Annotated in this window: 55 protein-coding genes and 2 tRNA genes (1 of these 57 running past the window's edge); 24 read left to right on the top strand and 33 right to left on the bottom strand. The window is 67.9% G+C overall.

Annotated features, from left to right (window positions below):
- The 3 genes in view from HNP51_RS00285 to HNP51_RS00275 are tightly spaced (at most 20 nt apart) and all read right to left on the bottom strand, a layout consistent with a single transcriptional unit that may run on beyond the window.
- Window positions 1-489, bottom strand: the 5' portion of a protein-coding gene (locus HNP51_RS00285; protein WP_184265632.1) for a PadR family transcriptional regulator. 45 nt of this gene lie to the left of the window's left edge; only the first 489 of its 534 coding nucleotides appear in the window; it begins with the start codon at window positions 487-489; its stop codon lies beyond the left edge, outside the window.
- 20 nt (window positions 490-509) lie between these two features.
- Entirely contained in the window at window positions 510-938 is a 429-nt protein-coding gene (locus HNP51_RS00280; RefSeq protein WP_184265629.1) for a nuclear transport factor 2 family protein, read from the bottom strand.
- Window positions 939-952: 14 nt separating this feature from the next.
- Entirely contained in the window at window positions 953-2,965 is a 2,013-nt protein-coding gene (locus tag HNP51_RS00275) for an NADPH-dependent 2,4-dienoyl-CoA reductase (protein ID WP_184265625.1), read from the bottom strand.
- Between the two features lie 147 nt (window positions 2,966-3,112).
- Here HNP51_RS00275 and HNP51_RS00270 point away from each other — a divergent pair, with 147 nt between their 5' ends.
- From HNP51_RS00270 to HNP51_RS00255, 4 genes are all read left to right on the top strand, one after another.
- On the top strand, window positions 3,113-3,709 hold the full coding sequence (locus HNP51_RS00270) for an RNA polymerase sigma factor (protein ID WP_184265622.1): 597 nt from the start codon (window positions 3,113-3,115) through the stop codon (window positions 3,707-3,709).
- Window positions 3,681-4,637 carry a FecR domain-containing protein gene (locus HNP51_RS00265; RefSeq protein WP_184265619.1) on the top strand — a complete coding sequence of 319 codons (957 nt, stop codon included), beginning with the start codon at window positions 3,681-3,683 and terminating at the stop codon, window positions 4,635-4,637. Before HNP51_RS00270 ends, HNP51_RS00265 begins: the two co-directional genes overlap by 29 nt.
- A 105-nt stretch (window positions 4,638-4,742) precedes the next feature.
- Window positions 4,743-8,057 carry a TonB-dependent receptor gene (locus HNP51_RS00260; protein ID WP_184265616.1) on the top strand — a complete coding sequence of 1,105 codons (3,315 nt, stop codon included), beginning with the start codon at window positions 4,743-4,745 and terminating at the stop codon, window positions 8,055-8,057.
- A gap of 162 nt (window positions 8,058-8,219) precedes the next feature.
- Window positions 8,220-9,485 carry a dicarboxylate/amino acid:cation symporter gene (locus HNP51_RS00255; protein WP_184265613.1) on the top strand — a complete coding sequence of 422 codons (1,266 nt, stop codon included), beginning with the start codon at window positions 8,220-8,222 and terminating at the stop codon, window positions 9,483-9,485.
- A 249-nt stretch (window positions 9,486-9,734) separates the two neighbouring features.
- On the opposite strand, the gene HNP51_RS00250 is transcribed toward HNP51_RS00255, so the two are convergent.
- Both HNP51_RS00250 and HNP51_RS00245 read right to left on the bottom strand, forming a co-directional pair.
- Window positions 9,735-12,563 (bottom strand): M14 metallopeptidase family protein, encoded by a 2,829-nt coding sequence (locus tag HNP51_RS00250; RefSeq protein ID WP_184265610.1) that lies wholly within the window; start codon window positions 12,561-12,563, stop codon window positions 9,735-9,737.
- 143 nt (window positions 12,564-12,706) lie between these two features.
- Window positions 12,707-13,387, bottom strand: a complete 681-nt coding sequence (locus HNP51_RS00245; protein ID WP_184265607.1) for an SDR family NAD(P)-dependent oxidoreductase — start codon at window positions 13,385-13,387, stop codon at window positions 12,707-12,709.
- 172 nt (window positions 13,388-13,559) lie between these two features.
- Between HNP51_RS00245 and selD the strand changes: the two genes are divergently transcribed.
- Both selD and mnmH read left to right on the top strand, forming a co-directional pair.
- The gene (selD, locus tag HNP51_RS00240) at window positions 13,560-14,615 is read left to right on the top strand and encodes a selenide, water dikinase SelD (RefSeq protein ID WP_184265604.1); all 1,056 of its coding nucleotides are present in this window, start codon (window positions 13,560-13,562) and stop codon (window positions 14,613-14,615) included.
- On the top strand, window positions 14,615-15,670 hold the full coding sequence (gene mnmH / locus HNP51_RS00235) for a tRNA 2-selenouridine(34) synthase MnmH (RefSeq protein ID WP_184265601.1): 1,056 nt from the start codon (window positions 14,615-14,617) through the stop codon (window positions 15,668-15,670). The genes selD and mnmH overlap by 1 nt, the downstream gene beginning before the upstream one ends.
- A 52-nt stretch (window positions 15,671-15,722) precedes the next feature.
- Here mnmH and HNP51_RS00230 read toward each other — a convergent pair whose 3' ends face one another.
- From HNP51_RS00230 to HNP51_RS00220, 3 genes are all read right to left on the bottom strand, one after another.
- Window positions 15,723-17,285 (bottom strand): tetratricopeptide repeat protein, encoded by a 1,563-nt coding sequence (locus HNP51_RS00230; protein WP_311769875.1) that lies wholly within the window; start codon window positions 17,283-17,285, stop codon window positions 15,723-15,725.
- Window positions 17,286-17,355: 70 nt separating this feature from the next.
- Entirely contained in the window at window positions 17,356-17,736 is a 381-nt protein-coding gene (locus tag HNP51_RS00225) for a hypothetical protein (RefSeq protein WP_184265598.1), read from the bottom strand.
- Window positions 17,737-18,057: 321 nt separating this feature from the next.
- Window positions 18,058-18,390, bottom strand: coding sequence for a DUF1491 family protein (locus HNP51_RS00220; protein WP_184265593.1), 333 nt, complete (start codon window positions 18,388-18,390; stop codon window positions 18,058-18,060).
- A 92-nt stretch (window positions 18,391-18,482) separates the two neighbouring features.
- Between HNP51_RS00220 and HNP51_RS00215 the strand changes: the two genes are divergently transcribed.
- A complete protein-coding gene (locus HNP51_RS00215) occupies window positions 18,483-19,322 on the top strand; it encodes a hypothetical protein (RefSeq protein WP_260398255.1) in 840 nt (279 codons plus the stop codon).
- A 39-nt stretch (window positions 19,323-19,361) separates the two neighbouring features.
- On the opposite strand, the gene HNP51_RS00210 is transcribed toward HNP51_RS00215, so the two are convergent.
- Genes HNP51_RS00210 through HNP51_RS00200 form a run of 3 tightly spaced genes read right to left on the bottom strand, consistent with a single transcriptional unit; the run spans window position 19,362 to window position 21,943 of the window.
- Window positions 19,362-19,928, bottom strand: a complete 567-nt coding sequence (locus HNP51_RS00210; RefSeq protein WP_184265586.1) for a hypothetical protein — start codon at window positions 19,926-19,928, stop codon at window positions 19,362-19,364.
- Between the two features lie 16 nt (window positions 19,929-19,944).
- Complete coding sequence (locus HNP51_RS00205; protein WP_184265584.1) at window positions 19,945-20,196, bottom strand: hypothetical protein; 252 nt, start codon at window positions 20,194-20,196, stop codon at window positions 19,945-19,947.
- Between the two features lie 58 nt (window positions 20,197-20,254).
- Window positions 20,255-21,943 (bottom strand): HAMP domain-containing sensor histidine kinase, encoded by a 1,689-nt coding sequence (locus HNP51_RS00200; RefSeq protein WP_260398254.1) that lies wholly within the window; start codon window positions 21,941-21,943, stop codon window positions 20,255-20,257.
- A 145-nt stretch (window positions 21,944-22,088) separates the two neighbouring features.
- On the opposite strand from HNP51_RS00200, the gene HNP51_RS00195 reads away from it, so the two are divergent.
- Complete coding sequence (locus HNP51_RS00195) at window positions 22,089-22,520, top strand: SufE family protein (protein ID WP_184265581.1); 432 nt, start codon at window positions 22,089-22,091, stop codon at window positions 22,518-22,520.
- A 426-nt stretch (window positions 22,521-22,946) separates the two neighbouring features.
- On the opposite strand, the gene HNP51_RS00190 is transcribed toward HNP51_RS00195, so the two are convergent.
- Entirely contained in the window at window positions 22,947-23,681 is a 735-nt protein-coding gene (locus tag HNP51_RS00190) for a DUF6456 domain-containing protein (protein ID WP_184265578.1), read from the bottom strand.
- Entirely contained in the window at window positions 23,678-24,064 is a 387-nt protein-coding gene (locus HNP51_RS00185; RefSeq protein WP_184265575.1) for a chromosomal replication initiator DnaA, read from the bottom strand. Before HNP51_RS00185 ends, HNP51_RS00190 begins: the two co-directional genes overlap by 4 nt.
- A gap of 373 nt (window positions 24,065-24,437) precedes the next feature.
- Here HNP51_RS00185 and ctrA point away from each other — a divergent pair, with 373 nt between their 5' ends.
- Window positions 24,438-25,139, top strand: a complete 702-nt coding sequence (ctrA, locus tag HNP51_RS00180; RefSeq protein WP_184265572.1) for a response regulator transcription factor CtrA — start codon at window positions 24,438-24,440, stop codon at window positions 25,137-25,139.
- Between the two features lie 90 nt (window positions 25,140-25,229).
- Here the strand turns inward: ctrA and HNP51_RS00175 are convergent, their stop codons facing one another.
- The 3 genes from HNP51_RS00175 to fliI form a co-directional block, all read right to left on the bottom strand.
- Window positions 25,230-26,288 carry an endo-1,4-beta-xylanase gene (locus HNP51_RS00175; protein ID WP_184265568.1) on the bottom strand — a complete coding sequence of 353 codons (1,059 nt, stop codon included), beginning with the start codon at window positions 26,286-26,288 and terminating at the stop codon, window positions 25,230-25,232.
- Between the two features lie 169 nt (window positions 26,289-26,457).
- Window positions 26,458-26,871 carry a flagellar export protein FliJ gene (locus tag HNP51_RS00170; protein WP_184265565.1) on the bottom strand — a complete coding sequence of 138 codons (414 nt, stop codon included), beginning with the start codon at window positions 26,869-26,871 and terminating at the stop codon, window positions 26,458-26,460.
- 22 nt (window positions 26,872-26,893) lie between these two features.
- A complete protein-coding gene (gene fliI, locus HNP51_RS00165) occupies window positions 26,894-28,231 on the bottom strand; it encodes a flagellar protein export ATPase FliI (protein ID WP_184265562.1) in 1,338 nt (445 codons plus the stop codon).
- A 188-nt stretch (window positions 28,232-28,419) separates the two neighbouring features.
- Here fliI and HNP51_RS00160 point away from each other — a divergent pair, with 188 nt between their 5' ends.
- Window positions 28,420-29,832 carry a PAS domain-containing methyl-accepting chemotaxis protein gene (locus HNP51_RS00160; protein ID WP_184265559.1) on the top strand — a complete coding sequence of 471 codons (1,413 nt, stop codon included), beginning with the start codon at window positions 28,420-28,422 and terminating at the stop codon, window positions 29,830-29,832.
- Between the two features lie 128 nt (window positions 29,833-29,960).
- Here the strand turns inward: HNP51_RS00160 and HNP51_RS00155 are convergent, their stop codons facing one another.
- Window positions 29,961-30,872: a DMT family transporter gene (locus HNP51_RS00155; protein ID WP_184265556.1), complete on the bottom strand. Its 912-nt coding sequence runs from the start codon at window positions 30,870-30,872 to the stop codon at window positions 29,961-29,963.
- A gap of 87 nt (window positions 30,873-30,959) precedes the next feature.
- On the opposite strand from HNP51_RS00155, the gene HNP51_RS00150 reads away from it, so the two are divergent.
- Window positions 30,960-31,439 carry an Lrp/AsnC family transcriptional regulator gene (locus HNP51_RS00150; protein ID WP_184265553.1) on the top strand — a complete coding sequence of 160 codons (480 nt, stop codon included), beginning with the start codon at window positions 30,960-30,962 and terminating at the stop codon, window positions 31,437-31,439.
- Here the strand turns inward: HNP51_RS00150 and HNP51_RS00145 are convergent.
- Window positions 31,436-32,272: a hypothetical protein gene (locus HNP51_RS00145; RefSeq protein WP_184265550.1), complete on the bottom strand. Its 837-nt coding sequence runs from the start codon at window positions 32,270-32,272 to the stop codon at window positions 31,436-31,438. The genes HNP51_RS00150 and HNP51_RS00145 overlap by 4 nt on opposite strands.
- 172 nt (window positions 32,273-32,444) lie before the next feature.
- On the opposite strand from HNP51_RS00145, the gene cysK reads away from it, so the two are divergent.
- The 3 genes from cysK to HNP51_RS00130 all read left to right on the top strand — a co-directional run bounded on the left by cysK (window position 32,445) and on the right by HNP51_RS00130 (window position 35,329).
- On the top strand, window positions 32,445-33,425 hold the full coding sequence (gene cysK, locus HNP51_RS00140; RefSeq protein WP_184265547.1) for a cysteine synthase A: 981 nt from the start codon (window positions 32,445-32,447) through the stop codon (window positions 33,423-33,425).
- A gap of 98 nt (window positions 33,426-33,523) precedes the next feature.
- The gene (locus HNP51_RS00135) at window positions 33,524-34,735 is read left to right on the top strand and encodes a DUF2336 domain-containing protein (protein ID WP_184265544.1); all 1,212 of its coding nucleotides are present in this window, start codon (window positions 33,524-33,526) and stop codon (window positions 34,733-34,735) included.
- Between the two features lie 165 nt (window positions 34,736-34,900).
- Window positions 34,901-35,329 carry a MucR family transcriptional regulator gene (locus tag HNP51_RS00130; protein ID WP_184265541.1) on the top strand — a complete coding sequence of 143 codons (429 nt, stop codon included), beginning with the start codon at window positions 34,901-34,903 and terminating at the stop codon, window positions 35,327-35,329.
- 160 nt (window positions 35,330-35,489) lie between these two features.
- On the opposite strand, the gene HNP51_RS00125 is transcribed toward HNP51_RS00130, so the two are convergent.
- The 4 genes from HNP51_RS00125 to HNP51_RS00110 form a co-directional block, all read right to left on the bottom strand.
- A complete protein-coding gene (locus tag HNP51_RS00125) occupies window positions 35,490-36,608 on the bottom strand; it encodes a DUF2336 domain-containing protein (protein ID WP_184265538.1) in 1,119 nt (372 codons plus the stop codon).
- Window positions 36,605-37,627, bottom strand: coding sequence for a hypothetical protein (locus HNP51_RS00120; RefSeq protein WP_184265535.1), 1,023 nt, complete (start codon window positions 37,625-37,627; stop codon window positions 36,605-36,607). The genes HNP51_RS00125 and HNP51_RS00120 overlap by 4 nt, the downstream gene beginning before the upstream one ends.
- Window positions 37,628-37,715: 88 nt before the next feature.
- Complete coding sequence (locus HNP51_RS00115) at window positions 37,716-38,744, bottom strand: ABC transporter substrate-binding protein (protein ID WP_260398253.1); 1,029 nt, start codon at window positions 38,742-38,744, stop codon at window positions 37,716-37,718.
- A 543-nt stretch (window positions 38,745-39,287) separates the two neighbouring features.
- Window positions 39,288-39,377 (bottom strand) — tRNA-Ser (locus HNP51_RS00110).
- A gap of 147 nt (window positions 39,378-39,524) precedes the next feature.
- On the opposite strand from HNP51_RS00110, the gene msrA reads away from it, so the two are divergent.
- A complete protein-coding gene (msrA, locus tag HNP51_RS00105) occupies window positions 39,525-40,175 on the top strand; it encodes a peptide-methionine (S)-S-oxide reductase MsrA (RefSeq protein ID WP_184265532.1) in 651 nt (216 codons plus the stop codon).
- Window position 40,176: 1 nt separating this feature from the next.
- Window positions 40,177-40,518, top strand: coding sequence for an MmcQ/YjbR family DNA-binding protein (locus HNP51_RS00100; RefSeq protein WP_184265529.1), 342 nt, complete (start codon window positions 40,177-40,179; stop codon window positions 40,516-40,518).
- Here the strand turns inward: HNP51_RS00100 and HNP51_RS00095 are convergent, their stop codons facing one another.
- The 8 genes from HNP51_RS00095 to flgF all read right to left on the bottom strand — a co-directional run bounded on the left by HNP51_RS00095 (window position 40,519) and on the right by flgF (window position 47,027).
- Window positions 40,519-42,324, bottom strand: a complete 1,806-nt coding sequence (locus HNP51_RS00095; RefSeq protein ID WP_184265510.1) for a DUF885 family protein — start codon at window positions 42,322-42,324, stop codon at window positions 40,519-40,521.
- Window positions 42,325-42,390: 66 nt separating this feature from the next.
- Complete coding sequence (locus tag HNP51_RS00090; RefSeq protein WP_260398252.1) at window positions 42,391-42,891, bottom strand: hypothetical protein; 501 nt, start codon at window positions 42,889-42,891, stop codon at window positions 42,391-42,393.
- 8 nt (window positions 42,892-42,899) lie between these two features.
- A complete protein-coding gene (locus HNP51_RS00085; protein WP_184265507.1) occupies window positions 42,900-43,334 on the bottom strand; it encodes a hypothetical protein in 435 nt (144 codons plus the stop codon).
- A 37-nt stretch (window positions 43,335-43,371) separates the two neighbouring features.
- The gene (locus tag HNP51_RS00080; RefSeq protein WP_184265503.1) at window positions 43,372-43,839 is read right to left on the bottom strand and encodes a hypothetical protein; all 468 of its coding nucleotides are present in this window, start codon (window positions 43,837-43,839) and stop codon (window positions 43,372-43,374) included.
- 122 nt (window positions 43,840-43,961) lie between these two features.
- Window positions 43,962-44,684 (bottom strand): flagellar basal body L-ring protein FlgH, encoded by a 723-nt coding sequence (gene flgH, locus HNP51_RS00075; RefSeq protein WP_184265500.1) that lies wholly within the window; start codon window positions 44,682-44,684, stop codon window positions 43,962-43,964.
- A gap of 11 nt (window positions 44,685-44,695) precedes the next feature.
- A complete protein-coding gene (flgA, locus tag HNP51_RS00070) occupies window positions 44,696-45,481 on the bottom strand; it encodes a flagellar basal body P-ring formation chaperone FlgA (protein ID WP_184265497.1) in 786 nt (261 codons plus the stop codon).
- A gap of 3 nt (window positions 45,482-45,484) precedes the next feature.
- Complete coding sequence (gene flgG / locus HNP51_RS00065; protein WP_184265494.1) at window positions 45,485-46,273, bottom strand: flagellar basal-body rod protein FlgG; 789 nt, start codon at window positions 46,271-46,273, stop codon at window positions 45,485-45,487.
- A 16-nt stretch (window positions 46,274-46,289) separates the two neighbouring features.
- Window positions 46,290-47,027 (bottom strand): flagellar basal-body rod protein FlgF, encoded by a 738-nt coding sequence (flgF, locus tag HNP51_RS00060; protein WP_184265491.1) that lies wholly within the window; start codon window positions 47,025-47,027, stop codon window positions 46,290-46,292.
- 179 nt (window positions 47,028-47,206) lie between these two features.
- Here flgF and HNP51_RS00055 point away from each other — a divergent pair, with 179 nt between their 5' ends.
- From HNP51_RS00055 to HNP51_RS00025, 7 genes are all read left to right on the top strand, one after another.
- Complete coding sequence (locus HNP51_RS00055) at window positions 47,207-47,860, top strand: flagellar basal body-associated FliL family protein (protein ID WP_184265488.1); 654 nt, start codon at window positions 47,207-47,209, stop codon at window positions 47,858-47,860.
- A gap of 2 nt (window positions 47,861-47,862) precedes the next feature.
- Entirely contained in the window at window positions 47,863-48,921 is a 1,059-nt protein-coding gene (gene fliM, locus HNP51_RS00050; RefSeq protein WP_184265485.1) for a flagellar motor switch protein FliM, read from the top strand.
- Window position 48,922: 1 nt separating this feature from the next.
- The gene (locus HNP51_RS00045; protein WP_184265482.1) at window positions 48,923-49,504 is read left to right on the top strand and encodes a DUF6468 domain-containing protein; all 582 of its coding nucleotides are present in this window, start codon (window positions 48,923-48,925) and stop codon (window positions 49,502-49,504) included.
- A gap of 159 nt (window positions 49,505-49,663) precedes the next feature.
- Window positions 49,664-50,614: a MotE family protein gene (locus tag HNP51_RS00040; protein WP_184265479.1), complete on the top strand. Its 951-nt coding sequence runs from the start codon at window positions 49,664-49,666 to the stop codon at window positions 50,612-50,614.
- Window positions 50,615-50,698: 84 nt separating this feature from the next.
- A complete protein-coding gene (locus tag HNP51_RS00035) occupies window positions 50,699-50,938 on the top strand; it encodes a DUF3297 family protein (protein ID WP_105564633.1) in 240 nt (79 codons plus the stop codon).
- Window positions 50,939-51,022: 84 nt separating this feature from the next.
- A complete protein-coding gene (locus HNP51_RS00030) occupies window positions 51,023-52,456 on the top strand; it encodes a M28 family peptidase (RefSeq protein WP_260398249.1) in 1,434 nt (477 codons plus the stop codon).
- A 27-nt stretch (window positions 52,457-52,483) separates the two neighbouring features.
- Window positions 52,484-52,568: transfer RNA gene (locus HNP51_RS00025), tRNA-Leu, on the top strand.
- Between the two features lie 276 nt (window positions 52,569-52,844).
- On the opposite strand, the gene HNP51_RS00020 is transcribed toward HNP51_RS00025, so the two are convergent.
- Genes HNP51_RS00020 through HNP51_RS00010 form a run of 3 tightly spaced genes read right to left on the bottom strand, consistent with a single transcriptional unit; the run spans window position 52,845 to window position 54,011 of the window.
- Complete coding sequence (locus HNP51_RS00020) at window positions 52,845-53,021, bottom strand: hypothetical protein (protein ID WP_184265476.1); 177 nt, start codon at window positions 53,019-53,021, stop codon at window positions 52,845-52,847.
- A 4-nt stretch (window positions 53,022-53,025) separates the two neighbouring features.
- Window positions 53,026-53,394, bottom strand: coding sequence for a hypothetical protein (locus tag HNP51_RS00015; RefSeq protein WP_184265473.1), 369 nt, complete (start codon window positions 53,392-53,394; stop codon window positions 53,026-53,028).
- Window positions 53,391-54,011 carry a glycoside hydrolase family protein gene (locus HNP51_RS00010; protein ID WP_221415679.1) on the bottom strand — a complete coding sequence of 207 codons (621 nt, stop codon included), beginning with the start codon at window positions 54,009-54,011 and terminating at the stop codon, window positions 53,391-53,393. The genes HNP51_RS00015 and HNP51_RS00010 overlap by 4 nt, the downstream gene beginning before the upstream one ends.
- 200 nt (window positions 54,012-54,211) lie before the next feature.
- Between HNP51_RS00010 and HNP51_RS00005 the strand changes: the two genes are divergently transcribed.
- Complete coding sequence (locus HNP51_RS00005) at window positions 54,212-54,418, top strand: hypothetical protein (protein WP_184265470.1); 207 nt, start codon at window positions 54,212-54,214, stop codon at window positions 54,416-54,418.
- Window positions 54,419-54,491: the final 73 nt, after the last annotated feature.

The following is a 54,491-nucleotide window of genomic DNA, read 5'->3' as shown; positions in this document are numbered from 1 at the left end:
GATGCGGTGACGCTCGAACGCCATCCCCGCCTTCAGGACCAGGTGTTGCAAGCGCCGTTCGGGCGAGACGGGTTCGTTGGGGAAGTCCCGGGCCTCGATCTCCAGATAGGCCGCCAGCTTGTCACGATGGCGCTCGGCCACAGCGGCCAGTTCATCAGCCAGGTCGGTCGGGCCGACGACGGCCTCGGCGCGGATACGCACCATCAGTTCGTCGCGGATGGCGGGCGGGTCCTGTCGCTCGTTGATCCAGCGCCGCAGTTCCTCGCGTCCGGGCGGCAGGATGCGAAAGCGGCGCTTGCCGCCGCGCGCGCCCTCGACGGGTTCCGCCTCGACCCAGCCCGCCGCTTCGAGGCGGGCCAGTTCGCGATAGATCTGCTGATGCGTCGCCTGCCAGAAATAGCCGATCGAGCGGTCGAAGCGGCCAGCCAACTCGGACCCCGAACCGGGGCGTTCGGCCAATGACGTCAGCAGGGCATGGGGCAGGGACACGGGGGCTGAATAGCCGAACCTCAGGAGGCCTTGAAAGCGGGCAGGAGGCCGCCGAGGCGTTGACCCATTTCCTCGGCCATGGCCTGAACCCCGCTCAGGGGACGCATCATGACCTCGAAATCGACGATCTGGCCGTCTTCGTTGAAGCGGATGAAGTCGATGCCCTTGACGCTCTTGTCTCCGACCTTGGCGCTGAACTCCAGCACCACGCTCAGGCCGTCGGCAGTGGCGGCTTCGCGGTGGTAGGCGAAGTCGGAAAACACGCTGGCGGCGGTGCTGACCGCCAGAACCACGGCGTCGGCGCTGTGATAGGCCTTGTGCGCCACCGGCGAGCGGAAGACGGCCTCGGGATGGGTGATGGCGTGCAGACCGCTCAGGTCCTGGGCGGCGACCATGTCATGCCACTGGGTGAGCGAAGCGGCGGCGGCGGGATGCAGGGTCGGCGTCATGAGCTTTTCCTTCCTCAGAGGGCGGCGGCCAGGCGTACGCCCTGGTCGATGGCGCGTTTGGCGTCCAGTTCGGCGGCGACGTCGGCGCCGCCGATCAGATGGACCGAGCAGCCGCGCGCGATCAGATCGTCGTGCAGATCGCGCAGGGGCTCCTGTCCGGCGCAGATGACCACATGATCGACCGGCAGGGTCTTATCGGCGCCGTCGATGGTCACGTGGAGGCCCGCGTCGTCGATGCGGCGATAGGCGACGCCGCTGGCGGTGACGACGCCGTGCATCTTCAGCGCGGCGCGGTGAATCCAGCCGGTGGTGCGGCCCAGGCGCTCGCCGACCTTGCCGGTCGAGCGCTGCATCAGGAAGACCTGACGCTCCGCCGGTTCGACCTGGGGCGCGGTGCGGCCTCCGGCGGTGCGGTAGTCGGGATCGACGCCCCAGGTGCGGAAGAAGCGGTCGATGGACGGCGGCGCGTGCCGCTCGACCAGATATTCGCTGACGTCGTGGCCGATGCCGCCGGCGCCGATGACGGCGACAGCCTTTCCGACCGGAACCTCGTCGCGCAGGACATCGAGGTAGGACAGGGTCTTGGCGTGGTCGATGCCATCGATCTCGGGCGTGCGCGGGGTCACGCCGGTGGCCAGGACGATCTCGTCGAAGCCCTCGTCGGCCAGGGTTTCAGCCTCGGCGCGCGTGTTGAGGCGGACCTTGACCCCGGTCAGGTCCAACTGCTTGCGGAAGTAGCGCAGGGTTTCGCCGAACTCCTCCTTGCCGGGGATCTTTTTGGCGATGTTGAACTGGCCGCCGACCTCGCCGGAGGCCTCGATCAGGGTGACGTCGTGGCCGCGTTCGGCGGCGGTGACGGCGAAGGCGAGGCCGGCGGGACCGGCGCCGACGACGGCGATCTTCTTCGCGCCTTCAGCCGGGGCGATGACCAGTTCGGTCTCGTGGCAGGCGCGCGGATTGACCAGGCAGGAGGTGATCTTGCCCGCAAACGTATGGTCGAGGCAGGCCTGGTTGCAGCCGATGCAGGTGTTGATCTCGTCGGCGCGGTTCTCGCGCGCCTTCTGCACGAAGGCGGGGTCGGCCAGCAGGGGGCGGGCCATCGACACCATGTCGCAATAGCCCTCGGCCAGCAGGCGCTCGGCCACCTCGGGCGTATTGATGCGGTTGGTGGCGACCAAGGGGATGGAGACCTCGCCCTTCAGGCGTTTGGTCACCCAGGCGAAGGCCGCGCGCGGGACGCTGGTGGCGATGGTGGGGATGCGCGCCTCGTGCCAGCCGATGCCGGTGTTGAGGATGGTGGCGCCGGCGGCCTCGATGGCCTTGGCCAGTTGCACCACTTCTTCCGCCGTCGAGCCGCCCTCGACCAGGTCCAGCATCGACAGGCGGTAGATGATGATGAAGTTGGGGCCTACGCGCTCGCGGGTGCGGCGCACGATCTCGAGCGGCAGGCGGATGCGGTTCTCGTACGAGCCGCCCCATTCGTCGTCGCGCTGGTTGGTGCGGGCGGCGATGAACTCGTTGATCAGATAGCCCTCGGACCCCATGACCTCGACGCCGTCATAGCCGGCGGACTGGGCGAGAGCCGCGCAACGCACGAAGTCCTCAATGGTCTGCTCGACCTCCTCGCCGGTCAGGGCGTGGGGAGCAAACGGGGTGATCGGGGCCTGGATGGCCGAGGGCGCGACCAGGTCCGGGTGGTAGGCGTAGCGGCCGAAATGCAGAATCTGCAAGGCGATCTTGCCGCCCTCGGCGTGGACGGCGGCGGTGACGAGGCGATGATGTTCGGCCTCCTCCTCGGTGGTCAGCTTGGCGCCCCAGGGCATGGGGCGGCCGCGCTCGTTCGGCGAGATGCCGCCGGTGACAATCAGCCCGACCTCGCCGCGCGCCCTCTCGGCGTAGAAGGCGGCCATGCGCTCGAAGCCGTTTTCGACCTCCTCCAGCCCGACGTGCATCGAGCCCATCAGCACGCGGTTTTTCAGGGTGGTGAAGCCCAGATCGAGCGGCTTGAGCAGTTCGGGGTAGGGCATGACGGCCGCCTGTTATGCAATCAGTTGAACAAACTGTATCGCGCCCATCCAGTTTTGCAATGAGTTGCAATAATTCGTCGGCGCACAGAGTGCGGGCGCTTAAAATAGCGGTTGAACCGGACGGGCCCTGTCATGCAGAAGCGACGCATGGGGGTTTCTGACGAACGAGCGCTGTGGCTTGCCACGCATGTGATGCCGCATGAGCCTGCGGTGCGCGGCTGGCTGCGCCGTGGGCGTCAGGCCGAGTTCGACGTCGACGACATTATTCAGGAAGCCTACGCCAAGCTGGTGACGGTCGCCGACGTGTCCGAAATCCGCAATGTACGAGCCTACTTCTTCCGCACGGCTTATTCGGTCCTGGTCAGCCGGGTGCGCCGCAAGAGCGTCGTCTCGATCCGCTCTCTGGCCGAGGTCGAGAGCCTGCAACTGGCGGTGGATGAGCTGACGCCGGAAGACACGGTGATGGCGCGAAACGAGCTTCAGGTCCTGGCTGAGATGATTTCCCGTCTGCCGGAAAAAACGCGAAAGATATTCCTTTTAAGCCGGGTCTCGGGGCTTTCGCAGAAGGAAGTTTCGCGTCGGACCGGTATTGCGGAAAGCACGGTCGAAAAACACATCGCCAAGGGGCTGGGCCTGTTGATGAGCGCCTACGCCAATGGCGGATTTGACGCGGTGGTCGCGTCTAAGTCTGAGAAACAACAACGCGGTAAGGTTCATGGTCAGGCAGACAAGCCAGGAGGTTGAGCGAGCGGCTTGCCTCTGGGCGGCCAGACTTGACGACGGGCCGCTGTCCCCGGCGGATCAGGCGGAGCTGGACGCCTGGCTGGAGGGCGACGTGCGGCGTCTGGGCGCCTTTGCGCGGGCGCGGGCCGTGGCGGTGCACAGTCGCCGGGCGGCGGCCCTTGCGGGCGGGGCCATTCCGCTCACGCGTCCGACGCCCAAGCCGGTCATCAGCCGACGCGGCCTGATCGCGGCCTCGATCTCGGTGGTCGCGGTCGGCGGCGCGGGCGCGCTGGCGGCTCTGCGGAACCAGGCCCAGCCGTTCGAGACCCGCATGGGCGAGACCCGGGTCGTGCCGCTGGACGACGGCTCGGTGATGACGCTGAACACGCTGTCAGAGGGCGACGTCCGCTATAATCGCAAGGCGCGCGAGATCGTGCTGAACACGGGCGAGGCCCTGTTCAACGTGGTCGCCGACGCGGGCCGTCCCTTTATTGTGCGTTCGGGCGAGGCGGCGGTCATCGCCAACGGCGCCAGCTTCCTGGTGCGTCGTCTGGGCAGGTCGCCCCTCCAGGTCGTGTCCTTCGGCGGCGAGGTCGAGTTGAACGGGGCGCAAGGCGAGGCGCTCGATCTGGCGGCCAATACGCGGGCCTATCTGTCCGATGGGGCCTCGCCGGTTCACACTGGAGAGATCGACGCGGACCGCGAACTGGCCTGGCGTCATGGCCGGATCCAGCTGGAAGACGAGACCCTGATGCGGGCCGCGCGGGAGTTCGCGCGCTACAACCCCACCCGCATCGTCCCCGCCGATCCCTTGGTCGCGAGCCTGCGGATCACCGGCCTGTTCGTGGCCAATGACCCCGTCAGTTTCGCCCGTGCAGCGGCCGGAAGTCTGGATCTGGACGTGACGGTGAACGCCGAGGAAATCCGGTTGAGCCGCCGTCTGGTCTAATTTCCGACCACGAATTGCTTTTTTTGGAGGATTTGCGCGCCCCCCGCGTCTTGGAGGAGATCCGTCGCACGGCGGACGTCCAGAAAAGTATCAAGGGTCGGGGTTATGAGAGCGTCTTGGAAGCAGGGCCTGGCGGCGAGCGCCGCGGGATTGGCGCTGTTGTGTGCAGTGAATGGGGCTCAGGCGCAGGATCGAACGTTTAACGTTCCTGCCCAGCCGATCAGCCAGGCCATCACGGAACTGGCGCGTCAGGCCGGCGTGCAGATTTCGGCGCCGACGGCGCATCTGACGGGCGTGCGCACCCGCGCAGTGAACGGCGTCATGGATGTCGAGGCTGCGGTGAACCTGCTGATCGACGGCACTGATCTGGAGATCGTCAGCCACGAGGGAACGACCTTCGTCCTGCGCCAGCGCCCAAAGACGACCGACGCCACCCAGGTCGACGAGGTCGTGGTGGTCGGCAGCCGCATTAAGGGCACCCGCATCAACGAAGCCCTGCCGGTCACCGTGATCGGCGCTCAGGACATCGACGCCATCGGCGCCGTTGACGGCGACGACCTGTATCGCGCCATCTCGCAGGCCGGCGACGTCAACTTCAACGACGCCGACACCGACAACGGCGGCATCAACAGCGCGCGCGGCGACGTGGCCTCGATCGACCTGCGGGCGCTGGGCACCGGCAACACCCTGGCCCTGTTGAACGGCCGCCGCCTGGTGGCTCACCCCGGCACCCAGATCGAAAACTATGTGCCGGTCACGACCGTCAACACCAACTCGATCCCGGTCATGGGCGTCCAGCGCGTCGAGGTGCTGGCTGACGGCGCCGCGGCCCTGTTCGGCACGGATGCGGTCGCAGGCGTGGTCAACACGGTCCTGCGCGGCAACTTCAACGGTCTGACGGTTCAGTCGGGCATGGGCCGCGATGAAGGCGGGATGGAGGAGTATTCCTTCAACTTCCAGGCCGGCAAGGAATTCAACGACGGCCGCACCAATATCTCGGTGATGGGCGACTATCTGACCCGCGACGCCCTGTTCATCTGGGAGCGCGACTACGCGACCGTCGAGGGCCGGATCAACCGCTTCGGCGACCGGGCCACGGGCCTGGACTATGTCACCTACAGCTCGATCACGGCCTGGGCCGAGGGCTATCGGCTGCAGCCGGGCACCTATGCGCCGGGCAGGGCGACGACGACCGTCGGCGGCAAGCCGCTGACCGCCACCGCCGGCTCCTTCCATATCCAGCCGGGCACGAACCCAGGCTGCGTGGCGACGGGCTTCGTCGCGGGGACCTGCTTCGACAACTCGACGCTGTCGCTGACGACGGCCACGAACAACGAAGACCAGAACCTGCGCTACGACCTGGACACGATGCGGACGATCAGCTCGGCTGTTGATCGCGCCAACCTGTTCACCTTCATCAACCACCAGTTCGATAATGGCATCGAGGCCTTTGGCGAGGTCGGCTATTATCAGGCCAGCACCTGGTCGCAGCGCCAGCAGGACACGCCGCTGGACTTCCAGCGCGTGCTGATGTCGCCGACCGCCTACTGGAACCCGCTGGGCACCCTGGGCGTCACCGCGCGTCTGCCGGGCATCGGTGTCTCGGGCGCGGGCTCCGTGCCGCTGGAAGGCGCGCCGGTCGAGATCAAGGACTACCGTTTCGCCGACCTGGGCTACCGCAGCGTCGACGTGGAAAACGTCACGACCCGCTTCGTCGGCGGTCTGCGTGGCCAGTACCGCGGCTTCGACTGGGAAAGCGCGCTGCTCTACTCCAAGGCGCGCACCGAAGACGAAATGGACGGCGTCAGCATGACCGGCCTGCAAGCCGCCATCAACCGGACGACGGCCGACGCCTACAACCCCTTCGTCGGCGGCGATCTGAACAACCCGCGCAACGCCGTCTTCGGCGTGAACAACCAGGACACCCTCGACAGCTTCACGGTTCGCGTCGGACGCACGGCGGAAACCGAACTGATGCAGTGGGACTTCCACGTCTCGCGCGCTGATCTGTTCACGCTTTCGGCCGGCGACGTCGGTCTGGCGGCGGGCGTCGAGGCGCGTCGCGAGAGCTTCACCGAAGACCGCGACGACCGCCTGGACGGCACCATCACCTTCACCGATCTGGCGGGCGTCACCAGCCAGTCGGACATCATGGGCGTGACCTACACCCCCGACAGCTCGGGCGCGCGCAACGTCTATTCGGCCTTCGCCGAACTGGCGATCCCGGTCGTCTCGCCCGAGATGAACATCCCCTTCGTCAAGTCGATCGACATGCAGGTGGCCGGTCGTCTGGAGGACTATTCCCTGTTCGGTCTGGTCGGGGCGCCCAAGGTGGCCTTGGCCTATCGTCCGAACGACTGGCTGATGTTCCGCACCGCCTGGTCCAAGGGCTTCCGCGCCCCGAACCTGACGCAACTGCATCAGCCGGACTTCCAGCGCTCGAACTCGCGCCGCGACTACGCCGCCTGCGCGGTTCAGGTGGCGATCGGCGCCATTCCGAACCTGGGCACTACGAACGACTACTGCGCCTCGGAATCGCGGATCGAGAACCGCGCGGGCAACCCGGATCTGAAGCCCGAGCGTTCGGAAAACCTCAGCGCCGGCCTCGTCTTCGAGCCCAAGCTGTGGTCCAGCGACTATGGCGTGCTGACGTTCGCGGTGGACTACTGGAAGATCAACCAGACCGACCTGGTCGGCATCTTCGGCGGCACCAACCAGCTGATCATGGACTACTATCTGCGTCAGATTGGCAGCTTCAACGAGAACGTCGTGCGCGCCGCGCCGGACGCCCAGCAGATCGCTGACGGTCTGGCCGCCGGTCTGGCGCCGGTCGGCACCATCCTGTCGATCAAGGACGATTATCGGAACCTGCAGCCGCGCGAGTCCGAAGGTGTGGACTACCGGATGCACTACAGCCTGCGTCAGACGCCGATCGGCTCCTTCACCTGGAGCGTCAACGTCAGCCAGTGGCTGAAGCTGTATCAGGACGCCAATGAAGACCACCAGCTGCTGCTGGACGGCCTCAAGGACGGCGTTATCTCGGGCGTCACCGTCTCGGGCGTCGAGGAACTGGTCCGTCGCAACGGTCGTCCTCAGTGGAAGGCGTCGTCGAGCCTGACCTGGGACAATGGTCCGTGGAGCACGGGTATCTATTCCAGCTACGTCAGCGACTACTACGACACCTCGGCCACCCTGGTCGGCAGCGGCGACTACTGGGTCGTCGAGGATTGGCTGACCCACAACCTCTACGTCCAGTACGAGTTCGAGAGCGGTCGCATGGAAGGCACGCGCCTTCGCGTCGGCGCTCGCAACATCACGAACGAAGACCCGCCGCTGGCCAACGAACGTTACGGCTACGACGGCAGCGTCCACTCGAACCGTGGTCGCTGGTGGTATGCGACGATCCGCAAGTCGTTCTGATCTAGTCGTGCGGGCCGATAGGCTTTAGCAAAGACGCGAACGAGGCGGGGCGGTGGATGTTTCGAACGTCTGCCGCCCCGCTTTTGTATGGACGGACGAGGCTCGTACGGTCGGGGGGGAATGTTCCGACGGGGTGAGCCGAGTGCAGTTGGAACATTGAAAATGAACCGAATATTCGCCTACCTCATCATCGGCGCCATGATCCTGGGCGTGCTGGTCGGCTGGGGCGTGAACCAGTATCTGAGCGCCGATCAGGCGGCCGCGGCGGCGACGAATCTGTCGCTGATCACCGATGTCTTCCTGCGTCTGATCAAGATGATCATCGCGCCCCTGGTGTTTACGACCCTGGTGGCGGGCATCGCCCACATGGAGGACGCCGCCTCGGTCGGCCGCATCGGCGTCAAGACCATGACCTGGTTCATCGGCGCCTCGGTGGTGTCGCTGCTGCTGGGCCTGATGATGGTGCAGCTGTTGCAGCCAGGCGCGGGCATGCACCTGCCGCAGGCGGCGCTGGCCACGGCCCCGGCGGCCTCGACCGACGCCTTCTCGCTGCACGGCTTCGTCACCCATCTGGTGCCGACCTCGATCTTTGACGCCATGGCCAAGAACGAGATTCTGCAGATCGTGGTCTTCTCCCTGTTCGTCGGCACGGCGGTCGCCGCCCTGGACGACAAGGCCCCGGCGGTGCTGAATCTGGTCGAACAGGCCGCCAGCATCATGCTGAAGGTGACCGAGTTCGTGATGAAGCTGGCCCCCCTGGCCATCTTCGCCGCCCTGGCCTCGACCATCGCCACGCAAGGTCTGGAGATGCTGGCCGTCTACGCCAAGTTCGTGCTCGGCTTCTACGGCTCGATGGCCATCCTGTGGGGCCTGCTGTTCGTGGCCGCCGCCGCCGTGCTGGGCCGTCGCGTCCTGCCGCTGTTCAAGGTGATCCGCACCCCGGCCCTGCTGGCCTTCTCGACCGCCAGCTCGGAAGCCGCCTATCCGCGCATCCTGGACGCCCTGCCCACCGTCGGCGTGCGCCGCCGCATCGTCAGCTTCGTCCTGCCGCTGGGCTATTCGTTCAACCTCGACGGCTCGATGCTCTACTGCACCTTCGCCACCATGTTCATCATGCAGGCGCACGGCGTGCACCTCAGCGTCTCGCAGCAGGTCTTCATGCTGCTGCTGCTGATGGTGACGTCGAAGGGCATCGCCGGCATCCCGCGCGCCTCCCTGGTGGTCATCATGGCGACCCTGACCTACTTCGGTCTGCCGGAAGCCTGGATCGCCATCGTGCTCGGCGTCGATCACCTGCTCGACATGGGCCGCTCGGCCACCAACGTGGTCGGCAACTCCGTCGCCGCCGCCGTGGTCGCCAAGTGGGAAGGCGAACTGGATGACATCCCCGAGGGCGGGCCCGACGCGCCCCAGACCGCCGTCGCCTAAGCTTACCAGGCGCTGGAAATGAAAAGGCCGTCCCAGCGATGGGGCGGCCTTTTTGCTGTGCGCGCCATTTGATTGCCCGCTCATCCCCGCGGAAGCGGGGACCCAGTGCTTTGGCTCCAAGGGTCTTCGGTCAATGGAAGGCGCTCAGACTGCGCTCTCACTGGGTCCCCGCTTCCGCGGGGATGAGCGGATATATGCAGGTCGCTTGCCGGAAGGCTGGCGGCGATCCGAAGACCGCCGCCGCCGTCCTTACTTCTCCGCGCTGATCGCCGGCCCATAGAAGAGGGCGTTGAACAGCAGGCGGACTGACGAGCGGGCCTGGGCGCGGTTGACCACGTCGGGGCCGAGGACGATGACGCGGCCTTCGCCGTGCGGCAGGTCCAGAACCGCGTCCGAACCCGACAGCTTCTGCTTGCCTATGGCCCAGCCGCTGGCGACCGCGACCTGCTCAGGATAGCGGACGATGGAGCCGGTTTCGCCGGTGTGGCGGAAGCCCGAGTTGCGGTTGAAGAAGACGTTCATCTGGGCCGGGGCGCCGAAGGCCAGCGGCTGACGGTTGTCGACCTCGGTCTTCAGCACGGCGCCGGGGATGAAGAAGTCGGTCGAGGCCGGAGCCTTGCCGTCCGCATTCAGCAGCACGTCCTGAACCGGCGCGCCCATGGCCGTGGCCAGACGGTGCGACGAGCCGATGGTGACGACGCTGCCGCCGCCGCGCACGAAGGCGTCGATCTGCGGCACCGACTTCTCGGTCGTGATGTGCCCCAGCCAGCCGCGATACTCGGCCGGGATGGATTCCGGCTCGGGCTGGTCGCGCTGGGCGGCCGCCGACAGGTCGGCCGGGATCATGTCCGAGGCGAAGACCAGGACGTCGAAGTCCTTGGCCAGATCGCCGGCGTCCAGACGCTGCGGATAGACGACCTCGAACGGATACTCGAACTGCTCCAGCATGAAGCGGGTCCAGCCCGAGGCCATCGAGCCGCCGTAGCGATCCACCAGGCCGACGCGTACGGGCTTCAGCGCGATCTTGTCGCCGCCGGGGGCGCGGGCGGCGGCGTGGGCGTTCAGGCCCAGGTCGCGCACGGCGGCCTCGACGATGGGACGCGCCGCATCGCTGGCCGGAATCCACAGGGCGCCGGGGGCCAGGGTCTGACGGCCCGCGCGGGTCTCGCCTTCTTGCCAGAAGACCGGCACGCCGGCCTTCAGCAGGCGGTTGGACAGGATGTAGCCGTTGACCGGGGCGTGATCGATCAGCCAGCCGGCGCGACCCGTTCCGTCGATCTTGCCAGCGGGCGGGGCCATGACGTCGGCGACGCGTTCGGTCGGGGCTTCGAAGCCGTCGAGGATGCGGTCGAACTTCACGCCCATCTGCAGCGCCAGCGTGTAGCCGGTGGCGTCATAGGGCAGGGCGGGCGGGCCGCCCGGATACTGCAGGTCGTGCGGGTGATCCTGCGGCTCGAACATGTCCAGCACGTGCGGGCGATAGGCCTGGGCCGTCTTCACCACATAGGAACCGGCCGGATAGGTCGTGCCGCCCACGGTGAAGGCGCGCGTGGCGCGGTCCACATCCACGCCCGTCTTGATCAGGCTGTTGAGGAAGGCCACGGCGTTGGGCAGGTCGGCCTGATCCGCCGGGATCACATAGCCGCGCGGATCGCGACGCGCCGGATCACGCAGCACCTTTTCATAGAGGGCCGGATCGACGCCGCGACGGCCCGCGACGGCGCCCTGTTCCTGAGCCGCTTCCACCAGAGCCTCGACGCCCGTCGGTGTAATGCGCCAGGTGTCGGTATTGCCCTTGTCGATGGCGTTCTGGCCCATGCGCCAGATGTTGAACAGCAGCCGGTCCTTGTTGCGCGAGGCGTAGTTCAGCACGGCGCGGTTGATCGACTGCGAGTATTCGATCGACTGGGCGAAATGCCAGGTCTGGGGCGCGACCGGCATGGGCAGGTCGTTGCGCGCCAGCTGGTTCTGCGGGATCAGGCTGATCTGGCTGGGCGTCGGGTGGCCGGTGATCTCGGTCAGCAGGCCCACCGCATTGTGGAAGTAGGTGATGGAGCGCTCCATCCCGTTGTTCCAGGTCGAGTAGCTGGCGCCGCTGCGCATGGTCGAGCCGGGCTTGCCTTCCTCGATCAGGCGGCTGTGCATGGCCGCGCCGACTTCCGACAGCGTGCCCATGACCAGCGGGTCGTAGTTGTAGTTAAACGGGTCGCGGAAGGGCGGCATGAAGACCACCGTCCCGGCGGGCGCCGTCTGGTGGTGGTTGTAGATGATCTGCGGGAACCACTCGCGGAAGAACTGGCGGTTGACGTTGGTCGTCTCGGCCATGGCCGACAGGTAGTAGTCGCGGTTGTTATCGTGGCCGACGTACTTCTGGTACAGCACCGGGATCGAGGCGAACTCGCGCTTCAGCGGGTCTGCGTTGCGCATGTACCAGTTGGAGACCAGCTCCATCCCGTCCGGATTCAGCGGCGCGAACAGGATGATGGTGTCGTTCAGGACGCGCAGGGCCTCGGCGTCCTCCGCCGTCAGCCATTCATGCACGGCGGCGATCAGGGCCTGGGGCGGGACGGTCTCGGTCGAGTGCAGACCGCCGTCGATCCAGACCACGGCCTTGCCCTCGGCGGACATGGCGCGGGCTTCGTCTTCGGTGACGCCTTCAGCCTTGGCGAGGCGACGCGCGATCTCCTGATAGCGGTCCAGATGGGCCAGGTTCTCGGGGGTGGAGACGATGGCGATATACTGGGTGCGGCCCTCGGAGGACTTGCCGATCTCGACCAGCTTCATCCGGTCCGACTGGCTGGCCAGGGTCTTCAGATAGGCTTCCCACTGGGTGTAGTTGACCAGGTGATAGTCCGCTCCGACCGCGTGGCCGAAGGCCTCCTGCGGCGAGGTGATGCGTGAAGCCGTGGCGGGCGCCGGGACGGCGACCGGCGCCTCGGCCAGCGCGGCCTCATAGGCCAGGGTGCTGGTGCTGGTCAGGGCGAAGGCCGCGAAACCGACCGTCCAGGCCAGTGCCCGCAGGGGGCGGCGACGCGATACTGGGGTCCGCGCAACGGCGGGGGTGGACGGTCTGATCATGGCGTTCCTGTCAAAAGCAGCAGCGGGGCGCTCAACACATGACGTAGCGGCAACGCTGATTCCTCCACGATGCCGTGGTCTTCGGTGATGTCCAAGGGCTCAGGGCGGCGAAAGTCGTCGTCTTTGCTCGCCGACGCGCCTTCTCAGACGCGTCCCTTGACCGGCACCAGCGCGCCCGTGACCGCCGATGCCGGGCCGCTGGCGAGGAACAGCATGACCGCCGCCAGTTCCGCAGGTTGAACCCAGGTCGAGACGTCGGCGTCAGGCATGTCGGCGCGGTTGGCCGGGGTGTCGATGATGAAGGGCAGGACGGCGTTGACCGTCAGGGCCGTCGCCTTGGTCTCCTCGGCCAGGGCTTCCGTCAGCCGGTGCACCCCAGCCTTGGACGCGGCGTAGGCTCCCATGCCCGCGCCTGCCTGGATCGCGCCCAGGGCGCCGACATTGACGATGCGTCCGGCGGTCGATTGGAGGAGATGGGGCAGGGCGGCGCGACAGGCGTTGAGCACGGTTGTGACGTTCATCCGGTGCATCCGATCCCAGCTGTCCAGCGGGCCGTTAGTCGGTTGCCAGACAAAGCCGCCGACCGCGTTGAGCAGGTGGTCGATGCGGCCAAAACGCTGAAACGCGGCCTCCATGGCCGTGGCGGCGGCGGTCGGATCAGTCAGGTCAACGCCGCCCAGGCCCATCCAGTCGTCGCTGTCCGCTCGCTCGACGGGGCCGTGGTCCACGGCGACGACGATATCGCCACGCGCCCCTGCCGCGTCCGCGATCGCCCGTCCAAGCACGCCGGAGGCGCCGGTGATGATTGTGACTCGCTTGCTCATCAGAGGCCTTTTTTGAAACAGGGGTGCAGCTTCGGGCGCGACCGGCCAGGGGTCAAGGCGCGGGCGCAGGGCGGCGCGGATCGGGGCTCTTCACGGGTTGGCGCCCGCGCCTTGACGCTTTCAGAAGCGAAACGGAGGTTGACGCCTCGCTCACGACGCGAGAGGGCGAAGCATGACTCATTCAGAACCCCGCTTGACCTCGCTTGCTCACGGCGGCGGCTGCGGCTGCAAGATCGCACCGGACGTGCTGCAGTCGATCCTGGCTTCGACACCCCAGGCGGCGCCCTTCGCCAATCTGATGGTGGGCGCCGAGACCTCGGACGATGCGGCCGTGTGGCGACTGAACGACGAGCAGGCCCTGGTGGCCACGACCGACTTCTTCATGCCGATGGTCGATGATCCCTTCGACTTCGGGCGGATCGCCGCGACCAACGCCCTGTCCGACGTTTACGCCATGGGGGCGACGCCGATCTTCGCCCTGGCTATCGTCGGCATGCCCATCGGGCAGTTGTCCGCCGAGACCATCGGCAAGGTGCTTCAAGGCGGGGCGTCGGTCTGCGCCGCTGCGGGCGTGCCGATCGCGGGCGGGCATTCCATCGACAGCGTCGAGCCGATCTACGGTCTGGTGGCCCTGGGCCTGGTCCATCCGGATCGGGTTCTGACCAACCGCGGCGCTCAGGCCGGGGACGTGCTCATCCTGACCAAGGCCTTGGGCGTGGGCGTGTTGAGCGCGGCCTTCAAGCAGGGGCGGCTGGACGAGGAGGGCTATGCGGCCATGATCGCCTCGATGACCCAACTGAACACCCCGGGCGCAGGACTGTCGGCGTTTCCAGCCGTCCACGCCGTCACCGACGTCACCGGCTTTGGGCTTCTGGGCCACGCGCTGGAGATGGCGCGCGGATCCGGGGTCGCTGTGGAGATCGACCCGACGGCCCCCGTCTATCTGCCCGGCGCCGGCGATCTGGCCGCCGACGGCGTGCGAACCGGGGCCTCCACCCGGAACTGGGCGGCCTATGGCGGGTCCGTCACGCTCCCCCCGGATCTGCCGGTCTGGCGGCGCGATCTGCTGACCGATCCTCAAACCGCCGGCGGGCTGTTGATCTCGGCGGCGCCTGAAGGCGTCGAGGCCGTGATGGACATGCTCTGCGCCATGGGCTTCTCCGCCTCTCGCTGCGTGGGCCGGGTCATGACGGGCGCGCCGTCGGTGATCGTGGGACGGTCCGCCTGATGATCCGCAAGTCCGCCGACGTCAGCCTTGCGGCGCTTGCGCGGTACGATGCCCTGATCGACGTCCGCAGCCCAGGCGAGTTCGCTGAGGACCACCTGCCGGGGGCGATCAATCTGCCGGTTCTGGACGACGCCCAGCGGGCCGAGGTCGGGACCATCTATGTCCAGCGCTCCAAATTCCTGGCGCGGCGGCTGGGGGCGTCGCTGGTGGCGCGCAATATCGCTGCTCACCTCGAAGGCGGCTTGGCGGATCGCGACAGCAGTTTCCAGCCTCTGGTCTATTGCTGGCGAGGGGGGCAACGCTCGACCGCGATGGCGACCATCATGGAGCAGGTGGGCTGGCCGATCACGCAGTTGCAGGGCGGCTATCAAGTCTGGCGGCGGCATGTGGTGTCACGCCTCTATGAACCCGCCGAGCCTGGGCTCAAGCTGCTCCTGCTGGACGGTCTGACCGGGAGCGGCAAGACCGCCGTCCTGTCTCGACTGGCGACCCGAGGCGTGCAGAGCCTCGATCTGGAAGCCCTGGCTGCGCACCGGGGGTCGCTGTTCGGGTCCACCGGCGTGCCCCAGCCGAGTCAGAAGCTGTTCGAGACGCGCCTGGTCGAAGCGCTAGACCGGCTCGATCCGGGCCGGCCGATCGTGGTTGAGGCCGAGTCGAGCAAGATCGGCCGGCTGACCCTGCCGCCGATGATCTGGTCAGCCATGAAGGCGGCGCCGCGCATCCATTTGACCGCGCCGCTCGCCGCGCGGGTTCGGTTGGTGCTTCATGACTACGCCGCTTTCGAACTGGACGCCGACGCGCGCGACGACGCCCTGAGGCGTCTCCCCAGCCATCACAGCCGCGAAGCCATCGCGACATGGCGCAAGCTGTCGCAGGACGGCGACATCGCGGGCCTGGCGACGGCCCTGATGCTCCATCACTACGACCCCGCCTATCGGCGAGCCTCGCGCGAGCACGTGCGGGACATCGGCCAGATCGATCTGACCGACTGCGGCCCGTCCGAACTGGATCGCGCCGCGGATGCGGTCGCCGCCCTTGCCGGGCGAGCGTCCTAGTCAGGGCCAAAACACCCGAGGCGGCGCCACGCCGCCATTTGATGGCCCGGGGTCAGTCAGCCTCGGGCATGTCCTCGCCTTCCGCCTCGCCCTTGCGCAGAAGTTCGGCCTCTGCAGCGTCGTCGTCGGCTTCGCTGATTCCCTTGGCGCGCAGCAGCAGGGCGCGTGCGCCGGCTGACGGGCGGTGGGGGTCATTGACCAGGGGCTCCAGCAGGGTCACGGCCTCGGCGTTTCGGTCGCGGATCATCAGAACGTGGGCCAGGTTGAGTCGGGCCTGGCCCAACTGCGGAGCCAGAGCGAAGGCCTGCTCCAGCACCGTCACGTCATTGTCGTTGGGGTAGCCCTCGCCGCCGCTGCGATTCTCGGCGATCAGCAACAGGGTGGCGTAGTTGGCGTTGTCGGCGCGGTAGGCGCGGTGCAGAAGGCTGCGCGCCTCGCCCTTCAGGCGGTCGGTTTCCTCCGGGGTCTCGGCGTCTTCCGCGGCCTTCAGCCGGGCGCGAACCAGATATTGCAGGGCCTCGACATTGTCCGGCTCCAGCGTCAGCAGGCGTTGCAGGGGCGCCTCGGCTGCGGCGGGATCTCCGAAATGCAGTTCAGCGTGGCCAAGGGCCAGCAAGGCCAGAGGGGCGTCGGGATGGCGGACCGCGGCGCGGCGCACCTCCTCGGCTGTTGCGGCGCGCTTGTCGGCGGGCACGCCTATCTTCAACCGCTGGTTCAGCAACAGCAGGTCGTCCGCCGAGCGCGGCAGGGTGGTCACCATGATCGGCACGGGCGGATAGGTCACCATCACCGCCTGGTAGGGAATCCGCCCGTTCATGTAGCGGCGCAGGGTGCGGCTCAGCTCGGTCGGGTCCAGCCCGGTCGCCCGCTGCATCGCCTCGACCGGATCGCCGCCGGCGCCGACATCGCGCAGATAGGCGTCCAGGGCCTTTTGCCGTTCGGGGTCGCCCAGGAACCAGTGGGTCAGCAGCCAGGCCAGCGGATAATAGGTCTCGCGGTTGCGCGCCCTCTGCAGCGGCCGCTTGGACAACAGTTCCGTCATCGGCATCCACGACGCCGCCTGCAGCCAGTAGGCGCGATTCTCATTGTACTTGCCGACCAGGATGCGGGACTTTTCGATCTCGACCGTGGCGAAGTATTCGGCGAACCCCTCCACGAACCATCCCGGATAGGGATAGGAGAAGTTCTGCATCATGAAGTGATGCGCGTATTCGTGCTTCAGCGTGTTCACCGTCTGGTCGCGCAGGGCGATGCCGAAGATGTCCTCGTCGGTGGCCATGTAGAAGCCGGCGACGTTCTCGGGCAGGTCGGGGCGAACCTGGGTCAGGCCGCGGCGCGAGGCGACCAGATAGATCGGCAGCTTGCGTGGCGGAGTCTCGTTGACGTCCAGCCCCATGCGCAGCCGCAGGAAGCGGTCAAAGGTCTCCAACTCCTGCACGAACTCGCGCAGCTTGCCCTCGCCGCCGTCGCTATAGACGATGAAACGCTCGCTCTCGGCCTTGAGCCAGTCGGCGTGGGCGGGGGCGACGCCGGCCGAGATCGCGGCCAGGATCGACAGGACAGCGGCGGTCGTGCCACGTCGCAGGTGTTGCAGCAAAGGGTTGAAAAACTTCACGTCGATGGCCCCGGTGGCGATGCCTGTCAGGGATAGCGAACGTCGTTGTCTGATGGAAGGGCCTGTGGCGTCAGGCCGCCATGCGTCCCCAGACGGCCTTGTCGGCGGCGACGGCGCTAAGGCGGCCGTGGCTGGCGCGGGCCTGAAGCTGGCGCATGATCATCTCGGGCAGGGCGCAGAAGCGCGGCTCGACCAGTTCGGGTGCGCAGCCGGCGTCGGGAGCGGCGAACAGGGCGGCGTTCACGCCTTCTGTCTTGTGCGCGATCAGCCAGGCCAGGCGCCGCGCGCGGGCCGGATCGTTCCGGTGCAGCATGGGGTCCTCGGCGAACAGGTCGCAACCCATCTCCAGCACATAGTCGAAGTCCAGCTTCTCGAAGCGTCGCACGTCATGACTCGGGGCCGGGCAGGCCTCGTCCAGATCGAAGACGACGTCGTTCAAGAGAAACAGCATGGGCCGTCCACCGCTATCCAGGCCCTTCTGGCCCGATGAGACAGGCTTACGGCCGACTCGCTTGCGGTCCCGTTCACGAACGCGGTGAACAGGGCGGTTACCATTTTTGTGGGGCCTACCGCGCTTCGCGCTGCTTGAGGCCTGCTTGGTTCTGCTTTCCTCCCCATTCTATGGGGAGGGGGACCACGAAGTGGTGGAGGGGGCGACGCGACGCTGACTGTATGAAGCGCAAACTTGGACAGGGCGGCGCCGCCCCCTCCGTCACGTCGCCTTCGGCGCCGCGCCACCTCCCCATGGAATGGGGAGGAAGACGGGCGCGCTCTATTCCTCCTGCACCTTCTCCGTCAGGAAGTGCCGGCCCTGCTTGTCCTCGATCTCCACCACCCAGAGGTCGGGGTCGTAGCGGCGCTGGCGCTCGATATAGGCGTCCAGTTCGCTCTCCATGTCGCTGACGACGGGCTGAATCCACAGGGGCTCGCCGTCCATGCCGGTGGCCTCGGTATAGAGGCGCGCAGTGCGGTCAGAGGTGTTGTAGGCCTTGACGATCACGGCGCCGCCGCGTGGGTCGCCCTTCTTGACCACAGTGGCGTAGGCGCCTTCCAGTTCGGCGCGGCGGATCAGGGCGCCGGCCCAGACGTCGGTGGAAAGAAGCAATTCGCTAACCCTGATTGGACACGGGACCGGAACCTTGCGGCCCTAGGATCAAGCTCATGAGGATAGGCCTTTCCCCCCGTTCCGCCAGCAGAATGCTGGCAGCGACGCTCGCGGCGATGACGCTGGCGGTGCCGGTCGGTGCGGCGCGCGCGGCGGTGACCGACGCCTTCTATGATCGCGCCTTCATGCTGGCCGCGCATCAGAAGTGCGACCTGTTCGAGCCTCAGCTGATCGCCGCCCTGGACGCCGCGGCCCTGCAGGCGCGCAATGCGGCGCTGCGGGCGGGAACCCCGGCGGCGGATCTGTCGGCGGCGGCGGCGCGGGCGCGGTCCAGGGCCTCACGTACATCGTGCGACGACAGTGATCTGAGCCGTGTGCGGACACGAGTCGAGGCGGGTTTCTCCGGTTGGTCGCGCGCCGCCCGAATGAGCTTCCCCGGCGACCGCTCCGCCTGGCGCGGGGATCGCTATGAAAGCAAGGCGATCGGCTGGCGGCTGGTGCAGGACAGCGCCACCGGCGGCTCGCCCGTGCGTTTCGGTCTGGCGGGAACCGGGCCGAAGGCGACGACGCCCGTAGCGGTGGTCTCCTTCGTCGGACGCCCCCGACCTTATTCGGCGCGGCTGGTCATGCGTGATCGCGACCAGGCCCCGCGCGTCTGGCTGACGGGCGGGGGGCTGCCGCCGGAATCGGTGCGTCGCTCCTTCTTCGCCGCCGCAGCCCAGGCCGCAGAACCGAGTCTGCTGCCCGAGGGCGCGCGTCAGGGCGAGACCTGGACCTTCTCGACCGAGGCCGCCGAAGCCCTGGCCCAGCTGGACCCGCGCGAGAGCTTCGTCATCCAGTTCCTGTTCCGCGACGACAGCGTGGCCGAGGCCCGTTTCGAGGCGGGGGACTTCGCCGCGGGCCGCGCCTTCCTGGCCATGGGGGCGATCTAGGTTCGACCCCAGCCGTCCGGAACCCGACGCGGCGGTGACTCAGGACCGGGGCGCGCGGGCGATCAGGGTCAGGGCGATCAACTCCAACGCCTTGGCGTTCATATAGGTCAGGGTCTGTCCCGACGCTTTGCGGTCGGCGCGCGCGGTGGGATCGAGGCCCAGCTCGCGGGCGAAGGCCTCTGACGCGCGGCGGTTGACGCAAACGGGGCCGTCGATGGCGAAAACCTTGGCGGCGTTGGCCAGGGCGCAATCGCGGGCCTCGGCGGGCGCCGCGCTCCACGCTGCATCCAGTCGTGCGCGGTCGACGCCCTTTTCCGCCAATACGGCGGCGGCCGCGCCTGTCTGGACGATGTGGCCGGCGACGGCCGAGCGGACCCAGAGCGTGGGCAAGTCGGTGCGGCCAGCGCAGTCAGGCGCGGCGCCCATCAGCCGCAGATCCCGATGTTGAAGGGCGTTCGTCGCCGAGGTCATGCCCCGGTCATACGCGGTCAGGATCTGCTGCTGATCGGCGGCGGGCAGACGCGACCAGATGCAGGCGCCTAGACTCTGGGACTCGCCAGCGACGGGGGACGCCGCCAGCGCGGCGGAGAAAAGCAGTTCGATCATGAACGGGAACTCGGGATCAGAGCGGCAGAAGCAGGAGCGCCAGCATGGTCAGGACGATCACGCCGCCCAGTAGCCGCGTCAGGCCCAGGCTCGATCGCCGCGCCGGATAGGCCTCCAGCGCGCGCTTCTCCTCGAAGAAGGTCTCGGTCGCGCCGGCGTTCAGCGCCGCCAGCCGACGCCGACGACGGCCTTCCGAGATGCCGGCGAACCAGTCGGGGCGGATCAGCAGGATCAGTCCCGCGCCGAGAAGAAAGATCTGAGTGATCATGGGTATGTCATAGGCTGCGGCGCCGGGGGCGGCAAGCTCGCCGCGCGTCCCGGTCGGGTCAGGCGCTGCGGTCTAGCGGGATGACCTCGCCCTCGACGTCGGCGCGGGCGGGCGTCGCAATCACGACCGGCAGGCGGACGGTGACGGCGGTGCCTTCGCCGGGGGTGCTGTCGATGCTCATCGCGCCGTGGTGCAGTTCGGCCAGCGAACGGACCAGCGACAAGCCCAGGCCCGTGCCCTGCGCCCTCTGTTCGGCGCCGCCGGCCTGTTCGAAGGGGCGGCCCAGACGGGCCAGGTCTTCGGGCGCGACGCCGACGCCGGTGTCGGCCACGGTCAGCTCCAGATCCGGCCCGAGGGCTTCGGCGCGAACGGTGACGGAGCCGCCGGCGGGCGTGAACTTCACGGCGTTGGACAGCAGGTTCAGCGCGATCTGCTTCAGCGCGCGGCGGTCGGCGGCGACGGTCAGGGGGGCGGGCGGCAGGACGGCGGCCAGATCCACGCCCTTGTCGTCGGCCTGCACCCGGACCAGCGCCAGGGCCTCGGACACCATCTCGCGAACGTCGAAGCGTTCGATGTTCAGGTCATATCGCGCGGCTTCGATGCGGCTGACATCCAGCACGTCGTTGATCAGGTCCAGCAGGTGGCCGCCGGCTTCGTGGATCGACTGGGCGTAGCCAGCGTAGCGGTCTGGGATAGGGCCGAACAGGCGCTGGCGCATGATGTCCGAAAAGCCGATCACCGCGTTCAGCGGGGTGCGCAGCTCGTGGCTCATATTGGCGAGGAAGCGCGACTTGCCGGCGTTCTGGACCTCGGCCTCGGCGCGTGCGGCCTCCAGCCCGGCCTCCCGGGCGTGTTGTAGCGTGGCGTCCAGCGCCAGGGCGATCAGGCGGGGCGGCTCAGTGATATCGAGGCGGCGCAGCACCAGCAGGATGCGGCGGTCCAGCGCCAGGCGCGGGGCGAAGCGGACGTGAACCTCGGACCCGGCGGCGGCCTTGGCCAAGGCGGCCAGCACCGCCGGGCGGTCAGGCGTGTGGACGGCGGCCACGAGCCCCTCTTCGAACAGGGGATCGACCGGCAGGGCGGCGGGCGCTGCGCCATAGGCGGCCAGCGCCGCGCCCGAGGCGTCCAGCACCAGGGTCAGCCCCGGCTGACCGGCCAGAACGGTCTCGGCTTGAGCCACCGCGCCTTCGACGGCGAGGAGGCGGCGGGTCTGTCGGGCGGCGCTCAGACGCAGGGCCATGGCGGCCGCGCCCGCCGTCAACAGGGCGGAGACCGCCGCCATGCCGGGCGAGGCGTCCGGGGCGCCGTGGACCGCGACGGCGATCAGGCCGACCAAGGTCGCTAGCGCCGAACCGAGCGCGCCGAACGGGACCAGCCGGGACGATCCCAGGGCTGCCGCGGCGGCCAGAGGCATGAAGACGAACCCGCCTAACGGCCCGGTCAGTCCGCCCGACAGACCCGACGCCGCGATCGCCGCCAGCGCCCAGGCGGCCAGCAGAGCGGCGCGCAACGCTTCGCCGTCGCGACCCAGCAGGATCAGACCCAATAGGCCGGGCGTCGCCATGGTCAGGGCGGCGGGGACGGCCAAGTCCAAACCCTCGCCGCCTTGTCCCAGGCCGACGGCCGCGAGAGCCGTCAGCCCGACGGTGACCGCCCAGCCCGCATGCCATGCGGCCAGCGCCGAGCCGCCGCGCGCGTCGTCAGCGGCGGGATCGGTCGGCGGGGACGGGGCGACGGGAGCGTTCAATCCGGGGCATTGCGCAGTTGATTCAAGGGCGCAGTCTAAACCTTGACGGGGCCGTGCCCTAGGCTGCTCGCCTCGCGGGCGATTGTCTCAAAACGGCGCAGGGCTTGGCGTCACGGGCGTCGGGGCCTATGTCGCCCGCATGAGCATGACCGACGCCGTTCCGACGCAGACCCTCGACGAGACCCTGGCCGAACTGGTCGAGGAGTTCGACCTGCTGGGCGACTGGGAAGGCCGGATCGAATACGTCATCGATCTGGGCAAGGGGCTGTCGCCCCTGCCGGAGCACGCCCGCGTCGAAGCCAACAAGGTGCCGGGCTGCGCCGCTCAGGTCTGGCTGTCGAGCCATCGCGCCGAGGGGCGGCTGTTCTTCGACGCTGACTCCGACAGCGCCTTGTCAAAGGGCAATATCGCCCTGCTGTTGAAGCTCTATTCGGGCCGCACCCCAGCGGAGATCCTGGCTTTCGACGCCCGCGCCGCCCTGGACCGCCTGGGTCTGCCTTCGGCCCTGACGCGCCAGCGCGCCAATGGCCTGAACAGCATGGTCGGGCGGATCCGCGAAGCGGCGGCGGAAGCCTAGGCGACGCGTCAGAAGCTTGGACGCGACCTCACAAGGCAGTCAGGAAGGCGCCGACGAGGGCGGCGATGGCCAGCATCAGGAGCATCGCCTCAAACGGCGAGAGCGACCAAGCGGAACGACGTCGGCGGGTTCTTGCAGCCATTGGAGCCTCTCGCTTTCAATGATGACCTTGAGGGCGAGTTCCGGCGCGCCGCGGAGCGGAAGCGGCTGGCCGTAAAGGCCACGCCACAAGGCATCCAGAGCGCGATCAGCTTCCCCCAGGGGTTCCATTCGAATCACGGAGCCATAACGTCGGAATGGGAGTCCTTAACAATTGCTGTCAATTGTGGATAACGACGATTTTTGTGGGCGGTTTTTGCCCTGCCCCCGGTGTCAGGTTGCCTCCTACCCATCGGGGGTAGGGTCAGCAGGATCATCATTATTCGCTCACCCGATCCCGTAGTGTTCCGCCAGGGCCTGCAAGCCCTGCTTCAGCACGGTCTTGCCCTGGCGGCGGCGCAGGAACAGGGTTTCCTCCGCCAGCTGAAGCGACGTGCCCTGGATGCAGACGCGCTCGACCATGCCGCGCAGGCGCGGGCCGCAGGCGCTCAGCGCCGCCTCGACGCGGGCGCCGGCGGACAGGGCGCGGTCGGTCGGTTCGACGCGAGCGGAGCTGCCGCCCCCCGCACGGGGCAGGGCGTCCCAGCGCATGGTCAGGGACGGGCCGCTGAGGGCGATCTCCGCCTCGGTGCGCAGCCGCTCGCCCGCGGCGACCTCCGCGGGGCTCAGCCAGGGGCGGCCCGAGGCGTCCTTGCGTCGGGCCAGCCAGGCGACGGGGCTTTCGCCCAGATTTGCGCGGCGTGTGCTGACGCGCCCGTCAGCCTCCATGACGGCGCGCTCCCCCTCGATCAGGCCGGGACGGCCTGGCGGCGGGCTGGGCGCCAAGCCTGGTGAAAGCGAGGTGTTGCAGGCGGGCGTGGGGCGGGGCAGCCAGCCGCCGCCGTCACGTCGCCTCAGGCCGGGGCGCTCGATCAGGGCGCGGAACGCCGTCTCGTCCAGGGTCAGCACCACCCGCCCGCGCCGGTCGCCGCCGAGCCGCAAGGGATAGGCGGCGCCCGACTGATCCAGCCAGGCGCCGGGACGGTCCAGCAGGGAGCGGGCTCGCTCTAATGCGCGGCTCATCGTGCGGCCCCGGTGCTGAGGGCCAGATCAATGGCGGGCAGTTCGGACACCGCGCGCAAACAGGTCTCCAACCCGTCCATGACGGCGTCGTACTTGTCGTCGTCGCGTTCGTCCTCGGCCCAGCGGCAGGCGGTCGAGGCGGTGGCGCGGTTCAGGCCGAAGGCGTGGCCGACCCGTTCCAGAGGCCAGCCATAGGAGACATGGGCCAGGTACATGGCCGACCAGCGGGCGCGACAGGCGCGCGGGCGGGTGCGTTCGCGCCGCAGCATCTCGGTCGCGGGGACCCCGAAGGCGTAGGCCGCCAGATGCAGGGCCGCGTCGGCGCGGATGCGGTCGCCCTCCGTCACCGGCACGCTATAGGGCTCGGCCCGATAGGATTCCATGTCGTCAGTTGCTCCCGAACCTATTTTTCTGTTGTCCCCATCATCTGTCCTATTGAGGGGTATGTTAGGAATCTTGTCCTAACAAACGTCAGAATCGGTCGTTTCGCCTTGCCGGGCGTGGGATCGGCTGTGGAGCAATGGATGCGCGACGGGGGATGTTGCGAACGTCAAGGGGGCAAGATGCGCGACGTGGTTAATAAATTAACGAATCCTTGACTCGGGACTCTCGACGGCGATTCGCAAATCAGCCTAAGCGTTTCATATCGGGACCCGTTAACCCTTCTTAAGGTTTTGACCCGTTAACGTTGGAACAAGGTTACCCGGCTGCCGCTCCCTTGGCGGCCGAACCAAAGCTTTGCCTGGAGGGGCATGAATGCGCGTCCTGCTGATTGAAGACGATCACGCCACCGCCCAAAGCATCGAACTGATGCTCAAGTCGGAAGGCTTTAACGTCTATACGACCGACCTGGGTGAAGAAGGCATCGATCTGGGCAAGATCTATGACTACGACCTCATTTTGCTGGACCTGAACCTGCCCGACATGAGCGGTCTTGAGGTTCTGCGTCAGCTGCGCGTGGGCAAGATCAATACGCCGGTCATGATCCTGTCGGGCACGCACGAGATCGAGACCAAGGTCAAGACCTTCGGCGGCGGCGCCGACGACTACCTGACCAAGCCCTTCCACAAGGACGAGCTGATCGCGCGCACCCATGCCGTGGTCCGTCGCTCCAAGGGCCACGCCCAGGCCATCATCCACACCGGCGAGATCGCTGTGAACCTGGACGCCAAGACGGTCGAGGTCGACGGTCACCGCGTGCACCTGACCGGCAAGGAATATCAGATGCTGGAGCTGCTCTCGCTGCGCAAGGGCACGACCCTGACCAAGGAAATGTTCCTGAACCACCTCTATGGCGGCATGGACGAGCCGGAACTGAAGATCATCGACGTCTTCATCTGCAAGCTGCGCAAGAAGCTGGCGACGGCGGCGAACGGCAAGCACTACATCGAAACCGTCTGGGGCCGGGGCTATGTCCTACGCGACCCGTCGGAAGGCGCCATCAACGTCGCCGCTTGAATGACGGCCTGAGCCTCCACTCAGGTTTGAAGCTTGAAACGCCCGCCGGGAAACCGGCGGGCGTTTTTGTTTTGCTCGATCCCTTCTCCCTCAAGGGGAGAAGGAAGAGGCGACCGCATGGAACATCGGGTTGGCCCGGCCCGCGGCGTCGAACAGCAAAGGGCTGTCCTTGCCGTCGTCTTCGCCGCCGCGGCGCAGCCAGCTGTCGGTGTCGCGCACGCCCCAGACGGTGAAGGCGAACTGCTGGGCGCGGGGCAGGGCCATGAAGGCCTCGGCCAGTTCGGCGACGCGGGCGGTCTGTTGTTCGACCCGCTGTTGACGCGGCTTCAGGTCGAATAGCCGGTTGCCGGTGCGCAGGGAGGCGTCCAGTTCGGCGACATGGATGGGCAGGCCGAACTGGGACAGTTCGCGCATGAAGGCGGCGGCCTGGCCGGCGGGAATGTCGATGTCGAGGTGGCTCTGCGTGCCCAGGCCCGTGACCGGGGCGCCCACCTTCAGCAGCCGCTCGACCAGGCGCAGATAGGTGGCGCCCTTCACCGGATTGTTCTCGAGGTCGTAGTCGTTGAGGAAGAGGACCGCCTCGGGCGCCGCCAGTCTGGCCTGTTCGAAGGCCCGGATGATGTAGGCGTCGGTTCCGCCGAGGCCTTGGCTCCAGACGCACTCGCGCAAGGTCTTGCCGTCGTGCGTCACCGGCTCGTTGACCACGTCCCAGCCGACGATCTGACTGCGCCAGCGCCCGGCGACGGCGGCGATATAGCGGTCGTACTCGACGGCGAAGCGGGCGCGGTCCCCGGTCAGGGCTTTGAACCAGGGATGGTCCTGCGCGTACCAGATCAGGGCGTGGCCAAAGAGGCGCAGGTCGAGATCTCGGGCGAAATAGGCGATGCGGTCGGGGGCGTCGAAGCGCAGCGAGCCATCGGGCTGGAGGATGTACTCCATCTTCATTTCCCACTCGGGCGTGAGCTGGGAGAAGTGTTCGGAGACCAGCCGGAACCAGGCCTGATCCGACAGCTGGCCGGTCATGCAGACCGTGCCGACCGGGAAGGGGGCGAGGGACTTGAGCGCTCGGACGGGGCGGTCGACGGCGGCCTCGCCGGAGCCGCAGGCGGCCAGGGCGAGCGTCGAGGCTAGCAGGGTGCGGCGCGACATATCCTCCCCCGAGCAGCGCAGCGAAACGGGGGAGGGGGACCGCGAAGCGGTGGAAGGGGCGGATACAGGCAGGAGATCGGATGAGAAATGGCGGCGGGCGGGTTCGCCCCCTCCACCATGCTGCGCATGGTCCCTCTCCCCCGCGCGCGGGGGAGGATCAAGAGGCGTCTTAGCCCCCGGCACGGCGCCTCAGGCCCATTTCGTCGAAGGCGGCGGTTTCGCGCTTGGCGGCGGCCAGCAGCTTGCTGAGGCGGGTGGCCTCGGCGACGTGCTCGAACTTCTTCAACTCTTCAAACGCGCTGGTCAGGGCGTCGCGAGCGCCTTCTTCCTCGGCGGCGACGGCGGCGACTACGCCTTCGGCGTCAGCGCGTTTCAGCGCCCAGCCCTTCAGATAGGCTTGCAGCATCATGCCGCAGGCCGGGTCCAGGCGGGCGTTCTGGCGTTCGATCTCGACCTCGGCGTCCAGCACGGCGACGCGCATCTCGGCCTCGGCCTTGCGGGCGGCGACCTCGGCGAGGCGCTTTTGCAGCGTCTCGACTTCATAGTTGGAGATGCGGATCAGGGATTGGGCCCAGGCGGTCATACAGAGGTCTTCCAGATCACGGTTAGACCATTCCTTGGTTCAGAATGGTTTCCAGACGGTCAAAGCTTTCGCTCAAACTGGTGTGGTCGTCCTTGTCCTGGCCGAGGAAGTTCTCAAGCGCGGGGTTCAGGGCGATGGCGCGGTCGACGATGGGGTCCGCCCCGGTGCGATAGGCGCCGATCTTGATCAGCTCTTCCATGTTGGCATAGGCCGACAGGCACTGACGGGCGCGGCGGTTCAGTTCGCGCTCGGGCGGGGTCTGACAGCCGGGCAGGGTCCGGCTGACCGACTTCAGCACGTCGATGGCGGGGAAGCGGCCGCGCTCGGCGATCTTGCGGTCCATGACGATGTGACCGTCCAGAATACCGCGCACGGCGTCGGCGATCGGCTCGTCATGGTCGCCGCCGTCCACCAGGACGGTGAATAGGGCGGTGATGGGACCAGCTTCGGTGCCGTCGGCGCGGATCGGGCCGGGGCCGGCGCGCTCCAGCAGCTTGGGCAGTTCGGTGAAGACGGTGGGGGTATAGCCCTTGGTCGTCGGCGGCTCGCCGGCCGCCAGACCGATCTCGCGCTGGGCCATGGCGAAGCGGGTGACCGAGTCCATCAGGCACAGGACTTCCAGCCCCTGATCGCGCAGGTATTCCGAGATGGCCAGGGTCATATAGGCCGACTGGCGCCGTTTCAGCGCCGGTTCGTCCGAGGTGGCGACCACGACGATGGCGCGCTTCAGGCCTTCCTCGCCCAGGGTCTCCTCGATGAACTCGCGGACCTCGCGGCCCCGCTCGCCGATCAGGCCGACGACCACGACGTCGCAGGTGGCCTGCTTGGCCAGCATGGACAGCAGCACCGACTTGCCGACGCCCGAACCGGCGAAGATGCCCAGGCGCTGACCTCGGCAGGTGGTGGTGAAGACGTCCATCGAGCGCACGCCCAGGTCCAGCCGCTCGCCCACGCGACCGCGCGAATGGGCCGGCGGCGGCGAGGCGCGCAGGGGATAGGGAACGGCGCCCTGCGGCAAGGGTCCCAGCCCGTCGATGGGCAGGCCGAAGGCGTCGATGATGCGGCCCAGCCAGGCGGTGGTGGGGCGCACGCTGGCGGCGGTGTCGATGATCTTGATGTCGGCGCCGGGGGCCACGCCCTCGACCGGGCCGAAGGGCATCAGCAGGGCCTTGGCGTCGCGAAAGCCGACGACCTCGGCGGGCAGGGGGGCCTGGCCGCGCCGCTGGATCTCGGCGCGGGCGCCAACGGCCAGACGGGACAGGCCGCCGCGCGATTCAATCAGCAGACCGCTGACGCCCGCCACCTTGCCGGTGACGACCAGCGGGTCGATCGCTTCGACGGCGGCGACGAGATTACGCAAGCGGGGCCCCTCAGGCCGCGTCGGGTCAAACGCAGCGGCTCTAACCGTTAACGGATGCCTCATCGTGGTTAACGAGCGGTGAAGTCAGCTTACGGGAATGCCCGTAGATCGCGCCGCAGGAAAACTAAGGTTTCAGATTTTACGCTTCAGGGGCAATCGATCGAGTCTAACGCTGGGGAGCGGGCTGGATGTTCGGCAGGAAACGTCAGAGGCGCGTTGCGGAGCAGAAGCTCCATGACCTGGACAGCAAGCTGGCCGCGATCGGTCGATCCCAGGCCCTGATCGAGTTCGATCTGGACGGGCATATCCTCGACGCCAACGACAATCTGCTGACGACCATGGGCTATGCTCTGGACGAGATCCGGGGGCAGCATCACCGCACCTTCATGGACCCCGCCGAGGCCGCCAGCCCGGCCTATGCCGCCTTCTGGCGCGACCTGAACGCGGGGCGTTTCGTGGCGACCAAGTTCCGGCGTCTGGCCAAGGGCGGGCGCGAGGTCTGGCTGCAGGCCAGCTATAATCCGGTGCTCGGGCCCGACGGGCGGCCCGTCAAGGTCATCAAGCTGGCGGTGGACATCACCGAGGCCGAGCAGGAGGCCGCGCGCCGCGAGGCCGATCGGCTGAGCGCCGAGGCGGCGCAGAACGGACTGGTCGAAGCCCTGGCGGACAGCCTGTCCAAGCTGTCGGACGGCGACCTGACGGCCCTGATCGACCGCGAGATGGGCGGCGCCCACGGTCGGGTGAAGGACGACTTCAACAATGCGGTCGACTGCCTGCGCCAGACCATGAACCAGGTGCTGCAGTCGGTCTCGGGTCTGCGCGGCGGCTCGGATGAAATCTCCAGCGCCTCGGACGACCTGTCGCGGCGCACCGAACAGCAGGCCGCGTCACTGGAAGAAACCGCCGCCGCCCTGGACGAGATCACCGCCACGGTGAAGCGCAGCGCCGAGGGCGCACGTCAGGCGGCGAGCGTCGCCGGCGAGGCGCGGGGTCAGGCCGACCGCTCCGGGGTGGTGGTGCGCGAGGCCATCAACGCCATGGACGGAATCCGCCAGACCTCGAACCAGATCAGCGACATCATCGGCGTCATCGACGAGATCGCCTTCCAGACCAATCTTCTGGCCCTGAACGCCGGGGTCGAGGCGGCGCGGGCGGGAGACAGCGGACGCGGCTTTGCGGTGGTGGCCTCCGAAGTCCGGGCCCTGGCGCAGCGTTCGGCCGAGGCGGCCAAGGAGATCAAGAGCCTGATCTCGGCTTCGGGCGCCGAGGTGGCGCAGGGGGTGAAGCTGGTCAACGAGGCGGGCGCGTCGCTGGACGCCATCGCCGGCAAGGTGGGCGAGATGGACGCCCTGGTGGCCGAGATCGCGGCCTCGGCCCAGGAACAGTCGTCGGGCCTCAGTCAGGTCAATGCGGCGGTGAACCAGATGGATCAGGTCACCCAGCAGAACGCCGCGATGGTCGAGCAGACCACGGCGGCGGCCGCCAACCTGAAGGCCGAGGCCGAGGGCCTGGCGCGACTGGTCGGAGGCTTCCGCACCGGGGCGCCCGGGGCGCCGGCTGCTCTGGAGGATCAGAGGGCGCGGCTGCGCGCCGCCTTCTGATCCTTCAGAAGACGCGCTGGATGGCCAGCCGCATGACGAGGGCGAAGATCAGTCCGAACAGAAGGCCGACGGCGATGTTCAGCACGGGCGAGCGCAGGCAGGCGAGCAGGGTCTTCATAGGTGTCTGATCAGGCTGGGGCGCCGGGTTCGGTCAGGACCTGGGCCTGACCTCGGGGCGCGGTCAGGACGGCGCCGATGGAGGCGGCGATGATGCAGCCGATGGCCAGCCACTGCAGGGGGCTGAGCTGTTCGTGCAGCAGGATCATGCCCGCCACCGCGCCGATGGCGGGCTCGACGCTGAGCAGAACGCCGAAGGTGCGCTTGGGGATGTGGCGCAGGGCGATCATCTCCAGCGAATAGGGCAGGGCGCTGGACACCAGGGCCACACCCAGACCCATCAGTAGGACGGCGGGCGCCAGCAGGGCGAGGCCCGCAGACGAGACGCCGAAGGGCAGGATGACCAGGGCGGCGGTGCTCATCCCCAGGGCCACCGACTGACCGGCGTGCATGTGCGACAGGCGCTTGCCGAAGACGATGTAGAGCGCCCAGCACAGGCCGGCGAAGGCGGCGAAGCCGACGCCGACCGGGTCCAGCCCCTCGACCCCGCTCCAGATCGGCAGCAGCATGGCCAGACCGGCGACGGCCAGGCCGACCAGGGCGAAATGCACCAAGCGTCGCGAATGGATCAGGGCCAGGCTCAGCGGCCCGGCGAACTCGATGGCGATGGCCAGGCCGAGCGGAATGGTCCGCAGCGCCATGTAGAAGCTGAGGTTCATCAGGCCCAGCACCAGGCCGTAAAGCAGAACCCGTCCGGCGTCCGAGCGCGTCAGGCGGAACCGCCACGGTCGCCAGATCGCCACCAACACCAAGGCCGACAGGCCGACGCGCAGCGCCGCCGTCCCTTCGGCGCCGACGAGCGGAAACAGGCCCTTGGCGAAGGAGGTGCCGACCGCCAGCGACACCATCCCGCCGACCAGGGCGAGATAGGGCAGGGCGGCCGAAAGGCGCGGGGAATTCAGGGGCAGGGTCGGGGAGGACATCGGCCGGGAACCTAGTGAAAAGCCGCCTGTGTTTCTCGCTGAAATCTGCTGATAGAATGCAAGAAAACGTGGTCTGGGTGAATTGAGATGCGGGAAACCGTCGCGCTCGACGATTTTGACCGCCGGCTGCTGGATCTGGTCCGGCGCGACAACCTGCAGCCCGCGCGCGTGCTGGCGGACAAGGTGGGGCTGTCGGAATCGGCCGTGTCGCGCCGTCTGCGCCGTCTGCGTGAGGAGGGCGTGATCGTCGCCGACGTGGCGGTGATCGACGAGGCCCGGCTGGCCCGCGCCCTGACCATGCACGTCCTGGTCGAGATGGAGCGCGAGGGCACAGGGGTGCTGGACGCCCTGATCGACAGCCTGACGGCTCGGCCCGAGGTTCAGGCCGCCTGGTACGTGACCGGCGAGACCGACTTCGTCCTCTATGTCCGCGTGCCGACCATGGAGGCCTATGAGGTCTTCACCCGCGAGGTGCTGAACGACGACGCCCGGGTACGGGCCTTCAAGACCCTGATCTCGATCCGGGAGGTGTTGCCGTTTGACCCGGCGCGGCGGGGGCTGCGTTAGGGCGCTTCGGCGAGGGACTTCAGTCGATTGAACAGGGCGCCGGCTTCAGGGTCCGCTTGTGCGGCTCGTCCCGGCGGCGCCATGTTCATGGTGATGGCGTAGGCGTGGCGAGCCTCGCGTTCGGCTCTATTCAGCAACTCGGGATCCCGTCGACGGCCGCGCTCGAACAGGTCTGCGAGCAGGGCCGCGAATTGCCGACGAAGGACAGCCTCGGCCCCGGGCGGGGGGCGGTCCGCCAGGAATTGTTCGACGACCCGGGCGGCGGATCGAACCTCTCCGGCTTCTCGCAGGAAGAGGGCAAGATCGATATCAATGTCTGCGGCAGGGACCTTGGCCGCCGACGCCGCCGTTCGCCAGCTTTCAGCGATGCGTGCGCCCAGGCGCCACTGTCCGTTGGCCTTTAGCGCGGAAGCCTGGTTTTTTCGCCCGTCACGGTCTGGGAGGTCCCCTGCGGCCCCCTGCTGCACGGCCTTGAGGATTATCGGGGCGTCCATGAGATTGTGCAGGCCGCCCTGAAGATGAGGCGCCAGGGCTCGGGCCGTTTCCTCGAGCGCACGCTCGGCGGGATCGATCATTGCTTCCACGCTGGCGATCAGCGGGTGGCCGTCGGGCACAATGATGGTCGCACGAGCGACCTGAGCAAATGAAAGGCTGCGCCGGACGCCGGTTTCCTCACACTGGAGAACGAGGCTGTCGCCGGTCGCCGACATGATGCGCCACAGGTATTCGTGGCGGTCGTCCTCAAGGCCGGTATTCAGCAGGAGGTCGAGATCCTGGGGCGCGCGTCGCAACCAGCGCACAGCCTTGACGCCGGAAATCCTGATCTCGGTCATGCAGCGGGATCCCCCGAATTGGATGAGCGCGCCCTGTCATGCAGGCGAGGCGTTGCGGAATGGTTCATTCCATCCCTTCTAGGTTATCGCTTAGAATTCCTGTGCAGTGCGCATCTTGTCTGATGCGTATAAGGGCTGTCACCTAGACCAAACCGCCGCACGGAGATCTCCCATGTCCGACACCGCCTACGACGCCAGCCGCCACAAGAAGGTCGGACGGGGCCGGGTCTATGACAGCATCATCGACACCATCGGCGACACCCCCCTGGTGCGGCTGCCCAATCTGACGGCGGAGCTGGCGCCCAAGGCGACGGTGTTGGCCAAGCTTGAGTTCTTCAACCCCTTGGCCTCGGTCAAGGATCGGATCGGCGTGGCCATGATCGAGGCACTGGAGCAGGCGGGCAAGATCCGGCCGGGCTCGATCCTGGTCGAGCCGACATCGGGCAACACCGGCATCGCCCTGGCCTTCGTCGCCGCGGCCAAGGGCTACAAGCTGATCCTGGTCATGCCCGAGAGCATGTCGATCGAGCGCCGCAAGATGCTGGCCCTGCTGGGCGCCGAACTGGTGCTGACCCCGGCCGAAAAAGGCATGAAGGGCGCCATCGGCATGGCGCAGGAGATTCTGGACCGCACCCCGGGCGCCGTCAGCCCCTCGCAGTTCGAGAACCCGGCCAACCCGGCCATCCATGAAGTCTCGACCGCTGAGGAAATCTGGAACGATACGGCGGGGGCGGTGGACATCGTCATCGCCGGCGTGGGCACCGGCGGCACCATCACCGGCGTCGGCCACGCGCTGAAGTTCAAGAAGCCCTCGGTGAAGATGATCGCGGTCGAGCCGACCGCCTCGCCCGTCCTGTCGGGCGGCGCGCCCGGTCCGCACAAGATCCAGGGCATCGGCGCGGGCTTCGTGCCCTCGATCGTCGATCGCGCTGTGATCGACGGGGTCGAACAAGTCTCCAACGACGAGGCCTTCGAAATGGCGCGCAAGGTGGCCCGTACCGAAGGCTTGCCGGTCGGCATCAGTTCGGGCGCCGCCCTGGTGGCCGCCTTCCGCCTGGCGGCGCTGGACGAGCATGCGGGCAAGACCATCGTCGCCATCATACCCAGCTTCGCCGAGCGCTATCTGTCCACGGCCCTGTTTGAAGGGCTGTAGGGGTCGTCTTTGCGCTCCCTGTGAAGGGGAAGGGAGATGCTCTCTCGTCTTTCTCGCCCCTCACGCGCGGTTAACCGGCTCGCGTTAGGGTAGAAGCCATGTCGATCCCGGCTGTCAGTTCAGACGCCGACGCTCCGCAGGCGTCGAAAGCTCGCCAGACCCTGCTGCGGCGGCTGGCCGATGTCGTCTGTCTGCCCGCCAGCCGGATCAACGCCTTCGAGCGGGCGGTGACGGGCGATCTGCTGGTGGACCTGCTGCGGCTGGCCTCGGTAGAGGAGCGGCGGCGGGTGGCGATGCGGCTGGCCCCGTTGGCGGAACTGCCCAACAGTCTTGTACGGCTTCTGTTGCGCGACGAACCAACGGTGGCGGGGCCGCTGATCGAGCAGTGCGCGTCCCTGACCGACGTGGACCTGATCGGTTGCGCCCGCGACGCCGGGATCGAGCATCGGCTGTTGATCGCTGAGCGACGCGGCCTGTCGGAAGTGGTCACCGAGACCCTGCTGAGCTTTGGCGAGGACTCCGTCATCGAGGCGGTGCTGAAGAACGCCTCGGCGCGTCTGGCGCAGGTCGCTATCGAGGGCGTGGTGGCGCTGAGCCGCCAGAGCCGGGGTCTGTGCGCACCGCTGCTGAAACGGCCCGAACTGAGGCCGTCGGGGGCCTATGTCATGTTCTGGTGGTGCGGGCCTGACGAGCGCCGCACCGTGCTGCAGCGTTTCGCCGTGTCGCGCGAAGTGCTGCAGGACAGCGTCGAGGACCTGTTCGCGATGGCCGCCGCCGAGGGCTGGTCCGATCCTGTGACGCGCAAGGCGTTGCAGTTCATCGAGCGGCGCCAGCGCAATCGCGCCGCCATCGACAAGAGTCCCTACAACGGCCTGGAGGACGCGGTTGCCGCCGCCAGTCGGGGCGTGACGCGCGAGATCGTCGGCGAGATCGGCTATCTGTCGGGCATCAAGCCGTTGACCGCGGCCAAGATCATGGGCGATGCGGGCGGCGAGGCCCTGGCCATCCTGTGCAAGGCCACCGGCCTGTCGCGGCTGGACCTGCAGACCCTGTGGCGGGCCATGCGTCGTCCCGAACTGACGGCTGATGGCGAGGTCCATCCCGACTGGGAACGGGTGCAGATCACCTATGAGATGCTGGCCGTCGATCGGGCGCAGACCGTGCTCCGTTACTGGAACTGGTCGCTGTCGTCGGCCCTGACGCCTGCGCTTCTTCGCGCCATCCGCGAAGGCGATGAAGAGCTGATCGACGAATACTCCGCACCCGAGCGGGCCGCCATGCTGGCGCTCGCGGATAACTTTGGTCGCTGAAAATCGACGACTGCATTCAGTGCAGATGAGTAGAAGATTTCGCCCGCCAGGCGATCATCTATGCTTGCATTGCCTTCACCATCAAACATCCGTATGAAACGGATCACCGGCGGGTCGGGTTAGATCAGTCGAACGCGTTTGGCTCTTGCAACAGGCGATCCCCCAATGGAAGAAAAACCCGAACTGCTCGAAATGACGGCGGACATTGTGTCGGCCTATGTCAGCAACAACACCGTCTCGGCCGACGCCGTGCCCGGCCTGATCGCTCAGATCCACGCCGCTCTGTCGGGCGTGTCTTCCGGCCCCGTTGAAATCGAGCCCGAGCCCAAGGAACCGGCGGTTCCGGTGCGCAAGTCGATTACGCCCGACTTCCTGATCTGCCTGGAAGACGGCCGCAAGTTCAAGTCGCTGAAGCGTCACCTGCGCACGAAATACAATATGAGCCCCGAGGAATACCGGGCGAAGTGGGGCTTGGCCAAGGACTATCCGATGGTCGCGCCCAACTACGCCAAGGCCCGTTCGGACCTGGCCAAGCAGATGGGCCTGGGCCAGGGCGGTCGCAAGCCGGCTCGCGCTCCCCGCGCCAAGAAGTAAGACCGACCTTCCAAGGTTGGATGCAGCGCCCGTCTTCCGGAAGGAAGGCGGGCGTTTTGGCATTCTTGGGGCGCTAACGCCCTTCGGGCTGCTTGAGCGCTTTGGAGCGCGCGACATTCTCCCTCCCCATTAAGGGGAGGGAGAGGCGTCGCGCTTTGGCTCAGGCCGCGTGCATGGCCTTGCGCATGCGCCAGAAGCGCAGGGTGCGCTGGGCGGCCTCGTTGGTCAGGTCGTTGTACATGCCGGCATAGGCGCGGGCCTTGCCCATGGCGTCGCCGTCCGTGTTCAGCAGCACCACAGCATAGGTCAGGAACAGGGCGCGATCCAGGTCGGCGGCCTTGCAGACCACAGCCAGGGCGTCCAGTTCGCGGCGCTCGACGATCTGGCGGGCGGTATGGAAGTCGATGTCGGCCAGTTGCGACAGGGCGATCAGGAAGGAGGTCCGACTGCCGGAGCGCAGGAAGCGGGCCAGGACCGGCGGGGTCAACTGACCGGCGACGTTCAGTTCTTCGACATAGGCCAGGCTCTCGGCGTAGTCGACCGGCAGGGCGCCGTCGTCGGTGGCGACGCGGGTCCGACCAGCGGCCAGGGCGCTTTCCAGCAGGGCTGGATCCATGCGGGCGTTCTGTTCCAGAATGCGCTGACGTAGGCGGGCCTCGACCTCGAAATACATCTCGTTCAGCAGGTCTGCGGGCAGGCTCGCGCGCTCGACCGTCGCGGCGTGCAGGGCCGGATTGGCGCGGGCGCGCTCGACAGCGGTTTCGCAAGCGGCGCGCGACATCTGGGCGCCTTCGTTGCCCAGCAGAACGCCCAAGGTCTCGTCGTCGCCGCGATCGACGATGGCGTCGGACACGGCTTCGGAGACGACGGCGCGCTGGCTGACGGCGCGCATATGGCCCTGGCCGCGCGAGCGGATGACCTGGATCAGGTCGGCCTCGGTCAGGACCGGCGAGGCTTGCAGCACGGGACAGGCGACATCCTCGGCTTCGTCGTTGGCGAGGCGGCGGATCAACTGGATCGGGGCGTCGACGGCCTCGGCGAAGCGCTCGGCCAGTTCCGCGCGCACAGCCAGTTCCATCGCGTCGGTCAGGTCGCTGAGCACCGAGCCGTAGAGCGCGGTCTCGGCCTCGGTGCGCTTGGCGGCGCCGAAGAAGTGGTCGGTCAGTTCGCGCAGCAGGGCGCGGCGCTTCTCGCTGGACGGCTCCTGCGCCATAGCGATCAGGTCGGGCAGACGCGAGGAGACGTCGGCGGTCGGGGGCAGGGCGGCGCCGTCGCTCATGGCAGTGTGGGGTCTTCGTTGGCGGGCAGGGCCTGTATGCGGCCGTTCGCGTTGCGGATCAGATTGGGGGCGGCGGGCGGCTCAGCCAGATCGGGCGAGGCGGGGGTAGTGGTCAGATCGACAGGCAGGGCGTCCAGATAGACCGGCGCCGGCAGGGGCGTGGCGTCGGGCTGACGGCCCGCCTGACGATGCACCGAATAGTAGCGGGCCCCGCCTTGGGCGCCGGCCGTTTCCGCGACTGGCGCGGCCTGGGGCTGAGGCTGGGCGGACGGCTGGGACGTTGGCGCGACCTCTGCGGGCGCAGCCGCAGGTCGTTGCAGACTGAAGATCAGGGCGTCGCGACGCGGGGCCATGGGGTCGGCGGCGGGCGGCGCGGCCGTCTCTGCGACGGGGGGCTGAACGATAGAGGGCGGAGCCGCGACCGGCGCGGCGGTTGCAGGCGCCTCGACATAGGCGCGGGTCGGGGTCGGCGCCGGGGCGACGGCGGGCCTCGATGGTGGCGCGGCCTCAGCGGTCTCGGCGAAATAGCCGCTCGGCGCGGGAGCCGGGGCGGGCGCGACGGCGCGCGAACTGCGCCAAGGCGTCTGGGTCGGCGTGTTCGCCGATGAAGACGCGTAATAGGGCTGCGGACCAGGGCCCTCGACCGGCGGCGCGGCATGAGGCGCGTAGGCCGGAGCCTGAGAGCCAATCCAGGCGCTGGCGGGGGTCAGGCCCTGACGCGGGGCGATGCTCGCGATCGGGGCGGCGCCGTAGGCTGCGGGCTGGCCGCCGTGGGGAATGATCGGGGGGCGGGTCGGCGTGCTCGCAGCCGAAAGCGGCGCGGTTTCCCCAGCGCCAGAGGCGGGGGCGACGGATGCGGGGCGATAGGCGCGGCCGGGCCAGGTCAGGTAGCGCAGGCCTGCGGGCCCGGCGCTGGATGGCGCGGCTTGGGGGGGCGGCGTCTGGGCCGCGGAGGGCGCGACGACGCCCAGGGCGCAGGCCCCGACGGTCAGGATGGCGATCATGGGCGGGCGTCGCACGGACGGCCTCCTGCTGCGGGACGGCGTTCAGTCTGCAGACTAGGCCGGGACGGCTTAATCCGCTGCTAACGCGGGGCCAGTGCAGTGGTCAGCCACGTCCAGGCAGGTACTGGACGGTGAAGGCCTCGCGCCAGTCAGGGGCCGAAGGATAGGCGTCCTCGGTCTGTTCAGCGAAGGCCTGCCAGCGCTCGGCGGTCATGGTCCCCAGGCCGTAGAGGGCGGCGTCGCCGCCGTCGACCACGGCTTCGGTCCTCAGACTCTCGCGGACGGCGTTCAGCAGACGCTGGTTCAGGTCCGGGTTGGCGCGGCGGATCAGGGTATCGGCTTTCGACCCGTCGCCATGGACATAGTCGCGCCAGCCCTCGACCGAGGCTGCGATGAAGTCACGCAGGGCCTTGGCGTTATCGCGGGCGAAGGCGTTCGGGGCCAGAACCAGGCTGGAATAGGAGGGGTAGCCGTCGTCGGCGGGGATCAGGACGCGCGGCGTGAAGCCGGCCTCGCGCGCGATCAGAGTGGGATCGCCTGCCGTCAGACGTCCGACCAGAACCGCCTTGGGATCGTCGCGGAAGGCCTTGAGGTTGTCCTCGGGTGTGCCAGGCCGGGCTTGATCGGCGGTCAGCTCGAAGCGGGTCTGCAGCCAGTTCCAGAAGCCGGCCTGGTCGGCGGGGCTCATCAGAATGGTACGGTCGCGCAGAGCGGACAGCGCCTCCAGCGGCTGGTCCGGGCGGGCCATCAGGACGACAGGGTCCTTTTGGAGGAAGGCGGCGACAGCCTTGACGGGGGCGCGGTCGGCGATCAGCCGCATGGGCGCGAAACTGTCGACGCCGACGGCCAGTTCGACGGCGCTGGCGGCCAGCAGGGCGGGTATGTCGGCGCCCGCCGCGCCCGTCAAAATCTCGACATTGAGACCGCGCCGCTCATAGGTCCCGGTGGCGATGGCCTGATAAAAGCCGCCATGGGCGGCGGTGACGGGACCGCCAGCCGCGAGGCGCAGACGCACGCGGCCAGCCTCGTCGACCGTCGCCTCGGTGCGGCCGCAGGCGGACAGGGCTCCCGCAGCGGTCAGGCCGGCGGCGCCCAGCAGCAGGTTGCGGCGGGAGAGTCGGTCGAAGGTCATTAACTGAGGGTTTAGGCGGCGACGGCGGGCTTGGGAAGGTTTTCAACGCGGCGGCGCACGCCAGAATTGAACGAGCGGACGCAGCCGGGCTGAAGCCCTGGTTCCATTCTCTATAATCCCCGCGCCAAGACGCCAAAGAATAGGGGCCTGTGGCCTGCATCGGGGTTCTCGAGCGTTTCTTTTGCGATGCCTCGTTCCTCGGTAGGATACGCCTTGGTCGAGCAACGATTGGGACCGGCCGGGCTGTGGACAGCCGCGCCGGGGGCAGTGGGCAAGTCTGTGGATAGCTCTGAACGGTCGAAAACCACAACGCTCGATCAGCGCCGTTTTTTCCGGCGCCCACTGAACTGCAACGATGGAGAGTGCCCCGCGCGTCTGTCGAGCGCCTGAGCTCCCGTGTTTAGTATCCGTCCGACGACGTTGCAGACCAGAAATATGAAACTGCATATGGCATGGTCAGGTGAGCAGCCGGATAGGCGAGGCCGGTTGTTCTGCGCATGAGCTCGTGGCGTTCACCGGACATCAACGCCTGAAAACGCATCGTGGCGGACAGAGAGGGATTCGAACCCTCGGTAGGCTTTCACCTACACACGCTTTCCAAGCGTGCGCGATCGACCACTCCGCCACCTGTCCGTTTCCACGACGTCGCCGTGTAGCCGCCGGACGGTCGATCCAGCGGAGCGAGGCTGATAGAACAGCATGACCCCCTCGGCAAGCGCCCTTTGACGCCCCATATGGGGGGAAGTCGATTTTGCCGCTGATTTCTGCGAGATTTTTTCAATGCTGTTCCAAAAAGCCGCCGAACTGCCGACCGCCGAGACGGCGCTGCCGGGGCGAGACACGCCGCTGGCGACCGATGCGACCCATTTCGTGCTGGGTCATGCGCTGAAGGGGCCTCATCCGGAGGGGTTCGAGACCGCGGTGTTCGGCATGGGCTGCTTCTGGGGCGTGGAGCGGGTGTTCTGGCAGCTGCCGGGCGTCTGGGTGACGTCGGCGGGCTATGCAGGCGGGATCACGCCGAACCCGACCTATCAAGAGGTTTGTTCCGGGCGGACCGGCCATGCCGAGGTGGTGCAGGTGGTGTTCGACCCGAAGATCATTTCCTACGGCGATCTGCTGAAGGCCTTCTGGGAGAACCATGACCCGACCCAGGGCATGCGCCAGGGTAATGATCAGGGCACGCAGTACCGCTCGACCATCTATACGCTGAACGCGGCGCAACAGGCGGAGGCGGAAGCCTCGCGTGACGCCTATCAGGCGGCGCTGTCGGCGGCGGGCAAGGGAACGATCACGACCGAGATCGAACCGGCCGGGCCCTATTACTTCGCCGAGGACTATCATCAGGGCTATCTGGCCAAGAACCCGGCGGGATACTGCGGCATCGGCGGGACCGGGGTGGTCTGCCCGATCGGCGTCGGCGTGGAAGCCTAGGATGGACCGGGAGGGGGTAGGCCGGGTTTGTCTGGCGCTGCCGGGGGCGACGCTGGACCATCCGTTCGGCGACGACCACGACGCCTACAAGGTCGGCGGCAAGATGTTCGTCATGGTGGGGGCGACGGGCGGGGTGTCGTTCAAGGTCTCGGACATCGCCTATGAGGTGCTGACCGAGAGCGGCCATGCGCGACCGGCGCCCTATATGGCGCGCGCCAAATGGGTGAACCTGCCGCAGATCGACGACTGGGCGGACGAGGAGCTGGCGGACCATATCCAGTCCGCCCACGCCATCATCGTCGGCAAGCTGACGAAGAAGGCGCGGGCGGAACTGGGGCTCTAGCTACGTCGCGGGCCTCGCCTTCTGCTCGGCGATCCAGCGGTCCATGCGGGCGTCGAGGAGGTCCAGCGGCAGGGGGCCGTCGACCAGCAGGGCGTCATGGAAGGTGCGGACGTCGAAGCGGTCGCCCAGTTCGCGTTCGGCCTTCTGACGGATCTGGCGCAGACGGATCTCGCCGATTTTGTAGGCCGTGGCCTGACCCGGCCAGCCGATGTAGCGCTGAAGCTCGGTCTCGATGTTGTGCGGGGCGAGCGCCGAGTTGTCGCGGAAGCAGGCGCGGGCCTGTTCTTCGGTCCAGCCCCGCCAGTGCAGGCCGGTGTCCGCCACCAGACGGCAGGCGCGCCACATCTCGTAGCTGAGGCGGCCGAAGCGTTCGTAGGGGGTGCGGTAGATGCCCATTTCCTCGCCCAGGAACTCGGAATAGAGGCCCCAGCCCTCGGTGAAGGCGGTCACGTCGGCGCCGCGGCGGTAGTAGGGCTGATCCGCCGCCTCCTGCTGCAAGGCGATCTGCAGATGGTGGCCGGGGACGGCCTCGTGGACGGTCAGGGCCGGCAACTCATAGAGCGGGCGCTGATCCAGTTTCGAGGTGTTGACGATATAGCCGCCGGCCACGCCGTTCTGTATCGAGCCGGGATTGTATCGGCCGGTGGTGTAGCTGTCCTCGATCTCGCGCGGGACGGGGCGGACACCATAGGGCAGGCGGGGCAGGGTCCCGAACAGGGCGGGCAGGCCGTCGTCGGCGCGCTTGGAGATTTCCGACGCCTTTTCCAGCAACTGTTCGCGGCTGGTGGCATAGAATTGCGGATCGGTGCGCAGGAAGTTGAGGAAACCGGCGAAGTCGCCAGTCCAGCCGGCGGCGCGCATTTCGTCCTGCATCCGGGCGCGGATGCGAGCGACCTCTTCCAGACCGATCTGGTGCACCTGATCCGGGGTCAGGTCGGTGGTGGTGTAGCTGCGCACGGCGTTGGCGTAGAGCTCGCGACCGCCGGGGCGGTGGGTCATGCCGGGCTCGACGGGGGCACGCGGTCGGTAGTCGTTCTTCAGCAGGTCGCGCCAGGCGAGGCGGCGCTGGGCGACCGGGCCGTCGATCAAGGCCTGGGCGCGAGCGCGCAGGCGCGCCTGTTCGGCGGCGGGAATGGTCGCGGGCAGGGCTTTGAACGGCTGCATCAGGATGTCGCCGCCCTCGCGCGGCTTCACGTCCGTTTCGGCCAGGGCCAGGGCGCTGTCGACGACGGAGCGGGCCTGAACCAGACCGGTGTCGAGGCCGCGGCGGGCGTCGGCGATGGCGGCGTCGTAGAGGCCGGGGATGCCGCTCATTCGTGACAGCCAGGCCTCGGCGTCGGCGGCCGATGTGATGCGGGTCGAGCTGGCCAGATAGGCCACGCCCTGACCGGGGCCGCCTTCGGAGCTGAAGGCCAGGCGACCGCCGTCCAGCGGGATGGCGTCCAGGTTGCGGCGGATCAGATAGGCGACGAAGGATCGATTCAGTTGTTCGTCTTCGTTGAGGGACGACGGACTGATCGCCTCGACCCGGTTCAGCAGGGCGGTCAGGGGCGCGACGCGCGCCAGTTCGCCCGCACGGGTGGGGTCGGGCAGGCGCGACAAGGCCTCGCGGTCGCCCTCCATGCCGGCGCTGATCGGGTCGACGCGGCGGAGGTAGGCTTCGTAGTCGGCCAGGACGCTGGCGAGGGCAGTGCTTTGGGCCGAGGTTTGAGCGCCGGGCGCTGCGCGTGACGACGCCTCGGCCAGAGCCGGCGTCGCCGCCATGAATGCAGCCAGAGCCGCCCCTATCAGAAATTGCTTGTGCATGACTGTCCTCCCTCAAGCGAGCGGAGGAGACAGGCGTAGCAGCCGACGGTCAAGCTATGTCGGGTGTCAGCCGCAGAGGATGAAGAAGCGGTCGATCTGCTTGTCCGAGCCCTGCTGGGCCACCAGAGGGGTGCGATAGTCGAGCCCGTAGGTCGCCAGCCAGCCCAGCTTGCGGAAGCGCAGGAAGACCGGGTCGGTGGTGCGGGCGACGGCGGTCAGATCGACGCCGTCGTGCATGGCCGAGGGCTCGGCCTTGGCGGGATAGGTTTCCGTGTCGCCGCCGGATTCCAGGGCGATGACCTTGGGGTGGTCCTCGGCGACAGTCTGCAGGATTTGCAGGGCGCCCGAGCCGGGGCGACACGACAGGTCCAGAGGCACGTCGTCGGTCTCGGCCATGCCGTAGGACAGGCTGGCCTCTTCGGCGTCCTCGTTCAGATGCCAGTCGTAGCCGGCCACAGGGATGGGAGCGCCGCTGGAGGCCCCGGCGAACTCAGATTTCAGCGTGGGTGCGCAACCCGCGAGAGCGAGCGCCGCGAGGGCGGGGGCGGTCCAGACGGTCAGGCGCATGGTGGTCCTCAGCCGGTGCAGAGTTCGGCGAACCGGCGCAGCTTGGACAGATTCGCCCGATCGATCTCTACCGGCGACGTCTGTTCGCCGACCGAGACTTGCAGTTTTCCACTGGCCTGGAAGGCGGCGAAGACAGGATGGTCGGCGCGCAGCATGGTCTGCAGCTGGCCGCGCCGGGGGCGGACTTCGGCATTGGCGGAGGCGGCGCCCGAGGTGATGACGGCGATGCCTTCGACGGGTGCGGCGCCATAGAGGGTCAGACGCACGATGCTGGAACCAGGCGCACATTCCAACGTGGTGAGCAGGCGCGGGGTGTCGGGGATCTCATTGGCCAGGACCAGCGGCCCGTTGTCGGCATAGAGGGTCCAGGTCCAGGCCTCGGCGGTCGCTGTCGGCGCGGTCTGAAGCGTCAAGGCGAGCGCAAGCCCGAGAAAGGTGGTCATGGTTCAGCCCCCGCTGATGGGTTCGGGGGGACTGTGATCAGGCGTGGCTGGAAGCGCAATAGCTGATGAAGCCCTGGACCATGCGGCGTTCGGCGCGGCTGGCGCGCAGTTGCCGGGCGCCGGCCTCGGTCTGGACCGTCATGCGCCCGCCGCGCGCCAAGCCGGTCAGGGCCGCGTCGCTCAGGGGCAGGCGGGCCTCATAGGCCTCGCCGTCAGACAGGGGGTCGATCGGCTGCGGCCCAATGGACGCGGGCGTCAGGGCGGGGCTTTGCGGCTGGGTGTCGCCATAGACGACGGCGGTGCGGTCGCCGGGCGAGCAGGTCAGCATCAGGGCCACCTGATCGGAATCCGCCAGGCCATAGGCCAGCTTGGCCATCGGCCCTTCGTGCAGAAGATGCCAGCCCGGAGCGCCTTCGCCGGGGACGGTTGGGGCGGTGGTCATGGCCTGCCCCGCAAGAGCGGCGAGACTGAGGGCGGCGGCGGCGGGAAGCAGGGACTTCAACATTACAAATCACTCGCGTTCGACAGAGCAAACGCGGGTCGCTTGTTAAGGGTTCACCGCTCCGCTTGAACGCGCGCGATTCCGTGATGGCGAGTCACTGGAAAAACACGCTCGACGAACGCGGATCAGAACGGGCTGAAGCGCTCCACCAGGGACTGGGCGGCAGGCGTGGACTGCATCCGGCTGATGTCGCCGCGACCGCCGTAGCTGATGCGGGCCTCGGCGATCTGGGTGTGGGCGATGGTGTTGGCCGAGGAGATATCCTCGGGGCGCACGATGCCGGCGACGGTCAGTTCGCGGACCTCGCGGTTGGTGCGCACTTCTTGCCGACCCTGGATGACCATGTTGCCGTTGGGCATGACGGCGGTGACCACGGCGGCCACGGTCAGGTTGACGCGCTCCGAGCGGTTGACGCTGCCTGAGCCCGAGGCGTTGGACTCGCCCTCGGTGCCGACCATCTTGGCGGGGTCGAAGCCGCCTGGGAAGGCGCGGCCCAGACTATTCTCCAGCCCAAAGAAGTTGGTCACGCCGCCGGAAATGGCGTTGCTACGGGCGCGCTGGGTCGAGTTCTGGGTCTGGGCGCGGTCGTTGATGTCGATGTTGACCGTCAGGATGTCGCCGACGCGACGGGCGCGCTGATCGCCGAAGAAGCTGCGGGCCCCGGTGCGCCACAGGCTGTTCGGCGAGGCCGGGGTCGGAGTCGGCAGATAGGCCTGTTCGATCGGAACCAGGGCGGCGGGATAGCCGACGGGGGCCAGTTCCGGGCCTCTCACGGCTTCGAGCGCGGTGGAGCAGGCGCCGAGAGACAGGGCGGAAGCGGCGGCGGCGAGGATCAGGACTTTACGCATGACGGGATCTCTCAACGGGCGGCGAACTGTTGCGGATTGGCGCGGGCCATCTGGGCGGCGGGCCCGGCGACGGCGCGGCCCGGCGACACAGCCACGGCGTCGATGGTGCGGCCCGACTGAACGTTCAGCACGGGCAGGGGCTCGCCCGCCGAGGCGTTGCGCGTGGCCTTGCCGGTGACGGTCAGTTCGACCCCGCCGACCACATAGGCGACCTCGACCATGTCGTTGCGGGCGATGACCTGGGGCGAGGCCAGGTCGCGGCTGGTCACGGCGGCGCCGGCGCGCAGCGCCCGCTTGGCCGAGAGACCGACGACCTGATCAGCGTCCTGGGGACCGCCGGCGGGGGCTTGGTGGGCCTGAACCGTGGACCAGACCACGTCGGCGGGCTGGACGATGTCGCCGGCGGCCAGGCTGCGGGCGTAGGTCAGGACCTCGACCGTGGCGCCGGGGCGCGAGGCCACGGTGGCGGTGGCGGCGGCGGGGCGGGCCGAGGCCTCGGCGGGAGCCGCCCCGCCTTCGCGCACCACGATGCGGCGCAGGCCCTGGGGGTTGGCCCATTCCAGACCGGCGCGGCGGGCGGCGGCCTGGATCTGGCTGGCCTCGAAGACGGCCGTGGCGCCGAGGCGCTGGCCGACCACGACGCCTGACGCTGCGCCCGCGTCGTCGAACAGCTCGCCCAGGGTGACGCGACCGTCGTCGTCGACGGGATCGGGCAGCAGGCTGACGGGACCGGCCAGGGCTGGGGCGGCCAGGGCTGCGAGGGCCAGGGCCAGCGAAAGGCTGCGGATCATGGCCATGACCTAGCTCTTCACCTGGGCCGAGACGGACAGCATTTCGTCGGCGGTGGTGATGACCTTGGAGTTCATCTCATAGGCGCGCTGGGCCACGATCAGGTTGGTGATCTCGCTGACGGCGTCGACGTTGGAGGCCTCGGTATAGCCCTGCAGCAGGTGACCATAGCCCGGCTCGTTGGGGGCGCCGATGGTGGCCGCGCCCGAGGCGGCGGTTTCCAGCAGCAGGTTGTCGCCGATGGCTTCCAGGCCCGCCTCGTTGAAGAAGGTGGCCAGTTCCAGCTGGCCCACGGTCTGCGGCGCGGTCTGGCCCTGGGTCGTGACCTGAACCTGGCCCGACTTGGAGATGGAGACGTCGATGGCGTCCTGGGGAATGGTGATGGCGGGTTCGACCGCATAGCCGTCTTCGGTGACCAGCTGACCTTCGCCGTTCACCGCGAAGTTGCCGGCCCGGGTGTAGGCGATCTCGCCCGAGGGCATGGTGATCTGGAAGTAGCCCTTGCCGTCGATGGCGATGTCATAGGGGTTGCCCGAGCGGGTGGGGCTGCCCTGTTCGGTGATGCGATAGACGCTGCCCGCCTTGACGCCGGCGCCGATCTGGATGCCGGTCGGGACGACGGTGCCCTGGGTCGAGGACTGCGAGCCCATGCGTTCGACGTTCTGGTACAGCAGGTCCTGGAACTCGGCCCGCTGACGCTTGAAGCCGACCGTGTTCATGTTGGCGATGTTGTTGGAGATGACCTCGACGTTCAGCTGTTGAGCCAGCATGCCGGAGGTGGCGGTTCTGAGAGCGCGCATCGTTCAGGCGTCCTTACTAGCTGACCCGGCCCAGCCGCTCGACCGAGCGGCGTGACAGGTCGTTGGCGTTTTCGATCATCTTGGTGACACGCTCGTAGGCGCGGCTGATCTCGATCAGGTTGGTGATTTCCTGAAGCGTGTTGACGTTCGACCCCTCCAGCATGCCCTGGCGGATCTGCACGTCCGTGGCGTCCGTGGGTTGGGCGTTGGAGGTGTTGCGGTAGAGGCCGTCGCCGCTTTTCTGCAAGGCGCCGAGGGCGTCGAAGCGGACGGCGTTCAGGCGGCCGACGGGTTGGCCCTGCTGGCTGATCGTGCCGTCGGCGCCGACGCTGACCGGGCCGAGTTCGGGGTCGAGGGTGATCGGGGCGCCGTCGCCCAGGACCGGCAGGCCCTGCTTGGTGGTCAGCACGCCCTCGGCGTTGGTGGTGAAGCCGCCGTCGCGGGTATAGGCTTGGCCGGCGCCGCTCTGGACCGCGAAGAAGGCGCCTTCGCCCTCGATGGCGAAGTCCAGCGACCGGCCGGTCTGCTTCATCGAGCCCTGGCCGAAGTCGCGGCCCACGCCCTTGTCCAGCACGAAGCTGGCCGAGGGGCGGATGTTGTCGTTACGGGCGCGCTGACCGACCTCGGTCCCGACCATCAGCTGTTCGACCTTGAATCCGGTGGTGTCGGCGTTGGCGACGTTGTTCGCCACGATGTCGAGCTCGCGGCGAAGCGTCATCTGGCGGGACAATCCGATGTAGGCGGCGTTTTCCACGAGTGCGGCTCCTTCGCCAATCTCGTCGCAACGACCGTGCCAACAGGGTTAATCCAGTCACAGCGGGGATTTGAGCGGAATTGACCCGTGCGGCGCCCGGCAGGATTTGCCGATCGTAAACGCCTCGTTAACCAAAATCGCTTCATCAGGAAGGCTGCGAAGATCGGGGCGACGTGCGGATGCTGAAGCTGAAGCTGGGCAAGAAGAAAGACGCGGCGCCGGGCGGCGACGACGTCAACCTGCCCGCCGTGTCGGATGGCGAAGGCGGCGAGGGCGCGCCCGCCAAGAAGAAGCTGCCCCTGCTGTTCATCATCATTCCGGCGGCCCTGGTCGTGCTGGGCGGCGGCGGGGCGGCGGCCTTCCTGCTGATGAAGCCTAAGCCTGCCGAGGCCGAGGCCGGCGAGCACGGCGCCGAGAAGAAGGCTGACGCCCACGGCAAGAAGGAAGAGAAGAAGGGCGGCGGCCATGGCGGCGCTGAGGGCGGTGAAGCCGACCCGGCTCTGGGCAAGATCGCGGCCGGTCCCGACGGCGTGACCTTCTACACCCTGCCTGAGCTGATCGTGAACATTCAGTCGCCGGACGGTCGCCCCACCTATCTGAAGCTGAAGCTGACGCTGGAGATGAAGGACGCCGAGCTGGCGACCCATCTGCAGGGCGAGATGCCCCGCATGCAGGACATGTTCCAGGGCTTCCTGCGCGAACTGCGTCCTGAGGACCTGGCCGGTTCGGCGGGGTCCTATCAGCTGCGCGCCGAGATCCTGCGCCGGGTCAATCTGGTCGCGGCGCCGGGCAAGGTGGACGCCGTGCTGATCGAAGAAATGCTGGTGTCCTAGGCATGACCGACACCCTGGCCGCCGAGAACGAACTGGACCCCTTCGGCGGTGAAGCAGACATGGGCGCGGCCCTGTCCGAGCGCGTGCTGAACCAGGATGAGATCGACAGCCTGCTGGGCTTCGACATGGGCGACGGCGACGACTCCGAACGGAGCGGCATTCGCGCCATCATCAACTCGGCCCTGGTGTCCTACGAGCGTCTGCCGATGCTCGAGATCGTTTTTGACCGCCTGGTGCGGTTGATGACGACCAGCCTTCGCAACTTCACCTCGGACAACGTCGAGGTCAGCCTCGACACCATCAGCTCGATCCGGTTCGGCGACTATCTGAACTCGATCCCGCTGCCGGCCATCCTGGCGGTGTTCCGGGCGGAGGAGCTGGACAACTACGGCCTGCTGACGGTCGATTCCAACCTGATCTATTCCATCGTGGACGTGCTGCTGGGCGGACGTCGCGGCACGGCGGCGCTGCGCATCGAGGGGCGGCCCTACACCACCATCGAGCGGGTGCTGGTGCAGCGCATGGTCGAGGTCATCCTGAACGACGCGCGCGCCGCCTTCGAGCCGCTGACGCCGGTGCATTTCACCCTGGACCGGCTGGAGACCAATCCTCGCTTCGCCGCCATCGCCCGCCCGGCCAACGCCGCCATCCTGGTCAAGCTGCGCATCGACATGGAAGACCGCGGCGGCCGGGTCGAATTGCTGCTGCCCTATTCGACGCTGGAGCCCATCCGCAAGATGCTGCTGCAGCAGTTCATGGGCGAGAAGTTCGGTCGCGACAACATCTGGGAAGGCCACCTGGCCACCGAGCTGTGGACCACGGAAACCGAGGTCCGCTGCGTGCTGGACGAGCAGCAGATTCCGCTGTCCCAGGCGCTGAACTTCAAGGTCGGCGACACCCTGATGTTGAACGTCTCGCCGGATTCCGAAGTCTCGGTGCGGGCGGGGTCCATTCCGCTGACGACCGGCAAGATGGGCCGCAGGGGCCAGCATATCGCCGTGCGCGTCGAAGGCCCGATCAACCCCGACATCGCCGCCAATCTGAGCCGAGGGAAACGCTGACATGACCGGCATCATTCTCGATTCCATCCTCATGCTGCTGCTGGCCGCGGCCATTGGCTACGGCATCAAGCTGGAGAAGAAGCTCAAGGCCCTGCGCGACGGCCAACTGGCCTTCGCCGGCGCGGTGAGCGAGCTGAACTCGGCCGCCGGACGCGCCGAACAGGCGTTGGCGACGCTGCGCGCCTCGGGTCACGAGACCGACCTGCTGCACGACCGCATCATCAAGGCCCGCGCCGTGAAGCAGGAGCTGGAGGTGCTGATCGCCCGCGCCCCCGCCGGTCTGCCGGTGCGCGCGTCGCAGGCCGAGGCGCGCGAGGAGCCGGTGCTGGAGCTGAACACGCCGACGTCGCAGGTCTCGCCCCTGCTGGACGACGAGTCGCGGGCCCGCCGCATGGCCTCGCTGATGGAACGGATCGAAGGCGCCCGCGCCGTGATGAAGGCCCCGGCGGCGCGTCCCGCCCCTGCGTCGGCGCCCGCAGAAACCTTCGCCCCGGTGCGTCAGGCCCTGGCCGCTAACCATGCTGCGCAACAGAGCCTAAACCGGGCCCGTCGTAGCCTGGACGAAGATCTTTTCGCTGCATGATGCATAGACCCCTATGCCTGACGCGCGGCGTCAGGCGACTTGAGGGGAAGTTTCGTTTTTTGCCCTATGTCCGAGGCGCGGCCTCGGACGACTTGAGGGGCGAAGTGTTTTTGTAGCCCTGCCTGTGCGGCGTTTGAACCGCCTTACCGAGTGCCACCGATGAGCAAGCTGCCCCGCCTTCTGCCCCTGATCGCCATCGCCATCGGCGGGGTCGTGGCCGTGCGCGCAGCGGGCGTGGCGCCGGAGCTGTTCCAGGGCGCGACTGCCTGGGCTCAGGAAGCCGTGACCGCCGAGACGCCGGGCGAGGGCGGGGGCGCCGCCAAGGCCGCGCCCGTGCCGGCGGTCTGCGCCCTGACGCCGGAACAGCTGGCCCAGCAGGCGGGGATTTCGCCGGCTGAACTGCGCATCATCCAGTCCCTGTCCAAGCGCCGCGACGCGCTGGATGCCCGCGACGCCGACTTCGCCACCACCCTGCCGCTGATGGTCGCCGCCGAGCAGAAGCTGGACGCCAAGCTGCAGGCGCTGGAAGCGCTGAAGGGCGAGATCGCGGCCCTGGTCGGTCAGGTCGACGAGAAGGAAAAGGCCGAGAACGACCGTCTGGTCGCCGTCTATTCCGCCATGCGGCCCAAGGAGGCGGCGGCTGTGTTCAATACCCTGGACGACAGCGTGCGTCTGCCCGTCGCCGCCGCCATGCGGCCCCGGACCCTGGCCGCCATCATGGCCCAGATGCCGCCCGCCGGCGCGCGTGAGCTGACCGAGAAGCTGGCCAAGCGTTTCCAGGCCCAGCAGTACGCCGCCCGCGCCGCCGCCGCGACGGCCGGCGCTGCGCCCGCGACCCCGGCTGTGGTTCCGACGGCTGCCCCGGCGGCGGCGCCCGCCGCTGCTCCGACCCGTACTGCGGCCGCAGCGACCGAGAAGCCGGCTGCCGCCGCCGCCGCTCAACCGGCAGCCCAGCCCGCGCGCCGTCCAGCCCCGCGCCCGGCGGCTCAACGTCCTGCGCCGCGTCCGGCTGCGCCCAAGCCGGCCGCCCCCGCCGAGGCCGGCCCGCGCCCCTATACGCCGCCCGCCGCAGACGCCGCGCCGCCCGCTGCGCGCCAGTCGGTTCAGTAGTCCGAGCGCGGCGAACAACGGCGCGGTTGGCATACCGGTCGCGCACCGCTATTCAGCGCGCTTCGATTTTCGCGAGACCATTCCATGTCCGACGCCCTGCCTGACCGCCTTTCGGTCGATCCCGACAGCCCTTTCCACGACGCCGACCTGCTGGCGCGCGGCATCGGCATCCTGTTCAAGGGCGAGGAAAAGACCAATGTCGAGGAATACTGCGTCTCGGAAGGCTGGGTCCGCCTGGCCGTTGGCAATCGCGTCGACCGTCGCGGCAAGGCCCTGACCGTCAAGCTGCAAGGCCCGGTCGAGCCCTTCCTCAAGGGCGAGTGATTTTTGGCGGGGACCTGAGGCTTTCGGTCGCAGGTCCCACTCGCTAACGTGCCGCCTCTTTTGAGTGAGTCTGGGAGGCGCTCCATGTCGTTCAACGCCCGTCTGATGGCCGCCAGCGCGATCGCGCTCGGCCTAATCGCCACGCCGGTTATGGCTCAGGACGCCAGGACCATTCGCGCCGCCGAGCAGGTGCGCGACCAGGCGCTGCAAGCCAACATCGCCCTCGACTACGTCACCCAGGTCACCACCCGCTTCGGCGCGCGCCCGGCGGGGTCGCGCTCGGAACAGGCGGCCGCCGACTGGGCCGCCGATTACATGCGCGCCCACGGCTTCCAGAACGTCCGCATCGAACAGTTCCCGCTGGTGGGCTGGGAGCGGGGCGAGGAGAGCGCCGAACTTCTGGGCGCCCGCCCGCAGCGTCTGGTCGCCGCCGCCCTGGGCCATTCCATCGCCACGCCGGCCAACGGCATTGAAGCCGATGTGGTCTTCTTCGACGGTCTGGACGCTTTGCTGGCCGCGCCCGTCGGGTCGCTGACCGGCAAGATCGCCGTGGTCGACGGCGGCCAGATGGTGCGGATGCAGGACGGCTCCGGCTATGGCTCGCTGTCGCGCATTCGCAGCGTAGGGCCGACCGAGGCCGCCAAGCGCGGCGCCGTGGCCTTCGTCATGCGCTCGGCCGGGTCGGACGAGCACCGCATGCCGCACACCGGCACGACCCGCTATGTCGAGGGCAAGGTGCCGCTGCCGGCCTTTGCGCTCAGCGCGCCGGACGCCGACCAGGTGGCGCGACTGGTGCAGATGGGCGAGCCGGTGCGGCTGCGCCTGAAGTCCACCGCCCACACCTATCAGACTCACAGCCAGAACGTGATCGGCGACATCGTCGGCGCGACGCGGCCGGACGAGATCATCGTCCTGGGCTCGCACATGGACAGCTGGGACCTCGGCACCGGGGCCATCGATGATGCCGCGGGCGGGGCGATCACCCTGGCCGCCGCCAAGCTGGTCGCCGAGCAGGGGCGTCCGGCTCGCACCGTGCGTGTGGTGCTCTATGGTTCGGAAGAAGTGGCCCAGCCGACCGACACCGGCAACGGCGGCGGCGCCTATGTCCGCAACATCGGCGTGGCGGGCGTCGAGAAGCACGTCATCGCGGGCGAGAGCGACTTCGGCGCCGACCGCATCTACGCCTTGGGCCTGCCGCCCGGCGCGCAAGGGTCCGACTTCGCCAAGATCGCGGAGCGCGTTCTGCGTCCGCTGGCCGTCCTGTCGGGCGAGGCCGAGCTGTTCGGCGGCGTGGACATCGGACCCCTGGCGCGGGCAGGGGTGCCCGTCTTTGGCCTACGTCAGGACGGCACGCGCTATTTCGACCTGCACCACACGGCGGACGACACCCTGGACAAGATCGACCCGGCGCAGATGACCCAGAACGTCGCCGCCTGGGCCGCCCTGGTGCGCCTGATCGCCGATTCCGATGTGGACTTCCGCGCCCTGCGTTCGGCGGCTACAGAAGCCAAGCCCTAAGGGGTTTAGCCTTGAAGGGCTGAGGCCGCGAGCGTGGCGAAACTGGTAGACGCAGCAGACTTAAAATCTGCCGACTTCGGTCTTGCGGGTTCGACCCCCGCCGCTCGCACCACTTTATATTTCAATGACTTAGAGCTGATCTGCTCCCTATTTTGGTGGGTTGATCGGCTTTTCTGTGTGCGTTGAAATTACAGCCTTTTCCTCGGCCTCCCATTCATTCCCACAAGCTCCGAGCGCTGCAAGAGCGCCGCAAGGTTCTGTTTTCGTTCGCGGCGGAATTGCGAAAGCCCGCCACCCCGAAGGATGGCGGGCCTGATAGCGGAACCTGACGGCTCGACGCCGGCATCCATGTTAAGGCGTTAGCATGGATGGTGAGCATCCATGTTTGCTAGCCCGGCTTCGGTCGGGTCTCCGGAGCCGGACAGTCGAGCCCCTTCATCCCCATCCCGTCGAAGAAGCGGCAGAGGCGCCCGACCTGAGCCCATCCCGCCTCGCCCCACGCCTCGACGGCGTTGTCGTGCTTCTCGCCAGCGATGCGGCTGGTCAGCACTTCATCGGACTGCACCGGCTTAGGCTGGACCCTCAAGTCCTCGGCACGCGGGAGGGCTGCGCCCGTCGTCTCGCAACTGGCGACAGCGACGCCGCAGCTCACGATCATCAGGCACGCCATCAGGAAGGGCTTGCGCGGCATGGTCTCTCTCCAGTTTCCGGTTGGTGATGGTGGTGGTGTCGGTCAGGTCTTGGTTGGCGGCCGCCTCCCGCCCGCTGGACGCCTTGCGCTCGTCTTTGGCGACCTTGACGGCCTGACGGTCACGAACGCCCTCAGCGCCCCTGTGAGCGCAGTATCCGCCGAAGATCAGGAAGGCGGTGAGGGCGGCGATGGTGATCCATGCTGTCGGGGTGAGCGCGCGGCCGATGCGGAGGGCGAGGGCGATCATTGCGCGACCCTCCCCGTCTCCATCTCGCGAGCCAGACGCACGGCGCGGCCCTTCACCTGCTTGGCCCACAGGCTGACGCGCATCGCTGCCGCAGCCTCGGCGTAGCGACCTGCCTCGATGTGGCTGAGCGTGTTCTTGAACTGGGCCAGGCCCTCGACGGACGGGGTCTTCGGGTTATCCCAGCCCATGTTGAAGTGCATGTTCTCGACCACGCGCCGGCGCACCGGATCGAGCCGCTTCAGCCAGGGCAGAGCCGCGTGGATGACCGTGTTGTGCTCCCGCGCGTCCTCGACTAGCCACGCCTCGGCCGTTGCTTCGGTGATGACCTGGCCCTCCTGGATGCCTCGCGCTCGGCCGTAGCCTATGGTCCAGGGCGCGCCCGATCCCTTGCCGGTCCTGGCGCGTGGCGACAGCGGGTCGGGGTAAGCTTTCAGCCGCAGCCCCTCATCCTTCTTCAGCGCCGCGATCAGTTCTGGGTCTGGCCCGCCAGGCGCGCCAGCTCCGCGCGGCAAGCCCATAGCGTCGGCCAGGGCGTCGATCATCGGCACCCACTCGGGGCGCAGCTTCGCCCCGGGCGCATAGGGGCGCACAGCGTCGAACAGGGCCTTTCGGTCCATGTCGGTATCCAGTTCAGATTGTTGTGAAACGAGCGTTACAGTTCGGTGTTATGGGTGAGCGCCCTAAGGGGCTCAGGGCGCAGCGGCTCGTCCCGAACCTGCTTGCGATGGCTCAGGGACGGGCCGCATTCGAGGATGGCGATGACGTGCGCTTGGGGCCTTCTCGCACCGTGCGTGCCTCACAAATGGAGCTTTGTGCGATGCTGAACAGGAAGCCGATCTTGGAACGGGCCTTCGAGTTGGCGGCTTCGGGTCAGTTCCGGATACCGAGCCACGTCCGCAAGGCGTTACTGAAGGAAGGCTACACCCAGTCGGACGTCTTCACGCTGGAAGGCAAAGCCACCGCGGCGCAGCTGCGGGAACGCTGTACGGGCTCGTTCGAGGATCGGCCTTCAGACCGGCTCTGATTTCGCCCTGGCGCCCTCGACCTCGGCGACCGGCTGAGAGGCCGCCGCCGCATCGATCGCGCGGTTGGCGATG

It is taken from the genome of Brevundimonas bullata, from assembly GCF_014207965.1.
GTDB lineage: Bacteria > Pseudomonadota > Alphaproteobacteria > Caulobacterales > Caulobacteraceae > Brevundimonas > Brevundimonas bullata_A.
Note: the sequence above shows the minus strand (reverse complement) of the source record. Positions and strands in the feature narration are given on the sequence as shown.

What these genes read in the sequence shown, in the direction of transcription:
- HNP51_RS00280 (WP_184265629.1), bottom strand. Translation starts at nt 938, where the DNA reads ATGACGCCGACCCTGCATCCCGCCGCCGCCGCTTCGCTCACCCAGTGG.
- HNP51_RS00275 (WP_184265625.1), bottom strand. Translation starts at nt 2,965, where the DNA reads ATGCCCTACCCCGAACTGCTCAAGCCGCTCGATCTGGGCTTCACCACC.
- HNP51_RS00270 (WP_184265622.1), top strand. Translation starts at nt 3,113, where the DNA reads ATGGGGGTTTCTGACGAACGAGCGCTGTGGCTTGCCACGCATGTGATG.
- HNP51_RS00265 (WP_184265619.1), top strand. Translation starts at nt 3,681, where the DNA reads ATGGTCAGGCAGACAAGCCAGGAGGTTGAGCGAGCGGCTTGCCTCTGG.
- HNP51_RS00260 (WP_184265616.1), top strand. Translation starts at nt 4,743, where the DNA reads ATGAGAGCGTCTTGGAAGCAGGGCCTGGCGGCGAGCGCCGCGGGATTG.
- HNP51_RS00255 (WP_184265613.1), top strand. Translation starts at nt 8,220, where the DNA reads ATGAACCGAATATTCGCCTACCTCATCATCGGCGCCATGATCCTGGGC.
- HNP51_RS00250 (WP_184265610.1), bottom strand. Translation starts at nt 12,563, where the DNA reads ATGATCAGACCGTCCACCCCCGCCGTTGCGCGGACCCCAGTATCGCGT.
- HNP51_RS00245 (WP_184265607.1), bottom strand. Translation starts at nt 13,387, where the DNA reads ATGAGCAAGCGAGTCACAATCATCACCGGCGCCTCCGGCGTGCTTGGA.
- selD (WP_184265604.1), top strand. Translation starts at nt 13,560, where the DNA reads ATGACTCATTCAGAACCCCGCTTGACCTCGCTTGCTCACGGCGGCGGC.
- mnmH (WP_184265601.1), top strand. Translation starts at nt 14,615, where the DNA reads ATGATCCGCAAGTCCGCCGACGTCAGCCTTGCGGCGCTTGCGCGGTAC.
- HNP51_RS00225 (WP_184265598.1), bottom strand. Translation starts at nt 17,736, where the DNA reads ATGCTGTTTCTCTTGAACGACGTCGTCTTCGATCTGGACGAGGCCTGC.
- HNP51_RS00215 (WP_260398255.1), top strand. Translation starts at nt 18,483, where the DNA reads ATGCTGGCAGCGACGCTCGCGGCGATGACGCTGGCGGTGCCGGTCGGT.
- HNP51_RS00210 (WP_184265586.1), bottom strand. Translation starts at nt 19,928, where the DNA reads ATGATCGAACTGCTTTTCTCCGCCGCGCTGGCGGCGTCCCCCGTCGCT.
- HNP51_RS00205 (WP_184265584.1), bottom strand. Translation starts at nt 20,196, where the DNA reads ATGATCACTCAGATCTTTCTTCTCGGCGCGGGACTGATCCTGCTGATC.
- HNP51_RS00195 (WP_184265581.1), top strand. Translation starts at nt 22,089, where the DNA reads ATGACCGACGCCGTTCCGACGCAGACCCTCGACGAGACCCTGGCCGAA.
- HNP51_RS00190 (WP_184265578.1), bottom strand. Translation starts at nt 23,681, where the DNA reads ATGAGCCGCGCATTAGAGCGAGCCCGCTCCCTGCTGGACCGTCCCGGC.
- HNP51_RS00185 (WP_184265575.1), bottom strand. Translation starts at nt 24,064, where the DNA reads ATGGAATCCTATCGGGCCGAGCCCTATAGCGTGCCGGTGACGGAGGGC.
- ctrA (WP_184265572.1), top strand. Translation starts at nt 24,438, where the DNA reads ATGCGCGTCCTGCTGATTGAAGACGATCACGCCACCGCCCAAAGCATC.
- HNP51_RS00175 (WP_184265568.1), bottom strand. Translation starts at nt 26,288, where the DNA reads ATGTCGCGCCGCACCCTGCTAGCCTCGACGCTCGCCCTGGCCGCCTGC.
- HNP51_RS00170 (WP_184265565.1), bottom strand. Translation starts at nt 26,871, where the DNA reads ATGACCGCCTGGGCCCAATCCCTGATCCGCATCTCCAACTATGAAGTC.
- HNP51_RS00160 (WP_184265559.1), top strand. Translation starts at nt 28,420, where the DNA reads ATGTTCGGCAGGAAACGTCAGAGGCGCGTTGCGGAGCAGAAGCTCCAT.
- HNP51_RS00155 (WP_184265556.1), bottom strand. Translation starts at nt 30,872, where the DNA reads ATGTCCTCCCCGACCCTGCCCCTGAATTCCCCGCGCCTTTCGGCCGCC.
- HNP51_RS00150 (WP_184265553.1), top strand. Translation starts at nt 30,960, where the DNA reads ATGCGGGAAACCGTCGCGCTCGACGATTTTGACCGCCGGCTGCTGGAT.
- HNP51_RS00145 (WP_184265550.1), bottom strand. Translation starts at nt 32,272, where the DNA reads ATGACCGAGATCAGGATTTCCGGCGTCAAGGCTGTGCGCTGGTTGCGA.
- cysK (WP_184265547.1), top strand. Translation starts at nt 32,445, where the DNA reads ATGTCCGACACCGCCTACGACGCCAGCCGCCACAAGAAGGTCGGACGG.
- HNP51_RS00135 (WP_184265544.1), top strand. Translation starts at nt 33,524, where the DNA reads ATGTCGATCCCGGCTGTCAGTTCAGACGCCGACGCTCCGCAGGCGTCG.
- HNP51_RS00130 (WP_184265541.1), top strand. Translation starts at nt 34,901, where the DNA reads ATGGAAGAAAAACCCGAACTGCTCGAAATGACGGCGGACATTGTGTCG.
- HNP51_RS00125 (WP_184265538.1), bottom strand. Translation starts at nt 36,608, where the DNA reads ATGAGCGACGGCGCCGCCCTGCCCCCGACCGCCGACGTCTCCTCGCGT.
- HNP51_RS00115 (WP_260398253.1), bottom strand. Translation starts at nt 38,744, where the DNA reads ATGACCTTCGACCGACTCTCCCGCCGCAACCTGCTGCTGGGCGCCGCC.
- msrA (WP_184265532.1), top strand. Translation starts at nt 39,525, where the DNA reads ATGCTGTTCCAAAAAGCCGCCGAACTGCCGACCGCCGAGACGGCGCTG.
- HNP51_RS00100 (WP_184265529.1), top strand. Translation starts at nt 40,177, where the DNA reads ATGGACCGGGAGGGGGTAGGCCGGGTTTGTCTGGCGCTGCCGGGGGCG.
- HNP51_RS00095 (WP_184265510.1), bottom strand. Translation starts at nt 42,324, where the DNA reads ATGCACAAGCAATTTCTGATAGGGGCGGCTCTGGCTGCATTCATGGCG.
- HNP51_RS00090 (WP_260398252.1), bottom strand. Translation starts at nt 42,891, where the DNA reads ATGCGCCTGACCGTCTGGACCGCCCCCGCCCTCGCGGCGCTCGCTCTC.
- HNP51_RS00085 (WP_184265507.1), bottom strand. Translation starts at nt 43,334, where the DNA reads ATGACCACCTTTCTCGGGCTTGCGCTCGCCTTGACGCTTCAGACCGCG.
- HNP51_RS00080 (WP_184265503.1), bottom strand. Translation starts at nt 43,839, where the DNA reads ATGTTGAAGTCCCTGCTTCCCGCCGCCGCCGCCCTCAGTCTCGCCGCT.
- flgH (WP_184265500.1), bottom strand. Translation starts at nt 44,684, where the DNA reads ATGCGTAAAGTCCTGATCCTCGCCGCCGCCGCTTCCGCCCTGTCTCTC.
- flgA (WP_184265497.1), bottom strand. Translation starts at nt 45,481, where the DNA reads ATGGCCATGATCCGCAGCCTTTCGCTGGCCCTGGCCCTCGCAGCCCTG.
- flgG (WP_184265494.1), bottom strand. Translation starts at nt 46,273, where the DNA reads ATGCGCGCTCTCAGAACCGCCACCTCCGGCATGCTGGCTCAACAGCTG.
- HNP51_RS00055 (WP_184265488.1), top strand. Translation starts at nt 47,207, where the DNA reads ATGCTGAAGCTGAAGCTGGGCAAGAAGAAAGACGCGGCGCCGGGCGGC.
- fliM (WP_184265485.1), top strand. Translation starts at nt 47,863, where the DNA reads ATGACCGACACCCTGGCCGCCGAGAACGAACTGGACCCCTTCGGCGGT.
- HNP51_RS00045 (WP_184265482.1), top strand. Translation starts at nt 48,923, where the DNA reads ATGACCGGCATCATTCTCGATTCCATCCTCATGCTGCTGCTGGCCGCG.
- HNP51_RS00040 (WP_184265479.1), top strand. Translation starts at nt 49,664, where the DNA reads ATGAGCAAGCTGCCCCGCCTTCTGCCCCTGATCGCCATCGCCATCGGC.
- HNP51_RS00035 (WP_105564633.1), top strand. Translation starts at nt 50,699, where the DNA reads ATGTCCGACGCCCTGCCTGACCGCCTTTCGGTCGATCCCGACAGCCCT.
- HNP51_RS00030 (WP_260398249.1), top strand. Translation starts at nt 51,023, where the DNA reads ATGTCGTTCAACGCCCGTCTGATGGCCGCCAGCGCGATCGCGCTCGGC.
- HNP51_RS00015 (WP_184265473.1), bottom strand. Translation starts at nt 53,394, where the DNA reads ATGATCGCCCTCGCCCTCCGCATCGGCCGCGCGCTCACCCCGACAGCA.
- HNP51_RS00010 (WP_221415679.1), bottom strand. Translation starts at nt 54,011, where the DNA reads ATGGACCGAAAGGCCCTGTTCGACGCTGTGCGCCCCTATGCGCCCGGG.
- HNP51_RS00005 (WP_184265470.1), top strand. Translation starts at nt 54,212, where the DNA reads ATGCTGAACAGGAAGCCGATCTTGGAACGGGCCTTCGAGTTGGCGGCT.